The following is a 56,602-nucleotide window of genomic DNA, read 5'->3' as shown; positions in this document are numbered from 1 at the left end:
GGATACCGCCATAAGAGTGGACGCACGAACCGCCGTCCCGGTTCACGCGAAAGGGCGCCTCCCGGGAACGGGAGGCGCCCTTTTTCACCTTCGCGAGGTTCAGCTGTTGTCGCGGCTCTTGGCCCGCGAGCGCTCCTTGGCCCGGGTGTTGATGTCGAGGGTGACCTTGCGGACCCGCACGACCTCCGGCGCGACCTCGACGCATTCGTCGCTCGCGCAGAACTCGAGCGCCTCTTCCAGGCTGAGCTTGCGCGGACGGGCCAGCGTCTCCATCACGTCGGCCGAGGACTGCCGCATGTTGGTGAGCTTCTTTTCCTTGGTGATGTTGATGTCGAGGTCCTCGAACCGCGGGTTCTCGCCCACGACCATGCCCTCGTACACCTCCGCGCCGGGCTCCACGAAGAACGTGCCGCGGTCGGCGAGCTGGATCATCGCGTACGCGGTGATCGGGCCGGACCGGTCGGCGACCAAGGAGCCGCTGTGCCGGGTGCGGATCTCGCCCGCCCACGGGAAGTAGCCCTCGAACACGTGGTTCGCGATGCCGGTGCCGCGGGTTTCGGTGAGGAAGTCGGTGCGGAAGCCGATGAGGCCGCGCGACGGCAGCACGTAGACCAGCTTGATCCGGCCGGTGCCGTTGCCGCTCATGTCTTCCATGCGGCCCTTGCGGGACGCGAGCAGCTGCGTGATCGCGCCGAGGTGCTCCTCGGGCGAGTCGATGTACAGGCGCTCGAACGGCTCGTGCAGCTTGCCGTCGATCGTGCGCAGCACCACCTGCGGCTTGCCGACGGTCAGCTCGAAGCCCTCGCGGCGCATCTGCTCGACCAGGATGGCCAGCGCCAGCTCGCCACGGCCCTGCACCTCCCAGGTGTCCGGGCGCTCGGTGTTCAGGACGCGGATCGAGACGTTGCCGATCAGCTCCTGGTCGAGCCGGGCCTTGACCAGCCGCGCGGTGACCTTGTCGCCGCCGTTGCGCCCGGCCAGCGGCGAGGTGTTGACGCCGATGGTCATCGAGATCGCGGGCTCGTCCACGGTGATCCGCGGCAGCGCGACCGGGTTCTCCGCGTCGGCGAGGGTGTCGCCGATGGTGATCTCCGGGATGCCCGCGATCGCGACCAGTTCGCCCGCGCTGGCCTCGGACGCCGGGACGCGGGTGAGCGCCTCGGTGACGAGCAGCTCGGAGATCCGGACGTTCTGCACCGTGCCGTCCTCGCGCATCCAGGCCACGGTCTGGCCCTTGCGCAGCTTGCCGGCGTGGATGCGGATCAGCGCGATGCGGCCGAGGAAGTTCGACGCGTCGAGGTTGGTGACGAGCGCCTGCAGCGGGGCGTCCAGGTCCGCGGCCGGGGCCGGGACGTGCTGGAGCAAGGTCTCGAACAGTGGGTCGAGGTTCTCGCTGTCGGGAAGGCCGCCGTCCTCGGGCTGCTCCAGCGACGCCTTGCCGGCGCGCGCGGAGGCGTAGACGACGGGCAGGTCGAGGATCGCGTCGAGGTCGGCGTCCTCGATGTCGCCCGCCAGGTCGAGCAGCAGGTCGTGGGTCTCCTCGACGACCTCGGAGATCCGCGCGTCCGGCCGGTCGACCTTGTTGACCAGCAGGATCACCGGCAGCTTCGCCTCGAGCGTCTTGCGAAGCACGAAGCGGGTCTGCGGCAGCGGGCCCTCGCTCGCGTCGACCAGCAGCACGACGCCGTCGACCATGGAAAGGCCGCGCTCGACCTCGCCGCCGAAGTCGGCGTGGCCCGGGGTGTCGATCACGTTGATGGTGACCGTGCCGTCCGGGGTCTGGCGGTGGATCGAGGTGTTCTTCGCGAGAATGGTGATGCCCTTTTCCCGCTCCAGTTCACCGGAGTCCATCACGCGGTCGACCAGCTCGGCGCGCTCGGCGAAGGCGCCGGACTGGCGGAGCATGGCGTCGACCAGGGTGGTCTTGCCGTGGTCGACGTGGGCGACGATCGCGACGTTGCGCAGGTCGGGCCGGGTCTTGCCGGACGCGCGGCCGGTTTCGACCGCGGTGGCGCTTGCTGCGGGCACGCGAAGACTCCTGAACTCGAAAGAAGGCGGGTGGCGCCGCGCGGCGAACGAAGATCACGGGCACCGGGAAATGCGACCGGCTCTCGCTGACCGGCTTTGGCCACACGCGGACTTCAATCAGGATACCTGTTGGGTTGGTGTGAGGAGCGCCACGCCCTATGATCGGTTAGGCTCACCTAATCTTGCGGCGTTGACTGCGGCCTTGCTGAGGAGCGTGGATGGGTAAGAAGCACGCGGATGATCCTCGGGCTGTGGTGCGGAAGCTGATGAAGGCCGGGAAGGTCAAGAAGAAGTGCTGCCGGTCTAAGGATCGGTGTAAGAAGTGTCCGGTTTTGGCGTTGAAGAAGGCTAAGAAGCAGGTGGCTAAGGCTGCTTGAGCCGTCTTGGGGGTTTGGCTCGTCGCCTGGCGGCGACATTGCGCCCGGGGTGTTGTGGGGGCACCCCGAAGCCTGATTGTGATGACGGTCTGAGGGTGCTTGTCAAGGCGGGAAAGATGCCTTGACAAGCACCCTCAGACCGCATTTGGGCTTCGTATCGGGGTGCGGGGGTGGGTCTGGGTGCCTGGCTGGCCGGGTGCATTGGCTGCCGGGCGGTCCGTGAAGGACTCCTTGAGGGAATCTAAGTCCGTGAAGGAGCCCCTCACGGACTTCGCCGGTGGCAGTTGGCCGTGAGGGGAACCCTGGGGGAATCTGGGGCTGTGCGGGTTCCCCTCACGGACTTCAGTTGTTGTCCAGAAGTTCGTTCACCAGGGTGAGTTCTGGGGCGGTGCGGGTGGGCTGGAACTGGATGATTTCGTAGGTGGCCAGCTGGGCGATCGCGAAGGGGTCGGTGGCCAGGATCTTGTCCAGTTGGGCGCGGTCCATCGGGCGGGTGATGACCACGCCGCCGGTGCGGGGTTTTTGGCCTCCGGATGCCAGGAAGTGGCCGTCTTCGTACTGCTTCGTGAGCCACTCGTTGTGGGCGGGGAGGGCGCGGTCGATTTCCTCTAGCGGAACGGTGTACGTGAGCACGACGACGAACATGGGTCGAACGGTAGTCCGGTGCTAGGGTGGTCGTATGCGTTTCCAGAGCACCCAGTGGTGGCCGCCCGTGGCGGCCTCCTAGCTCTGCGCTGAAAAACCAGCGAAGGCCGCCCCGGTGGGCGGCTTTTTTTGTGTCCGCTCCCGGGGTCCGAAAAATCCAGGGAGAGGGAAAACCCATGGTCCAGTTGTCCGGCATCACTCCGTCCGGTCACGTCCAGCTCGGCAACCACCTCGGCGCGTTGCGGCGCTGGGCTGCGCAGGGCGAGCCGGACGATCTGTATTTCGTGTCTGATCTGCATGCGATGACTACCGCGCACAATCCGGCGAAACTGCGGTCGTTGGCGACTGAGCAGCTGGCGGTGCTGGTGGCGGCTGGGATCGAGCCGGAGCGGGTGTTCGTGCAATCCGACCTTGCTCGGGAGCTGGGGGCGTTGACCTGGGTGCTGGAGTGCACGTGCTCGTACGGCGAGGCGGCGCGGATGATCCAGTTCAAGGAGAAATCCAAGGGACAGGCGGGAGTCCGGCTCAGTTTGCTCACGTATCCGGTGCTGATGGCGGCCGACATTCTGTTGCAGGGGGCCGACGAGGTGCCGGTTGGCGAGGATCAGCGGCAGCACGTCGAACTGGCGCGGACGCTTGCCCGGCGGTTCAACTCCACTTACGGCGAGGTGTTCGTCGTGCCGGAGGCGACGTTGCCGCCGGCGGGGGCGCGCGTGAAGGATTTGGCTGAGCCGACGCGGAAGATGTCGAAGTCCGCGCAGAATTCCGTGGGCGTGGTGTTCGTGCTGGACGAGCCGGAGCAGATTCGGCGCAAGATCCGCAAAGCTCAGACGGACGGGGATTCCGCGCCGGTGTATGACCCCGAAAATCGGCCGGGGGTCTCGAATTTGCTGGAGATCCTGGCTGCTTGTGTGGGTGGCGAGCCTGCGGAGCTAGCTGAGAAGTATCCGTCGTACGGCGTGCTCAAGGACGCTGTCGCGGACGCGGTGATCGAGGAGTTGCGTCCGGTGCGGGAAGGCACGCGGGCGTTGCTGGACGACGTCGCTGAGCTGGAGCGGGTTCGCAAGGCGGGGGCGGAGCGGGCGATCGATCGCAGTTCGCACCGGGTGTCGGCGGCGTTGCGGATGGTGGGGGCGGCGTAAGGGAGTCGTGAGTGCTGATCGCGGTTCTAACCGTGATCAGCACTCACGAGGTCATGCAGCGCAGGCAGCAAATCCCGGTCCGCCGGAAGCCAGTCCAACTCGTCCAGCTCGTCGTCGCCAACCCAGCGCAGTGCGGAGTGCTCGACGGCGCGCGGTTCGTCGCCAGGGGACAGCAGCGCGGCGGCATACACGCGCAGCACTTTTCCGCCCGGCAGCGGGATTTCCGGGCCGACCCGGTCGCCGACGGTGACCACCACGTCCAGTTCCTCGTGGCATTCCCTGGCCAGCGCGAAGGCCTCGGTCTCGCCCTCCTCGACGCGCCCGCCCGGCAGTTCCCACTGGCCGGCGTGATGCGGCGGCCACGCCCGTTGCTGGGCAAGAAGCTTGCCGTCGCGCACCAGTGCCGCCCCGACGATGACCGCGTCCATGCGCTCAGTCTCCCCCACCGGATTCAGCGGTCCGCTCCCGCCCGCCAGGTGACCTCGAACCGGGCACCGCCGTCGGGCGACTCGCCGACCCGGACCTGGCCTCCGCGCCGGCGCACGGTTTCGGCGACCATCGCCAGGCCGAGGCCCGTTCCGCCGGACGAGCGCGCCCGGTCGTCGGACACCCGGTAGAAGCGGTCGAACACCTTGCTCCGGTGCTCCGGCGCGATGCCGGGACCGTCGTCGTCCACCACGACCCGCACCTTCGACCGCGAAGCCAGCACGGACACCACGATCTGCCCGGACGCGTACCGGCACGCGTTGCGCAGCAGGTTGTCCAGCACCAGTTCGACTTCCTGGTGCGCCGCCGACGCCCACGCCTGCCCGACCGCGCTGCTCACCCGCGTATCCGGCGTCCCGGACGGCAACCGGCGCACCGCAGCGCGGACCTCCGACACCACCTCGACCGGTTCCGCTGGCGGCACCTCGCCGGCGTCGGAGCGGGCCAGCGCGAGCAGGCCGTCGAGCAGGCCGGACAGTCGTTCGGACTCTTCCAGGATGTCCGAGAGCGTCTCCTGCGACAGCTCTGGATCCGGATTCGTCACGGCCACCTCGGCCTGCACCCGGATCGACGCGACCGGCGAACGCAGTTCGTGCGCCGCGTCGCCGGTGAACCGGCGCAGCCGCTGGCTCACCTCTTCCTGGCGTTCGAGCAGCGCGTTGAATTCCTCGGCCAGCGCGCGCATTTCGTCGTGTGACGTGGGCAGCGGCAGCCGGGAGCCCGGCGGCAGCGTGCGCACCAGTCCGCGCATCCGCGCCACCGGCCGCAGCGCGAGCCGCACGACCAGCCAGGTCGCCAAGCCCGCCACCAGCGCGCCGACCAGCGCGACCACGACCAGCCACAGTCCGCCGTAATGCACCGCGGCGGCGAAGCCGACCAGTCCGGCACCGGCGACGACCAGCCGCTGGCTGCCGTTCGGCGTGCTGACCACCTGGCCGCGCCAGCGCGAGCCGCCCGACTGCACCGGCAACCCGGCCTTGAGCTGCGAGATCTCCTGGTCGGTCAGCTTCGGCCGGGCCTGGCCGTCGGTCGGCGCCCCGGAGATGTCCAGCACCCGCACCGTGACCGGGTCCGCCGAGGTGAGCGGCGTTCCGCTGGCGACCTCGGCTTGGGCCGGGCCGAGCGCGGTGGTCAGTTCCTTGTCGACCGAATCAGTGAGCAGCGGGTCGAGCTTGTTCGCGGCCAGTGCGGCAAGGCCGAGCAGGCAGCCGAGCGTGATCGCCGCGGCCAGCACGGTGATCCGGACCTGCAGCGAGCGGCGGCTCCACCACAACGACGGCGAGCCGGTCACCTGACCTCGTCGAGCTGGTCGTCCGAGGCGAGATAACCATGTCCGCGCACCGTCCGCAGGATCGAGCCCGCGCCGACCGCGTCGAGCTTGCGCCGCACGTAACCCACATACACCTCAACGAGATTCCGCGTGACGGCCTGCTCCTCGCCCCACACCGCACGCAGCAGCTCGTCCTTCGTCACGACCGTGCCCGCCCGGCCGACGAGCACCTCCAGCAGCCCGAATTCGCGCGGGCTCAACGGCACTTCGTGACCGTCCCAGCGCACCTGCCGCAGCGCCCGGTCGACCTCCAGCGCACCGAGTTTCAGCGCACCGCGAGACGCGTCCGGCCCCGCCCGGCGCAGCACCGCCCGCAGCTGCGCGACCAGCACCACGAACGAGAACGGCTTCACGAGGTAACCGTCCGCGCCGAGGTCGAGACCGTCGGCCTGGTCGATCTCACCGTCCTTGGCGGACACCAGCAGCACCGGCGTCGTCACGTTCTCCGCGCGCAGCCGTTCCAGCACGCGATAGCCGGACAGTCCGGGCAGCATGATGTCCAGCAGCACGACGTCGAACGAACCGGTGCGCGCGAGCTGCAGCCCGGTCGGCCCGTCCGCGGCGGTGACCACGTCCATGTCCTCCGCGCGCAGGCCGCGCTGCAGCGCCTTGCGCACACCAGGTTCGTCGTCGACCACCAGCACCCGAGGTTTCACGATCCTCATCATGGCCGGTTCGCGCAGCTGACGCGCGTACTCTCAGTGCCATCTCAGCTGAACGGGCCGAACATTCAGGGGTATCTCAGCCTCGGCGGGGGAACGTCTGCACCGGGAGCCGGGCCCGCCAAAGCCCGGGAACACAGGGAGAGACGAGATGGATCCGAAGAAGAAGGCCATCACCGCGGCCGTCGTCGGCACCGCGCTCGGCGTGGGCGGGCTGGTCGTCGTGGCGATGCCTGCCTCGGCGGGGGACGCGCCGAAGCTGCCGCAGGTCAGCGCGGAGGAACTGGTCCAGTCGGTGGTCACCGCGAAGCCGGCGCCGTTCAACGGCACGGTGTCGGTGAGCAACGACCTCGGCCTGCCGAAGATGGCGACCGGCGCGGTACCGGGGGCGAGCGCGCTCGGCGTCGACTCGGCGCAGGTGTTCAGCGACGGCACCGGCAAGACGAAGGTGTCGCTCACCAAGGGGCAGGCGCAGGAGACGATCATCCACAACGGCACCACCGTGTGGGACTACGACTCCAAGACCAACAGCGCGACCAAGACCACGATCCCGGCGGACGTCGCGACCAAGCACGGGCCCGTCGAGGGCAAGGCCGCCGACCCGGCCACGGCGGCAAGGGAACTGCTCGCCAAGGTGCGCGAGAGCAGCAACGTCGCGGTCGACGGCACGGCGACGGTCGCCGACCGGCCGGCGTACGAGCTGGTCCTCACGCCGAAGCCGACCGAACGCACGCTGCTGCGCGAGATCCGCGTCGCGGTCGACTCGCAGACCCGGATGCCGCTGCGGCTTTCGGTGCTGAGCAACGGAACCACCGCCCCGGCGCTGGAGCTGGCGTTCAGCAAGATCGAGTTCGCCGACCAGTCGGCCGATCTGTTCGCCTTCACCCCGCCCAAGGGCGCGAAGGTGACCGAGAAGCAGGCCAAGATCGACGACCGCAGCAAGGCGCTCGCGAACGAGGCCGCGCAGGCCACCAAGCTCCTCGGCGACGGCTGGGACACCGTCGTCACCGGCAAGGTGCCCGCGGACCTGCTGAAGCCGAAGCAGGCGCAGGGCGAGGAAAAGGGCGCTGACGTGCAGAAGATGCTGAGCCGGTTCGCCAAGCGGGTCGACGGCCCGTGGGGCAGCGGCTACCTCTTCACCACGAAGGTGGGCGGCGCGGTCCTGACCGACGACGGCCGGTTCGCCGCCGGCGCGGTCCCGGAGCAGGTGCTCTACGAAGCGCTGGGCGCCAAGTGACCAGCATCGCGGTCGAAACCGGGGCGGGCATCTCGGACGAGGTGCCCGCCCCGGCGGTCCCGCTGGCCGCGCGCACCCGAGGGGTGCGCAAGGTCTACCGCAGCACGGTCGCGGTGGACCACGTGGACCTGGACGTGCCCGAGGGCGCCGTGCTCGGCATGCTCGGGCCGAACGGTTCGGGCAAGACGACCACGATCCGGATGCTGCTCGGGCTGATCCGCCCGACCGCGGGCGAGGTCGAACTGCTCGGCCGGAAGATGCCGGAGGAGTCCGCGCACGCGCTGCCGGACGTCGGCGCGCTGGTCGAGGGGCCGGGCTTCCACCCGTTCCTTTCCGGACGCGACAACCTGCTGCGGTTCGCCGCCGCCGAACCGCGGCTGGCGTCGTCCGCGATCCCCGGCGCGGTCGACGCCGCGCTGGACCGGGTCGGGCTGTCGGCCGCCGCGCGCCGCCGGTACAAGGGCTATTCGCTCGGCATGAAGCAGCGGCTCGGACTGGCGAGCGCGCTGCTGGTGCCGCGCCGGATGGTCGTGCTCGACGAACCCACGAACGGTCTGGATCCGGCGGGTACCAGGGAGATTCGCCGTATCATCGCCGATCTGCACGCGGACGGCGTGACCGTGGTGGTGTCGTCGCACCTGCTGGCCGAGGTCGAAGCGACCTGTACGCACGTGGCGGTATTGCAGTCGGGCACGGTGGTCGCCCAGGGCGAGCTGTCGGACCTGCTGGAATCGGGGAACGCCGCGCTGCTGGTGCGCACGCCGGACGCCGAGCGGGCGGTGGAAACGTTGCGGGAGAACCGGATCGGGGCCAGGTTGACCCCGGACGGCATCCGCGCCGACCTCACCGCGACGCCCGCGCCCCGGGTGCTGCAGGTGCTCGTGCAAGCGGGGGTCGAGGTGCACGAGGCGACCCGGGCGCGGACCGGGCTGGAGGACCTGTTCGCGCGGCTGACCGAAGGGGAATCGGCGGCCGGCGAGGAATCCGAGGGGGACGCATGACTACCGCCGACGTACTTTTTCCCGCGGAGGCGAAATGACTACCGCGGCTATCGCGGTGCCGGTGAGCCGGACCGGGCACGACACGGTGCCGCTGACCCGGCTGATCGCCGCCGAACTGCGCTGGATCTTCCGCAGGCCGCGCACGCTCGCCGTGCTGGGCTTGCTGGCGCTGGTGCCGATCGTGGTCGGGATCGGCCTCACCCTGGTCGGCCAGAGCGCCTCCGGGAGCGACGCGCCCGACGACAGCGGCGGCGCACTGCTGGCGTCGGCGGTGAACAACGCGTTCGTGCTGCCGATCGCCGCGATGGTCATGACGCTCACGCTGCTGCTGCCGCTCGCGTCGGCGATGGCGGGCGCGGACGCGATCGCCGGCGAGGCCGCGCACGGCACGCTGCGCGGCTGGCTCATCGCGCCGGTGAGCCGGGGGCGGCTGCTGACGGTCAAGGCGTTCGGCGTGGCGACGGTGTCCGTGGTCGCGGTGCTCGCGATGTGCGTGACCGGCGTGACCACCGGGTTGATCATCAACGGCACGGACTCGCTGTTCACGCTGTCGGGCACCACGTTGTCGCTGGGCGAGGCGCTGCTGCGGATCCTGCTCGTCGGCGGCTGGATCGTGCTGCAGATGTGGGCGATCGGCGCGGTCGCGCTGGCGATTTCGAGCTGGACTGAGCACCCGATGCTCGTGGTCGCCTCGGTGCTCGCGATGAACATCGTCTTCACCATCCTCGGCTTCCTGACCTCGCTGAAGTGGCTGCACCCGTTCCTGCTCACGGAGGGCTGGACGATGGCCCCGGCCGCCGTCCTGCAGGATCCGATGATGCTGACGAGGCTCGGCGAGGGCGCGCTGCGCGCGGCCTGCTACATCGTGGTGGGACTGTCGCTCGCTTACGGGCGGCTCTCCACCCGGGACGGCTGACCTGGGGGTTCAGCCCACCACGGCGATCCCGTCCGGATCCGGCGTAAGCCGGACGGGATCGCCGGCCCGGTAATCCGCCCCGGCCGGCGCGATCGCGTCCACAGTGGACTCTCCGCAGCGGACGACCAGCCGCAGATGCTCCCGCCGGTGCACCGCCGCGGTCACCTCGCCGGGCACGCCTTCGGCGGAGACCTTCAGACCGTGCGGACGCAGTCCAAGCCGCACCGGACCGTCGTCTACGCCGGGCAGTTCAACGGTGCCCAGCTCGGTCCGCACCACGCCATCGGCCGCCTCGCCGTCCAGGAATGTCGTGACGCCAAGGAAACGCGCCACGTCTTCGTCCACCGGCTTGTTCCACACCGACCGGACCGCGCCCTCCTGCCGGATCTCCCCGGCGTCGAGCACCGCCACACGATCGGCGAGCGTGAACGCTTCCTCCTGATCGTGCGTCACCAGCAGGGCGGTGATCTTGCTGCGCCGCAACAGATCCGCCAGGTCGATCGCCAGCTGCTCGCGCAGTCCGGCGTCCAAGCCGGACAGTGGTTCGTCGAGCAGCAGCAAACGCGGCTCCGGAGCCAGCGCACGGGCCAGCGCGACCCGCTGCGCCTGTCCGCCGGACAGCTCGGTCACCCGCCGCCGTTCGTACCCTTCGAGCCCGACCAGCTTCAGCAGTTCCTTGACGCGTGCCGCGTGCCGTTCCCGGGGCACGCCGTGCATCCGCAGGCCGAACGCGATGTTCGCGGCGACGTCGCGGTGCGGAAACAGCTGCCCGTCCTGGAACACCAGGCCGAATTCGCGCTTGTGCACCGGGATGTCGGCGAGATCGGCGCCGTCCCAGGCCACCGAACCGGACGACATCGGCTCCAGCCCGGTGATCGCGCGCAGCAGCGTCGACTTGCCCGAACCGGACGGGCCCAGCAGCGCGAGCACCTCGCCGTCGGCGATGTCCAGCTTCGCGTCGCGGACCGCGGCGAACGATCCATAGTGGACAGTCAGGTCCCGTACCGTAAGCGCCATCAGAACTCCCCGACTGTGCTGCGGCCGCGGACCGAGCCGAACCGGTCGATCAGCGCCACCGCCACCACAGTCACCACCATGAGCAGGGCGCACGCGGAGTACGCCATCTGGTTGTTCAGCTCCCCCGGCCGGCTGATCAGCGTCGCGACCGCCACCGGCAGCGTCGGCGCGTCCGGCCGGGCGAGGAAGCTGGTCGCGCCGAACTCACCGAGCGCGACGACGTATCCGAAGCCCGCCGCGGCCACCACCGACCGCGCGACCAGCGGAAAGTCGATCTCCCGCCACACCCGCGCCGGGCTCGCGCCGAGCGTCGCGGCGGCCTGGCGCAGCCGGACGTCGACCGCGCGCAGCACCGGCAGGATCATCCGCACCACCAGCGGCATGATCACCAGCGCTTGGGCGAAGGGCACGAGCAGCGGCGACGTGCGCAGGTCACCGGGCAGCGCGTCGAGCGTCACGAGATAGCCGAAGCCGACGGTCACCGCAGACACGCCCAACGGCAGCATCAACGCGACGTCCATGGTCTCGCCCATCCCGCGCGCGAGGCGGCCTGGCGAACGGCGGAGCGCCACGAGCACCACGCTGGCCACCAAACCGACCGCCATCGCCAGCAGCGTCGCGTCCGTGGCCGCGGCGAGCGAATTCTGCGCCGCGATCCAGCCGGACACCTGCAGCGCGTCGTTCTGGCCCACGGTGTTCAGCGCGCGATACCCGGCGAAGCTCCATCCGTCCGCAGTGGACACCGACTCCACGAGCAGCGACACGATCGGCGTCAGCAGCAGCCCGAGCACCACCACCGCGGCACCGACCGTCCACCACTCCCCGCCGCGCGGCCGACGCGCGGTGACCTGCGCGGACCGCAGCTTCACGGCGTTCTCCCGCTTCCGGCGCGCCAAGGCACCGAGCACCAGCGCGGCGACCACCGCCGCGAACTGGATCAGCGACAGCGCAGCCGCGCCAGAGAGGTCCAGCAGGTCGACGGTGCGGAGGTAGATCTCGGTCTCCAGCGTCCGGTAGCTCCCGCCGCCGAGGATCAGCACCACACCGAAACTGGTGGCGCAGAACAGAAACACCACCGCGGCCGCCGACGCGACGGCCGGACCGAGCGCGGGCAGCGTCACCGACCGAAACGCCCGCCACGGCGAGGCACCGAGCGCCCGCGCGGCTTCGGTCGCTCGCGGATCGAGGTGCGCCCACAGCCCGGCGACCGTGCGCGCGACCACGGCGACGTTGAAGAACGCGTTGGCCAGCACGAGCGGCAGCACGCCTCCGTCCGGCCAGATCGCCCGGAAAGCCAGGCCGACGACGACCGTCGGCAGCACGAACGGAACCAGCACGATAGTGCGCGCCAGTCCGACCCCGGGCAGCCGGACCCTCGCCAGCAGATACGCCACCGGCAGCCCGGCGAGCACCGCGACGACGGTCGACGCGGCCGCGCTGGCCAGCGTGAACCCGGCGAGCCGCCACGTCTGCGGGTCGCCGAGCACGGTGTCGACGCCGCCCGCGGAAAACCCCCGGCCGACGATCGCGACGACCGGCCAGGCGAAGAACACCACCAGGAACGCGACCGGCAGGAGGCCGAGCAGCGTGAGCCCGAGGGTGCGCGCGGGGATCACGCGCCCATGAGCGAGCGCCATTCCCCGATCCACTTCTCCCGGCCAGCCTGCACCTTGTCCGCGGGCATGGTGGCCGGCGCCGGCGGCTGCGGCGCGGCGGTGGCCCAGCCCGCGGGCAGCTCGACGCCCTGGCGCGCCGGGTAGACGTACATGTTCGCCGCGACCGTCGTCTGGAACTGCTGGGACAACAGGAAGTCGACGACCTTCTGCGCCTGCGGGATCTGCTTGCCGTTGGTGAGCACGCCCGCGTACTCGACCTGGCGGAAGCAGGTGTCGAGCAGCGCCTTGGTACGCGGCTTGCCGTCCTCGCCGACCTCCGCGGCGGGCGACGAGGCGTAGGACACGACGATCGGGCGCGGGCCCTTGCCCGAGGAGCCGGAGAAGTCCTTGGTGTAGGCCTCCTCCCAGCCGCTGACGGTCTTGAGGCCGTTGTCCTTCAGCTTCTTCCAGTAGCCCTGCCAGCCGTTCTCGCCGTACTTCGCGACCGTGCCGAGCAGGAAGGCCAGCCCCGGCGACGCGGTGGCCGGGCTCTCCGCGACGGTCAGGTCCTTGTACTTGGGGTCGGCGAGGTCCTCGTAGGTCTTCGGCTCCGGCAGGCTCTTGCTCGCGAAGTACGCGGGGTCGATGTTCACGCAGACGTCGCCGACGTCGACCGCCGCCAGCCGGTGCTGCGGGTCGACGGAGTAACGCTGCGGACCGCGGTCGGCCTCCGGGCTGGTGTAAGGCTGGAAGACGCCCTCTTTGAGCGCGCGCGAGGCGAAGGTGTTGTCGACGCCGTACGCGACGTCGCCGATCGGGCTGCCCTTGGTGAGCACGAGCTTGTTGGTGAGCGCGCCCGCGTCGCCGGACTTGAGGATCTTGAGCTTGATCCCGGACTGCCGCTGGAAGGCGTCGAGCACGTCCTGCGGCGCGGCGAACGAATCGTGCGTGACCAGCGTGACAGTCGGCGTCTGCTGGTCCGTGCTCGCGGACGACCCGCCCGAGTCGCCGCTGGACAGCGAGCAGGCGCTGGCGAGCACCGAGACTCCGGCAAGGACTGCCACCGTGCGGACGGTCCGCGACATCATTCTTCCCCTCCTGCACTGCGCCGGATGAGGGAGAGCGATACGGCCTCCCTACGCCGGCATGATCCGGATCCAGGTGCGAACGGTCGCGGGTTGCTTGGCCCGCCTCTCAGCCCGGCGTACCGGACTCCCGTGGCAGTTCCGCAGCGTAGCCGACACCATGGAGTGATGACTCAGCTATTGAACGACTCGGCAGCGGACCAGGCCCTCGGCACCGTCCCGGAGTGGCGACGCGAGGAAGCGACCATCGTGCGCACCGTCGAACTCCCGTCCTTCCCGGCGGCGATCGAGGTGGTCGACCGGGTCGCCGAACTGGCGGAGGAAGCCGACCACCATCCGGACATCGACATCCGGTGGCGCACCCTGACCTTCCGTCTCAGCACCCACTACCTCGGCGGCCTGACCGACCGCGACTTCGCACTGGCCCAGCAGATCGACGAGGTCCTCGCGGCCCGCTGACCAGGTGTGACGTCCGCTACGACGGCATAACGAGCGGCCCCTTCGCGCGTCTTCCGGACAGACGCTCAGGAAGGAAGCCTCATGGTTCAGGCACTCGTGGTGGGAATGGGTTCGTTCGGCCTGATGGTGGCCGCCGCGGGCGGGGTGCTGTGGCACACCGCGCGCAATCGACGTGATCTCGATCACAAGCGGTAACAGTGAGCTAGATCAAGGCGCTATCCCAGCGGTAATCATCGGCACTCGCCCCGCTAGGACCCGCCATGAACAGCACGTCCGCCCAGCTCACCGTCGCACAGCGCACCTGGGTCTCGGTGTTCGCGACCGCGTTCGTCCTTCTGTCGATGATCGTGCTCGGGTTGCTCGGCTGAGCCTCTCGGCGAACGTCCAGACTTGCTTGAGCGGCACGCCGCGGCGAATGCTCGCGGCGGCCGCTCACGAAGCAACTCGGCGCCACGACGATGTCGACCTCTAGTCGGCACTCTTAGGCGACGTCTGGCATGGGAAGCCCTCACCGCGGCAGAGCTTGAACCTCCGGCACCGGAGCGAACACCATGACCCGTTATCGACGGTTCTTGGGCGGTTCCTTTGCTCCGACGATGACATCTTGACCGAGGAACTCCTTGATCAGATGCTTCAGCTCCGGGCCCTCGATCAGCCGGAGGCGTTCGTTCCGCTGCGCGAAATCATGACCCGCCTTGCCGTAATAGGAGGTGGTGACCATGATTCCAGTTCCCGCCTTCTTGTCCTCCATCGTGCCCCAGAGGGCTCTCACCGCCTCGACCGGAACACTCTTCACGTAGCGTTTGGCCTGGATGACTGCCAGACCGCCCATGACCGGATCCGGGTTTACTGCAATCGCGTCGAGGCCATCATCTCGCGACGCTTGGGTCACCCAGGATTTCATGCCCATCGCTTCGAACAGCTCCCGGACGAGGTGTTCGAACTCGTTCGGTGTCTGCTCCACCAGTACGGTCCGGGAATCCAAGCCCGCCGCTACGGAGTGGGCATCGACGAGGCGGAACCGCGTCAAGTCAGGATCGAAGATCGGCTTTACCGGTTCGACGTCATACGGGTGAGGTGACATCAGGGCGTTCAAGTGACGGAGGCACTCCCGCGGCTCAAGCTTGTCCAGCACCAGCTCATCGAACTTGCCCCTGGACGCAGACACAGTGAGCAGACAAGGCCGGATCGCCTGACCGGTCGCCCGGTCCGTAGTTGAAAGGTGACAGTTCACCGTGACTTCGCTGACCAGGTCAGCCGACGTCGCGGCAAAAGTGTCTCGCAATGCGAGCAACGCAAGTTGAGCGATGAGATCGGCATATCTCTGCCGCACGTCTGCGGGCTTTCTCGGCGTCGGCTCGATCGCGTCACGCACTTTGACGTACCGGAACGCGGTTTCAGCCGGGATCACCTCAGTGCCCGGCAGTTCACGGACAACCAGGACCTGACCGCTATCCGGCCGGTACCCGACCTCGGCCAGCTGAGGAATACCTTCTGGCACTGGTGCCGCCTCCAACGCAATCCGGAGGCATCGTTCGACGGCTTCTTGCTCACCGTTTTGAAACGCCGTCCGGAGCGCGTCGACCTGCGCATTGTGCTGGTCGACGTGCTTCCTTCGCTCCTCTTCACGGTTCGCATGCTGCTGCCGAATGTGATCGAGCTGGGCAAGACGATGCGCTTCCCGCTGCCGATGAGCCGCCTGCTCCTGCTCGAATCTCAGGCGAGCTTGCTGGACGGCCTGGTTATAACGGGTGTCTCCGCCGAACATGCGAGATACAAGACCGGGCGCTGGTGGAGCGAAGTCTTCCCAAAGCGGCGCTCGCTCCGCATCGGAAAGCTTTCCCGCCGACCATTCCTCAGCAACGAAGTCAAGACGCATGCCACGAAAGTCAAGTAGTGCTTGCCGCGTCAGGCCCGCGTGCAGAACACTTGCAAGTGTTGCACTGCGGGCGGCCGTCGTCGATGTGAGTTCTTCGGCTTCCGCAACCCGCTCTGCGAGGTACTGTGCTTTACGGTCGCGATCCGCCTGTGCCTCCGCGCGCTTGGTCTCGCGCTGCTGGCGTTCAGCTTCCCGCTGCTGTTGAGCGATGAACCGCTCTTGAGCTTTCTGCGCTTGCAAGGCTGCGCGGCGCTCGCGCTCACGTCGTTGTTGCCCCTTGCTTTGCGCCATGCCCTGCCTCCGCCTCGTCTGCGGCTGATCCACGGATGGTTCGAGAGCAGCAGTAACCCGTCACCCAGATCGACTTTAGGTGGCCAGCCGTGACCCCACTTCACGATCACTCGGACGTCGCAAGCTGATTGGTCCAACTGCGTTAATCAGCACGCAAATGTTACAAAGCGTGCTTAGAAGGCCGAGTGATCAGACGAGCCCGACAAGCTTGCACAGCAGCCGTCGATGGCGAGCTTCATCGATCCTAGCTACACACCCGAATAGCACAGTCTGATGACTAACTGATCCGAAACCGCTCCCGATACTCGCTGGGCGTGGTGTTTAAAGTCCGCCGAAAAGCACGGTTCAGCGTCGAGACAGTGCCGAATCCGCAATTCCCGGCAATGCGCGACAACGTTTCATCAGTAGTCTCCAACCGATGCCGCGCCGCCTCGACCCGCGCATGCTCGACGTAGGCGGCGGGCGTCATCCCCAGCTCCGCCTTGAACACCCGCGTGATCTGCCGATCCGTCACGTGGGCATGCGCGGCAAGGTCAGCGACCGTCAGCGGATCCGCCAGATGCGCGGCGATATGGTGCCGCAACTCATCCACCCGCCGGGTCGCGGACGCGGGCTCCAGCGACACGCTGAACTGGCTCTGCCCACCCGGCCGCCGCAGGAACATGACGAGCTGACGAGCCACCCGCGAGGCCAGCTCCAGACCGTAATCATCGGCCACCAGCGCCAACGCGAGGTCAAGACAGGCACTCAGCCCAGCCCCGGTCCACACCGAACCGTCGCGGATGAAAATCGGATCCGCATCGACCGTCACTCCCGGATGCTCCGCCGCCAGCTGCCGAGCGGTCGACCAATGCGTAGTGGCGCGTTTTCCCTCGAGCAGCCCCGCCGCGGCAAGAATGTGCGCCCCAACGCACACTGACGCCACCCGGCGCGTATGCCCAGCCAGCCGGCGAACTTCGTCGACCACCTCGGGGTCACACCAAGCGACAATCTCCCCATCCGCAGCGGTCTTGACCGCACCCGGCACGACGAGGGTGTCGATCGCCCTCCCCGCCAACTCCGCGAAGGTCACGTCCGGCAGCACCCGCACCCCCGCCGACGTGGTCACCGGGTCCAGCGTCTCCGCCGCGAGCACCACCTCATAGCCCGTCGGCCGGTCCATTTCCCGCTGCAGCAAGGAAAACACCTCGGCCGGCCCGGTCACGTCAAGCAGATCGATCCGGTCGAACAGGACGACGACCATCAGCCGCTTCATCGCACTCCCCATGTCGGTTTCTGCGCTTTGCATGTCATTGCCGACATCCACCGCCGAGCCTAGCGTCGATCGTGCGGACCGGACGAGAGGAAATCCGAACATGACGAGGACGACGCTGCGGGAACTGAACGGTCTCGACCAGACCCCGGCAACACTGGCCGACTCGACGCTGATCTTGGTCGACTACCAGAACACCTACACCCGCGGCGTGATGGAGCTGGAGGGCTGGCAGCCAGCCCTGACCGCCGCGAAAGACCTGCTCGCCAAGGCCCGCGCCGCCGGGGCGAAGGTGATCCACGTCATCCACGACAGCGGCGAGGGCACGCCGTACGACATCCGCGCCGAGATCGGCAGCATCCACCCGGACGTCACGCCGATCGAGGGTGAGCCGGTCGTGGTCAAGGGCGCTCCGAATTCCTTTGTGGACACCGATCTCGGCGCGCAGGTGGACGCGGCTGGGCACAAGAACGTGGTCATCGCCGGGTTCATGACCAATATGTGCGTCACGTTCACCACCGAAGGCGCGTTCCTGCGCGGTAACCACCCGACCGTGGTCGCCGACGCGTGCGCCACCCGTCCGCTGACGACAGCGGTGGCCGAAGTGAACGCCGAGCAGTTGCACCACAGTGCGCTGGCGACGATCGCTGACCTTTACGGAGTGGTGGTCCCGAGCGTGGCCGACCTGGCGTAGCCGATCAGGCGCGACGCTGCCCGTCGCGATGTCCGTCAGTGCTGGCTGAGCGCTTTCAGCACTTCACCCGAGTGGGTCCACAACAGTGCGCCTCCAGCGCCCGGAACCACTTCGCGCCGGGCACCAGGAATCCGACGGGTGAGCGTCGCGCCATGATCGGGCGAATGACCAAGGTCGTGGGCACCGAAAAGGATCATGACCGGGGTGGGTATTTCCGCAAAACGCAGTTCCCACGGCCGCATCGCGATCAGTGTGTCGCAGACATAACCCGCACCGTCATTCGCGAACCCTTCAGCCAGGGAACGCCGGTAAAGCGGATGGAAGTCCGGAGACGTGTAGAACGCACGATCGGACTCGTGCGCCCCGTTCAGCACCATCGCCTCCATCGACTCCGCGGTGAAGGTCCGCAAGACATCGGCTGCGGCCTGGGGGTCCTCCCGCGCGAGAACAGCCAGTTGCGTCGCTTCCGCGGGCAGCATCGCGGCAATCGCCGAGTATGCGAGTTCGTCCGCCGGAGAGACCAGCACCAGTCGGGATACCCACCCCGCTTGCGCGGCGGCAAGCCCGAACACGCCTCCCTGCGAATTCGCCACCACCGGAATAGCGGACTCTCCGGTGGCACTCTCCGCGAACGTTCGATAGTCGGCCGCGGTCGAAGCGAGAGTCCGCTGTGGGTCCACAGTGGATTTCCCGATTCCGGGCCGATCCATCGTCAAGAGCCGCACGCCGGCCTCGTCCAGCAGATCCTCGGCGAAACGCATGCTGCGACCGGTCGCGGCACCCGCGACGAACAGCACCGGACGCCCGTCCAGCGGCCCGAACGACGCTCCGGCCAGGATTCGCCCGTCCGAGGTTTTCGCTGCGATGTCCATTTCAGCACCTTGCCTGCTCCGGAAAAGTCTCGGCGAACGCCAGCCGGACGCTAGCGACCGACCAGCCGAACCGGCAACTGAAATGGCACCGCCTGGCGAGTCCGAGAGCTGTGGGCGGATCCCCGGGACCAGCCGGGCCCGCAGCCGCCCGGCCGGACTTCTTCACCACGCTCGACTTGAGCTGCATGCGGCCGAACCCGGGCACGGTCGCGTCGATGTCGTGGATACCCCGCACCCCGGTGCCGACCTCAACCACGCCGCCGCCAGCACCCTTGACCTCTGGCCGCGCATCGGGCACACCAGCAGCGCGCCGCTTTCATACGTGTACGGCTCACCACACTCCAGGCACGGCGAAACCGGTCAGACGTTGAAGCGGAACTCCACCACGTCCCCGTCCGCCATCACGTAGTCCTTGCCCTCCATCCGGACCTTGCCCGCCGATCGCGCGGCCGCCATTGAGCCCGCCTCGACGAGGTCCGCGAACGACACGACCTCGGCCTTGATGAAGCCGCGCTCGAAGTCCGTGTGGATGACGCCGGCGGCCTGCGGGGCGGTCGCGCCCTGCAGGATCGTCCAGGCGCGGGATTCCTTCGGGCCCGCCGTGAGGTAGGTCTGCAGGCCGAGCGTGTGGAAACCCGCGCGGGCCAGCGCGTTCAGGCCCGGTTCCAGCTGGCCGACGGACTCCAGGAGTTCGCGCACGGACTCCTCGTCGTCCAGTTCGAGCAGCTCAGCCTCGACCTTCGCGTCGAGGAACACCGCGTCCGCGGGTGCGACGAGCTTCGTCAGCTCCTCGCGGCGCGCTTCGTCGGTGAGCACGGCCTCGTCAGCATTGAAGACGTACAGGAACGGCTTCGTGGTGAGCAGGCTCAGCTCGCGCAGCGCCTCGCCGTCGATGTCCTTCTGCGCCTGGAACAGCGTGCGCCCGGAGTCGAGGATCTCCTTGGCCTTCTGGGCGTTTTCGAGCGCCGGCCGCGCTTCCTTCTTGGTGCGGGCCTCTTTCTCCAGCCGCGGCAGCGCCTTTTCCAGGGTCTGCAGGTCGGCGAGAATCAGCTCGGTGTTGATCGTCTCGATGTCGGACATCGGGTCGATCCGGCCGTCGACGTGCACCACGTCCGGGTCGTCGAACACGCGGATGACCTGGCAGATCGCGTTGGCCTCGCGGATGTTGGCGAGGAACTTGTTGCCGAGCCCCGCGCCCTCGGACGCGCCCTTCACGATGCCCGCGATGTCCACAAAGGACACCACGGCGGGCACGGTCTTCTCCGACGAGAAGACCTCGGCCAGCTGGTCCAGCCGCGGGTCCGGCAGCGGCACGACGCCGACGTTGGGCTCGATCGTGGCGAACGGATAGTTCGCGGCGAGCACGTCGTTGCGGGTCAGCGCGTTGAACAGGGTGGACTTGCCGACGTTGGGCAGGCCGACGATACCGAGGGTCAGGCTCACGGCGGTTGAGTCTACGTGCCGCGCGGACGCCCCCGCCGACCCGGTAACGTCGTGTCGGTTTTCCGCCAGTCGAGGCTCTCACCTGCTGGCATCATCGACGGCATGGCTACCTCGACCATCCCGATCTGGCGCGACACCGAGCGCTGCTACCGCGCGGTGACCGCCCGCGACCAGCGGTTCGATGGCCAATTCATCATGGCGGTGCGCACCACCGGCATCTACTGCCGCCCGTCGTGCCCGGCGCTGACGCCGAAGGCACAAAACGTCCGCTTCTACCCCACTTCAGCTGCCGCGCAGGCCGGCGGCTTCCGTGCGTGCCGCCGCTGCCTGCCGGACGCGGTCCCGGGTTCGCCGGATTGGAACGTGCGCGCTGACCTGGCCGCCCGCGCGATGCGGTTGATCTCGGACGGCCTGGTCGAGCGCGAAGGCGTGCCCGGCCTGGCCCGTCAGCTCGGCTATTCGGAACGCCAGCTCGGCCGCGTGCTGACGGCTGAACTGGGGGCTGGCCCGATCCGCCTCGCCCGAGCCCACCGCGCCCACTCGGCGCGCTTGCTGATCGAGATGTCGCAACTGCCGCTCACCGACGTCGCATTCGCCGCCGGGTTCTCCAGCATCCGGCAGTTCAACGAAACGATCCGCGAAGTGTTCGCGACGACGCCGTCTCAGCTGCGCGCAGCCAGCCTGCGCCGCGGAAAACGCAACGAACCAAGCGGCGCGACACGGCTCAGCCTGCGCCTGCCGTTCCGTGCACCGTTCGACGCGGAAGGCGTGCTGAACTACCACGCCTCGCGCGCACTGCCCGGCATCGAAGCCGTCTCGGAGGACGGCTACGGCCGCACCTTGCGGCTGCCACACGGCCCGGCCTCGGTGTGGGTCAGCCCGCGCACCGGCTACGTGCAGTGCGACCTGGCGCTCTCGGACCTGCGAGACCTGAGCAGCGCAGTCAGCCGAGTACGGAGGCTGCTGGACCTGGACGCCGACCCGGAGGCGGTCTCTCGCGTCCTGTCCGCCGACGAGGCGCTGGCCCCGCTGGTCGCCGCCGTACCGGGCATCCGCGTGCCGGGTGCCGTCGACGGTCCGGAAGTCCTGCTCCGCGCTCTACTGGGCTCGGCCGTAGCCGACGTCGTCCAGCTCGGCGAGCCAGTCCCGCCTGCCGACCCGCCCATGGACGCCCTGACGACCCTCTTCCCCACTCCAGCGGCCATCGCCGAGGCTGACGTGAAACCGCTGGTCAAGAAGGTCGCCGCAGCGATTGTCGCCGGTGAACTGGACCTCCACGTAGGCCGGGACGCCGACGAGTTGCGCGCCGAAATGCTCGCGGCCGGTGTCGATCCGGCTACCGCCGACTACGTCGTGATGCGCCTGCTCGGTGCCCCCGACGTCCTGTTGACCGCCGACCCAGCCGTCCGCCGCAGCGCGGCCGAGCTGGGCATCGACCTGACGACGTCCGCGCGCGGCTGGCAGCCGTGGAGTTCGTACGCCAGCAGGTATCTCAGTTCCCGAACCGCTTGAGGAGACTTTTCCCGTGCACACTGCTTTTTGGTCCACTTTGGACACTAAAATCGGCCCGTTCACCGCAGTGGTGGCAGGCGACGGCGCAGTACTGGCCTCCGGCTGGACAGGCGACGTCGCCGAACTGACGCCGCTCATCTCGCCGTCCCTGGCCCCGACGACCCTGACCGAACGCCGAGACCTGGGCCCCGTGACGGCCGCGATCCGCCGCTACCACGGCGGCGACCTCGACGCCGTTGCCGACATCGAGGTACGGCAGCGGTCAGGCCCGTTCCGCGAGCACGCGTGGGAGATGCTGCGCAAGGTCCCGGCAGGCAGCCCGGTGAGCTACGCGGAGTACGCGACCCTCTCGGGCAACCCCTCCGCAGTCCGCGCGGCCGCGACCGCTTGCGCCCGCAACGCGACGGCGTTGTTCGTGCCTTGCCACCGAGTGGTGCGGACCGGGGGTGCGATCGGCAACTTCCGCTGGGGGACGGACGCTAAGCGGTGGCTCCTGCACCACGAAGAGTCCGCTTGAGGGCTGGGTTGAGTCGGCGGGTTGGCTGGGTCGGCAGAGTGGCTGGGTCGGCGGAGTGGCTGCGCTGGGATGGCCGAGCGCAGCCAGGATCGCCAAGCGCGCAAGGTCAGGTCCGATCAGGCCAAGCCAGGCCAGGCTGAGCCGGGCCAAGTCAGGCTGAGCCGAGCCGGACCGAGCCGGGCCGGACCGAGCCAAGTCGGGCCAGGCCAAGCCAGGCCAGGTCGGGCCAGGCCGAGTCGAGGCAGGCCAAGCCGAGTCGAGCCGGGCCAGGCCGAATGGGGCCGAGTTGGGGCGGGCCGAGTCGGGGCGGGTAGGGCCGAGCCAGCCCAGGCCGAGCCGCGTCAGGCTGAATCGGGTCGAGCCGGGTCGGGTCGGGTCGGGTCGGGCTGAGTCTGGCCGGGCCGAGCCGAACCGGGCCAAGTCGGGCCGGACCGGGCTGAGCCTGGCCGGACTGGGCCGAGCCGAACCGGGCCTGGTCGGTCGGGTCGGGTCGGGTCGGGTCGGGCTGAGCCTGGTCGAGTCGGGCTCAGCCTGGCCGGACTGACTTCGGCCAGGCCTGCAGCCTTCCGCGCCCAGCCAACCGCCACCGCCTCGCTCACGCCGGAGCAAGACGCCCTGCCACCCCACAGCCCTTGGCACACCGGCCCCGGCTGCCACCCGGCTCGGTCCTGGCTCGTGTCTCATCAAGCCATCTGCAGCTCCACTCTCGACCCGGTGCGGGACTTCCGCACCCGCAGCCGCGTGGGGATGCGCTGGCGGAGTTCCTCGACGTGCGACACCAGGCCCACCACGCGGCCGCCGGCGCGGAGTTCGTCGAGGATGTTCATCACCACGTCCAGCGTTTCAGCGTCCAAGGTGCCGAAACCCTCGTCCACGAACAGGGTGTCGAGCAACGCACCGCCGGTTTCGCCTGCCACCACGTCGGCGAGACCCAGCGCCAGTGACAGCGACGCGAGGAACGACTCGCCGCCCGACAGCGTCTTCGCCGGACGCACTGTGCCGGAGTAATCGTCCAGCACGTCGAGGCCCAAGCCGCCCCTCGTGCCACGTGCACCCGCCGCATCCGAGTGCACGAAGGAGTAACGGCCCTGGCTCATGGTCCGCAAGCGCGCGGTCGCCGCGAGCGCGACCTCTTCCAAACGAGCGGCCAAGACGTACGAGCGCAACGACATCTTCCGCGCGTTCTGCCCTCGCCCGTTGACCACGTCGGACAGCGCCCGGAGTTCAGCCTGCTCCTCCTCCAACGGCTGCAGCTCCGAGAGCGCCGTGCTCAGCCGTCCAGCCAGCTTCACCAGTTCGCGGTGTTGTGCGGAAACCGCTTGCTGCGCAGCAAAAGCGGTGTCCGTCCGAGCACGTGTCTCCTTCGCGCGCTCGGCTAGCGGCGCGACCTCCACCGTGTCGTCCGGCGCGATCCCAAACAGCTCTGGTTGCGCGAGCATCTCCCGCGCACCGGCGGTCATCGCTTCGGCCTCGGCAAGACCCTGTTCGAGCTTCGTGACCTGCTCGTCGCTGCGAACGGCCGCACGCATTTCTTCGAGGGTCGCGAAACCCTTGGCGTGCAACGAGATCTCGACCAGATCCCGTTGCTCCGCGAGCCGCTTCTCCGCGCCGGACACCGCGGTGTGCGCCTCGGCGGCCAAGTCGAGCGCGCCAGCGAAGGTGAGCAGGTGCTGTCGCCGGGACGGCACGTCCGGGAATTCTCCCCGGCCCGCGATTAGCCGCTGTTCGCGTTCGGCCATCCGCTCGTCCAGCGCCCGTACTTCACCGGTCGCCTCGGTGACCGTCTGCTCGGCGAGACGACGCTGTTCGGCCAACTGCTCGGCACCGCGCTCCAGCTCGGCGACCTTTCCGTGCAGCTGGTCTTTGCGCTGTGCCTGTCGGGAGAGTTCCGCGACGACCGTCCGCGCCTCGGTCAGCGCAGTCGCGATCTCCTCCGCAGTGCGCCCATCCAACCGTTCGCGGAGCGAGACGACTCGGGCCTTCGCCTCCTCCAACGCGGACACCACTCGCTGACGCAGCGCCGACGCCTTCTGTTCGGCTTCCTCGGCTGCGCGTTCTTCGGCGGCGTCGACCAGCGGCGCGTCATGGTTCGCCGGTGCCGGATGCTCGGCTGACCCGCACACCGGACACGCCGCGCGATCCGCCAGACCAACGGCCAGTTCGGCTGCCATCCCGTCGAGTCGCCGTTCGCGGAGGTCGAGCCGACGCTGTCGAGCCGCCTGGTGCTCGTCGACCACTTCGCGCAGTTTCGCTTCGCCACGCGCGACCCGGGCTTCGGCTGGTGGCAATTCCTCGGCCGCGCGAGTGAGCGCCGTCAGCTCTTCGACACGAGATTTGGCCCCGTCCAGCTTCGCGGCCGCTTCTCCCGCCACCGTCGCTTCGGTACGCGCGGCAGCGATCAGACCGGGCAACTCGGCCAACCGCTCCGCGAGGCCGGCCACCTGCTTGGTGGCCTTCTCCGCGACTTTCTGCCGCTCCGCACGGCGTTGCTCGTCGCTCTTCTGCTGAGTGGCTTCCGCAGCCAACTCAGCTAGAGCGCCCGCTTCCTCGCGAACGGAACCCGCCCGTTCACGAAGGTCGGTGACGGCGAGCCCGACCGCGTCGAAACCGAGGTCGGCGAGATCTCGGATCCGGTCCGCCACCAGCACCTGCGCATCGCCAAGCTCGGCCGTGCGCCGGTCCATCAGCTCAGCTTCGGGAACCACCGCGCCGGCGCGCCGGGCCGCCGCGATTTCCTCCGTCCACTCAGCACGTTCGGCCGCCTGCTCGGCAACCTGCGTGAGCCGGGTGTGCGCGGTGCGGACCCGGCGGATCTTCTCCGCGTCCTCTTCCGCCTCACGCAGCGCGACCTCCGCGGACTTCGCCGCCGAACGTGCTTGCGCTGCCTCAGTTTCCGCAGCCTCGGCCGCAGCGGCGACCTTGGTCAACACAGCGTCGACCCACTCCGGCTGACCGTCCTCCGGAGGTTCCTCCTGTGCTTCCTGCGCGTAGCGGGCGAGCAGTTCGCGGACCTCCTGCTGCCGCTTTTCCAGCGCGCGGCCGCGTTCCGCGCGAAGGTCGGCGAACCAGCGTTCGACGTCGGAGAACCGCTCGGTGCCGAACAGCCGTTCCAGCAGCTTCTCGCGTTCCGTGGTGTCACTGCGAAGGAACTTCGCGAATTCTCCTTGCGGCAGCAACACAACCTGGAAGAACTGCTCATTCGTCATGCCCAGCAGCCGCTCGACGGTGCGGGCCACCTCGTCGATGCGGATGCTCCCGTCCGGCGGCAGCCCGGCGGGCGGTTCGCCGACCCAGGTCAGCGAAACCCGAGCCTGCTGGGTGGTGAACCCGTCACCGCGCTTCTTCGGCCGCTGGTACTCCGGGCTGCGCACAATCCGCAGCCGCTGACCCTGCACGGTCAGCTCCAGCACGACCTCGGTCTGCCGATCGGGTTCGGCGAGATCGCACCGCAACCGCTTGACGTCGCCGCGCGCGCCCGGCACCACGCCGAACAACGCGAACGCGATCGCGTCGAGCAGCGTGGTCTTGCCCGCGCCGGTGTCGCCGTGGAGAAGGAACAGACCGTCGGCACCGAGGGCGTCGAAGTCCACCACCTCCCGGCCCGCGTACGGGCCGAAGGCTTCCACCTCCAGCAGATGCAGTCTCACAGCTTCTCCACCGCCGCCCGGTTCGCTGCTTCAAGCGCCAGGTGCACAAGCCGCTCCTCGCGCTCGGTCGGCGGAGCACCGCGGCAGTCGTCGAGGAAACTGCGCGCGATCTCGATGTCACTGCGTCCGCGCACTGCCTCCGCGTACTTCAGTTCGGTGCCCGCGACCCCGCCGTCGGGCCGCCAATCCATGTGCACCGCATAGGGAAAACGCTCCTGCAGCGACCGCATCGCGTCGATCGGACGGACTCGATCCGTGACGGTGACAGACAGGAAATGCTCGCGCCACTGCTCATGATCCGGGTCCGAGAGCAACGTGGCGAGTTCCCCGGAGAGGGTCGCGAGCGGACGCGGCACCGGCAGTTCGTGCCGCCGGACCTCGGCCAGACCGGTGGCGTCGAGGTCCACGAACCACACCGATTTCCGTTGCCGCGCTTCGGAAAACGAGTACGCCAGCGGGCTTCCGGAATACCGGAGGTGCTCCGCGAGCGTCTGCGGGCCGTGCAAATGTCCGAGCGCGACGTAGTCCGCCCCGTCGAACACCGAGCCGGGGACCTGCTCCACTCCGCCGACCGCGATGGTGCGTTCCGATTCGCTGGCTTCGCCACCGGTGACGAAAGCGTGTGCCAGCACTACCGAACGCGTGCCTGGACGACCGGCCAGATCGTCGCGCACCCGTCGCATCGCCTCGCCGAGCACGCCGGTGTGGCCGCGCGCCTCCGGCACGCCCAGCGCGTGCCGCGACGGCTCGGGTTCGAGATACGGGATGCCGTAGAACGCGACCGCGCCGTGTTCGTCTTTCAGCACAACGGGTTCCGCGATGCCCTCGACGGTCGCGCGGACGTGCAGCCCGCCCGCCGCCGCAAATTCGGCGAACGCGCCGAGGCGCGCGGCCGAATCGTGGTTGCCCGGCGTGATCACGAGTTCCGCGCCGGCCCGGCGGATGCGGGTCATCGCGGCCGTAGCCACGCGAACGGCCTCGGCAGAGGGCACCGCTCGGTCGTAGATGTCACCGGCCACCACCACGACGTCGACCGACTCGCGGTCGACGAGTTCGGCGATGTGCGTGAGGACGGCCTCCTGTTCGGTAAGCAGATCGGCGCCGTGGAACGTGCGGCCGATGTGCCAATCAGACGTATGGAGGATTCTCACGGCGACCACGTTAGGAGCAGACACCGACGAAATCCCGGAGGCACGCCGTTGCCCCACTCGAACGTGTGTACGAAGCCGATCAGGGCCACTTCGGACACGCCCAGCCTCGAATCTGCAAAGTCGCAGGTCAGCTACGCAGCGCGACCACGGGTGCCGGTTTTTGTCGGTGCCGTCCGCCATGATGTCTCGCGTCCGGACACCCGACGGACCCGACCGAGAGGAGGACCGGGTGGAGACGGTGATCACCACCGCGGCCGTCGTGCTCGCGCTGCTCCTGTGCGTCGCGGTCGTCGTGCTGTGGCGGCTGTACAACGACGGAATGCGCCGAGCCGACGCGGCCGCGCGGCTCGTGGCGGCGGAGCGCGCGAAGGGCGACCAGCAGCAGCTCGCGTTGCGCCGGTACGAGGTGGCATTCGCGTCGATCCACGGCCGCGGCGAACTCGGCGAACAGGTGCTCGTGGAGACCGCGCGCGCACTCGGACTGCGGGAGGGACTGCACTTCACCCTGCAGACCGATTTGGGCGGCGGCGGAAGCGCGAAACCCGACCTGGTGCTGAATGTCGGCGGCGGCCGGGCGGTTCCGGTCGACGCGAAGGCGAGCATGGCCATCTGGGCGGAGGCGGTCGAGACCGACGACCCGGAAGAACGGCTCGACGCGCTGCGCGTCCACGTCCGGCAGTTGCGCTCCCGCGCGGCGGAGCTGGCGGGCAAGGGCTATCAGCGCTGGGCGGACGCGATCTACGGCACCGTCATGTTCGTCCCGTCCGACGCGGCCGTCGTCGCCGCCCTCGACACCGATCCCGAACTGCTGCGCTGGCTCATCGACCGCCGCGTATTCCTGTGCGGCCCCACGGGATTCGGGGTGCTCGCGTCGGCGGCGCTGTTCGCCGCCAGCGACCGGGCGCTCGTCGAGGACGTCGAGCAAGTGCGCGCGGGCGCCGCCGCCGCACATCGGGCCGCGGGCAATGCGGTCGAAGCGCTGAATCTGTCCAGCACGCACCTTCAGCGCTTCGTCTCGGCCCGCCGGCGCGAACTCGAGGCGCTGGAGTCGTTCCGTGCGACGGTCGCGCCGCTCACCGACGCGTCCGGCAGTCCGGCACCGGTGCCACAACTGCGGAAGGGAGACGAGGTGGCAGCTGGTTGAGGTTGCGGCGCGATGGCCGCGGGCTCGACAAGTCGCGATCGGACGGTCGATGGCACGCACTCGCGGGCAGGTCCGGTGGGATCGCTCGATGTCGGGAGGTTCGGCGTCGGGATGACCGCCTGGAGTCGACGGGAGGCGGGACGCTTTAGCCCGGCAGTTCCTTCGGGTGGAGCGCGGTCCCTGCGGAACGGTGGCTGTGCAGCTTGGCGAGTGTGGGTTCGGCGGCGGCGTTCGAACGGCCCTTCAGCGGGGCGGCTCTCTAACGGGAGCGGCAGCTCGCTCACCGGAGCGGCTGCGTTCGCGCGGATCCTTAGGCGGAGCGGCCGCGTTCGAACGGCGCTTTAGCCGAAGCGGCGGCGTTCGGGCGAGACCGTGGCGGAACGGTGGCGTTCGGGCGCGCCCATAGCGGAGCGGCAGCGTTCGAGCGGCCCCGCAGTGGAGCAGCAGCGTGCGCGAACCGACCCTTAGCGGGAGCGGCGGCGTTCGGCCGAGCCCGCAGCGGAGTGGCCGCGCGGTTCGGGGCGTCGTTGTGCACGGCGGCGGGCGTCCGCAGGCGGTCGGGAGCGACCCCGCTGAGCGCCGGCCATCCAGCGAGCACGGACGAGCCTGACCGCGTAGTCCGGACTGACAGGCCAGATAGCCAGTCCGGATTGCCCGGAACGAACGGCGACGTCCAGCTTGGACACCGCTGCCGAGGCGAGTGAAAGGGCAGGGTTCCGACGTCGCGCGGGCAGGATCGGGGCGCTCAGGCGATTCGCGGGGACGTCAATTCCCGGTCAAGTTCCAGGACGGCGAATGTTCCGGAACAGGACCGGTGACGCCGCCGTCGCCGGGGTCGGCTGGTGGCATAGCCTGGGGTCGGCGCGGGGCCGGGAATCGGGCGGCTGGACCATACCGTCGGTATCACCGCTGGTCAGAGGTCTGGTCCACTGATTCCCCGTCCGGCGCAGCGGGCTTGGCAGGCCGCACCGCGAGTACCGCTCGGCCGAGCGAAAGATCATGCGGTCGAGTGGCTGCTTCGTGCTGTCCTCGGCAGTGCCAACAAGATCGTGACAAGTACGGGCTACGGTGTGCCTCGTGACCGCGATACGCGATCGCCAGAGCGATCCTGATGCCGATGACGCCCCCGTGCCGTGGGACGAGCGTCTCGTCGTCGGCACGAGGCGTGGCCTGCCCTGGTGGGCGGCTGTCCTCGTGGGCTTCGGCTTGGCAGTGCTCGGCGCCATCATCGACGAGAAGTCCACCGGCAGCCTCGGTTTTGTTTTCAAGGCGGGCTACTTCCTCGGGGCCGTGATCGCGGTCGGCGCCGTGCAAAGACGCGGGCTGTTCGGTCCGATGGTGCAGCCGCCGCTGGTGCTCGCCGTCACCGTGCCGGGCGTCGTGCTGCTGACCGGCGGGGGTCCCGAGGCCAACGACACCCTGTCGAAGCTGCTCAACATCGGAACGCCGCTGATCAAGGGCTTCCCGACGATGGCGGTCACCACCGGCGTCACGCTGCTGTTCGGCTTCTTCCGGATCTACCGCGAACGCGACCCGGACGCGCCGGTCAAGATCAAGGACGGCAAGCTGCCGCGCGATCGGGACGGGGACGACGAGAAGGCCCCGAACCGTCCGCGCTCGCGGCCGACGGCTGGCCGTACCGGGCAGACGCCGCCTCCGGGCAACCGTCGCCGCCCGCCGCGTGATCGGGACCTTGACGCGCCACCGCCCCCGGCGCGACGTCCGCGTCCGCCGGCTGACCCGGGTGCGCGTCCCCGGCGGGAGCCGATGGACCCGAACGCGCCGCGCGGTGGCCGGAAGCCGCCGCCGGAGGGGCGTCGTCCCCGGCCGCCGGAGGGCGATCCGCGTCGTCGCGATCCGCGAGGGGACGCGCCGCCGCCGCGTCGTCGGCCGCGTGGGGACGAGCCGCCGCCCGGGCGTCCGCGGCCGCCTCGCCGGGAACCGCCGCGCCGTCAGCGTCCTTGGGACGACGAAGGCTGAGCGGGCACATAGGACACAACGAAAAGGCCGCCGATCCCAGCACCGGGATCGGCGGCCTTTTCGTTGTGCCAGAAGGAATCCGCGGAGGCTCAGGACTCCGGCTTAACAGCCTTCCGCAATTCCTTCGGCAGCGCGAACGCGATCTTCTCGTTCGCCGTAGTCACCTCGTCGACCTGCCCGTAGCCGCGCTCGGCCAGCCACTTCAGCAGGTCCATCACCAGCACGTCCGGCACCGAGGCTCCCGACGTGACCCCGACCGTCGACACGCCTTCCAGCCACGACTCGTCGACCTCCGACGCGAAGTCGATCAGGTGCGAAGCCGACGCACCGGCCTTCAGCGCCACCTCGACCAGCCGCTTCGAGTTCGACGAGTTCTTCGAGCCGACGACCAGCACCAGGTCGCACTCCGGGGCCATCGCCTTGACCGCGACCTGCCGGTTGGTGGTGGCGTAACAGATGTCGTCACTGGGCGGGTCGGCGAGAGTCGGGAAGCGGTCGCGCAACTGGTCGACGCGTTCCATCGTCTCGTCCACTGACAGGGTGGTCTGCGACAGCCAGATCACCTTCGACGGATCGCGCACGTCCACCTTGTCGACGTCCTCGGGCTTGTCGACCAGCTGCACCTTGTCCGGTGCCTCGCCAGCCGTGCCCTCGACCTCCTCGTGGCCCTCGTGCCCGATCAGGAGGATGTCGTAGTCGTCCTTGGCGAACCGGTTGACCTCTTTGTGCACCTTGGTGACCAGCGGGCAGGTCGCGTCGATGGTGCGCAGGTTCCGGTCCGCGGCCTCGGCGTGCACCGCGGGCGAGACGCCGTGCGCGGAGAACACGACGAGCGCGCCCTCCGGCACCTCGGACGTCTCGTCGACGAAAATCACGCCGCGATCGCGCAGGGTCTCGACGACGTGCCGGTTGTGCACGATTTCCTTGCGCACGTACACCGGCGGCCCGTACAGCTCGAGCGCCTTCTCGACGGCGACGACCGCGCGGTCAACGCCGGCACAGTAACCGCGCGGCTTCGCGAGCAGCACGCGTTTGGCGGTGCCGGACCGGGTGATCGTCGGGGTACCGGCGGGTTCGGTTCCGGGACTCGCTGAAGTCATGCCTCCAGGGTACGGGCAGTGCCGATCCGGGGTTGAAGTCCTCGTTCGGATGATGGCGGCGGCCATTCAGGCTGTGCCGGGCGTCACGTCCGGCGCCCCTGGCCACCCGTTCGGTTGGGCAGGACGGCCCTGATGCGGCACGCTGGACCCATGAAGCCACTCCCGCTCCCCCTCCGGGTCGCCGCGGGCCTCGCCGTCACCACCGCCGAGCGGGTTCGTGAGCTCCCGAAGCAGCTCACCGGCCTGCCGGTCACCGTCGTGAGCCAGGTGCTGCAGCTGTCCATGCGCGTCCAGCAGCAGGTCACCGAGCTGGCCATCAAGGGCGACGACGCGCTGTCGATGCTGCGCCCGGTCGAGGACACGCCCAGCTGGGCCACCTTCGACGAGGACGCCGAACCCGAGTTCGCCCCGTCCCGGCCCACGCTCGTGCCGGTCGGCGACCTGCCCGAGCCGCGCACCAACGGCCACCGCACGCAGCCGCCGGACCTTTCCGAGGAAACCCTCGACGACCCGTGGGTCGAAGAGACCCGCGCGCTCGCCGAGGAGCACCCCGAGGGCGAGAACGACAGCTCCGGCCCGGCCGGCCTTGGCAATTACGACGAGCTGACCCTGCCGCAGCTGCGCGCCCGGCTGCGCCGGTTGACCGTGCCGCAGCTGGAAGAACTGCTGGAGTACGAGAAGGCCAACGCCGGCCGCGCGTCGTTCGTCGGCATGCTCGCCCGGCGGATCGGCAACGCGCGCAAGGCCGAGGAACAGCCGGGCGACCCCGCGGAAGGCCAGTGAGCAACGATCCCGCCACCAGCGCGGAGAACCCCTGGCCGGTCCGCACCGTCGCGCGCAAGATCGGCGACTGGGTCCACCGGCTCGGCGACGTCTGGGTCGAGGGCCAGGTCACGCAGATGAACGCGCGGCCCGGCACGCAGACCGCGTTCCTGACCCTGCGCGACCCGTCCGCGGACGTCTCGATGTCCGTCACCTGTCCGATGTGGCTGGTGCGCGAACTCCCGACCCCGCTGCGCGAAGGCGACCGTGTGGTCATCCACGCCAAGCCGTCGTTCTTTTTCGGCCGCGGCACGTTGAGCCTGCGCGCGGACCAGATCCGCGCGGTCGGCATCGGCGAACTCCTCGCGCGGATCGAACGGCTGCGCAAGCTGCTGGCCGCCGAAGGCCTGTTCGCACGCGAACGGAAACGGCCGATTCCCTTTCTGCCCAAGGGGATCGGGCTGATCACCGGACGCGCGTCGGCCGCCGAACGGGACGTGCTGGCGAACGCGCAGGCACGCTGGCCGCACGTGTTGTTCAAGGTGCTGAACACCGCCGTGCAGGGTTCGCAGGCGGTGCCGCAGATCCTCCGCGCACTGTCCATCTTGGACAAAGACCCGGACGTCGACGTGATCGTCATCGCCCGGGGCGGTGGCAGCGTCGAGGATCTGCTGCCGTTCTCCGACGAAGCGCTGTGCCGGGCGGTCGCGGCCGCGGGCACGCCGATCGTCAGCGCCATCGGGCACGAGCCGGACACCCCGCTGCTCGATCACGTCGCCGACCTGCGCTGCTCCACCCCGACCGACGCGAGCAAGCGCATCGTGCCGGACGTCCGCGAGGAAACCGCGCGGGTGCGGCAGATGCGCGACCGCGGCCGTCGCGCGCTGCACGGCTGGGTCGACCGGGAGACGCGGCTGCTGACCCAGTTGCGCAGCCGTCCGTCACTGGCCGATCCGCTGGGCCCGATCGAACGCCGCCTCAGCGACGTCGAGATGCATCGCGAACGCGGCCGTCGCGCGATGCTCGGTCTGCTCGCCAAGGACCAGGCCGAGGTCGCGAACGCGCGGGGCAAGCTGGCCGCGCTCGGCCCGGCGGCCACGATGGCGCGCGGCTACGCCGTCGTGCAGTTCACTGATTCCGCGGGCAACCTCCACGTGCTCCGCTCCGTCTCCCAGATCGAGGACGGAGCGCAGCTGCGCGTGCGGGTCGCCGACGGGGCGGTCCACACGGTGGCCGAATCCGTCGAGCCGACGACCCCCGCACCCGAAGGAGACCGGCCGTGACACACCGGGCCCCGGCGTTCCTCCCGCTCACGGTGGACGCCGCCGCCCGGCTCAACGCCGTCCCGCTGCTGCGGCAGGCCCTGGTCACCGACCATGCGGCGGGCGAATGCTGGACCGCGCTGCTCGCCGGCTGCGGCACCGCGGCCCGGCGCGGGCTGGCCCCGCAGCTCAGGCGGCTGTCCGAAGCGACGTCCGAGCACGTCGGCGTCCGGTGGTGGTTCGCCGAGGGAACCGGGCACCGGCGGCGGGTGGCCAGTGCGCAGGAGAACCTCGAGGACGCCATCGCGGACGGTGACGGGCAGGAGTTCGCGCTGGCGTTCGTCGGGTACGACCACGCGATGGCCAGCGCGGTGGTCGCCTGCCCGCAACGGGCCCGATCGAGCGTCCCCGGAAGCCCCGCCGGACGCGGTAGTCTGCGCCAACAGCCCCGTGCACCACAAGGTCGGAGAACGTGAGCGAAGCAGATACCGTCGGACTCGGTTACGAACAGGCCCGCGATCAGCTCGTCGAGGTCGTGAAGGAACTGGAAGCCGGCGGGCTTTCCCTGGAGCAGTCGCTCGAACTCTGGGAAAAGGGCGAGCGGCTCGCCAAGGTGTGCGAGCGGCATCTGGAAGGCGCGCGCGAGCGGATCGAGGCCGCGCTGGCCTCGGTGGAGACCGACGACGACACAGAGTGACGTGCACCATGCGTGGCTGAATCGGTTATGTGCCCCGGTAATCTGACAGACTAGGCACCCGCTGACGAACCGTGTTCCGGGAGGCCACCATGACCACCGCCAGTGACCGCAGCCGACGCGAAGCGCCTGATCGCAACCTCGCCATGGAACTGGTGCGGGTGACCGAGGCAGCCGCGATGGCGGCCGGCCGCTGGGTCGGCCGAGGCGACAAGATCGGCGGCGACGGGGCAGCTGTCGACGCGATGCGCCAGCTCGTCTCCACCGTCTCGATGCGCGGCGTCGTCGTCATCGGCGAGGGCGAGAAGGACGAAGCGCCGATGCTGTTCAACGGCGAAGAGGTCGGCAACGGCGACGGCCCGGACTGCGACGTCGCGGTCGACCCGGTCGACGGCACCACGCTGATGGCGAAGGGCATGCCGAACGCGCTGGCCGTGCTCGCCGTCGCCGAGCGGGGCGCGATGTTCGACCCGTCCGCGGTGTTCTACATGGAGAAGCTGGCCGTCGGCCCGGACGCGGCGGGCAAGGTGGACATCTCCGCCCCGGTCGCGGAGAACATCCGGCGGGTGGCGAAGGCGAAGAACTCCAGCGTCAGCGACGTGACAGTCTGCATCCTCGACCGGCCGCGGCACGACCAGCTGATCAAGGAGGTCCGCGAGGCGGGAGCCCGGATCCGGTTCATCTCCGACGGCGACGTCGCGGGCGCGATCGCCGCGGCCCGGCCGACCACCGGCGTCGACATGCTGCTCGGCATCGGCGGCACGCCCGAGGGCATCATCGCCGCGTGCGCGATGAAGTGCCTCGGCGGCGAACTGCAGGGCAGGCTGTGGCCGAAGGACGACGCGGAGCGCGAGAAGGCGCTCGCCGCAGGCCACGACCTTGACCGGATCCTGCTCAACGACGACCTGGTCACCGGCGACAATGTGTTCTTCTGCGCGACCGGCGTGACCGACGGCGACCTGCTGCGCGGCGTCCACTATCGGGCGGGCGGCGCGACGACGCAGTCGATCGTCATGCGGTCCAAGTCCGGGACGGTCAGAATGATCGACGGCTACCACCGGCTCGAGAAGCTGCGGGCGTACTCGTCCGTCAACTTCGACGGCAATCTCGACCTCGACGAGGACGAGCGCGCGGTGCCTCCGCTTCCCTGATCTGCCAAGGAGTTTCCCGGTGTCGAAACGGCTGTTCGCGCTGGTGCTGACTGTCCTCACCGGACTCGTGCTCAGCGCGGGCAGCGCCTCGGCGGAGCCATCTGTGCCGTCGATCGTTGGCGGGACTGACGCGGACCAGCCGTACCCGTTCGCGGTGTCCCTGCACACCTCGGGCGGCGCGCTGTTCTGCGGCGGTTCGCTGATCACGCCGACCTGGGTGGTCACCGCGGCGCATTGCCTGTCCGCGAAGGACCCGGCGACGATGGGCTTGCGCGTCGGCAGCAACGACGCGGATCAGGGCGGGGAAACGCCGAAGGCCGCGGAATTCGTGCTGCATCCGCATTTCAACGCCGAAACACAGACCGGCGACATCGGCCTGATCCGGCTGACCGCACCGGTGAAGACCGCGCCGATCGCGATCGGCGGTTCGGCCGCGCCGGGCACCGCGGTCCGGGTGATCGGCTGGGGCCAGACGTGCGCGACACCGAACTGCGGCCCGGTCGCGAAGTCGTTGCGCCAGCTCGACACCAAGCTGGTGCCGGGCGCGAAATGCACGGCGGCGTTCGACGGAACGTCCGAGCTGTGCACGGACAGCCCCGGCGGATCCGGTTCGTGCTACGGCGATTCCGGCGGCCCGGAACTCCTCCGCGACGGCGACCGGTGGACGCTGGCCGGGATGGTCAGCCGCCCGGGGAACCGGTCGTCGACGTGCGGGTCGGCTCCTTCGATCGCGACGTCCGCGGTGGCGTATCAGCCGTGGATCGCGGAGAAGACCGGCTGATTCACTCGACGTTGCTCGAATGCCCCGGGAACAAGTGCGCCTCCGGATTCAACGCCACCGCGATGTTGTTCACCGCCGTCGCCGCCTCCCCGAAACCGGTCGCGATCAGCTTCACCTTCCCCGGATACGCCGCCACATCCCCCGCCGCGTAAACGCGCGGCCTCGGCGTCGCCATCGTCGAGTCCACCGCGATCGCCCGGTGATCGATTTCCAGCCCCCAGCTTTCGATCGGCCCCAGATCCGCGGTAAATCCCAAAGCCGCGACCACCGCGTCCGCACGCAGTTGCTCGTCCGCGCCGCCCTTCACCGTCACATCGACCGCCGTCAGCGAACCGTCCGGAGCTTCGACGAACCGGGCTACCTCAGCGTCCGTGACCAGCCGCACGCCCAGCTCCCGCACCTGCCGCACGATCGATTCGGCGGCCCGGAACTTCGCACGGCGGTGCACCAGCGTCACGCTCTCCGCGACCGGATGCAGCGCCAGGCACCAGTCGAACGCCGAATCCCCGCCGCCGACCACGACGACGTGCTGTCCCGCGTGAGCCGCGAGCGACGGCACGAAGTGGACCATCCCCCGGCCTAGCCAGCCGTCGCCGGCGGGCAGCGGGCGGGGCGTGAACTCGCCGATGCCCGCGGTGATCAGGACCGCGCCCGCGCGCAGCACGTCGCCGCCGTCGAGAGTCAGCTCCAGGCCTCCGTCGACGCTCTCCAGCTTTTCCGCCTTGCGGCCGAGCAGGTAGTCCGGCTTCCACGGCGCGGCCTGGTCCACCAGGCCCTGCACGAGATCCCGCCCGCGGACCGCGGCGAACCCGCCGACGTCGTAGATCATTTTCTCCGGATACATCGCGGTGACCTGGCCGCCCGGTTCGGGCAGCGAATCGACGACGGCCATCGACAGGCCGCGGAATCCCGCGTAGTAGGCGGCGAAGAGGCCGGTGGGACCGGCTCCGATGACGACGAGGTCGTAATCCATGAGGCTCGCTCCATGCCAGTGGTGGGTGGCGGTGATCGAGAACACAACCGAGCCTACCGGGGTGGGCGACAACACCCGGCCGGAAACCTGAATCGGGGCCAGAATCGGGGGTATGGCTGAACAGGAATACCGGATCGAACACGACACGATGGGTGAGGTCCGCGTCCCGGTCGACGCGCTTTACCGCGCGCAGACGCAGCGTGCCGTCGAGAACTTCCCCATCTCCGGCCGCGGTCTCGAGCGCGCCCAGATCCGCGCGCTGGGCCTGTTGAAGGCCGCCGCCGCCCGCGTGAACGCGCGTCTCGGCGTCCTGGACGCCGACGTCGCCGACGCGATCGCGAAGGCCGCCGACGAGGTCGCCGAGGGACGCCACGACGAGCACTTCCCGATCGACGTCTTCCAGACCGGCTCGGGCACGTCGTCCAACATGAACGCGAACGAGGTCATCGCGACGCTGGCCACCCGCGCGCTCGGCCGCGACGTGCACCCGAACGACCACGTCAACGCGTCGCAGTCGTCGAACGACACCTTCCCGACCACGATCCACGTCGCCGCCACGGAGGCCGTCCTCACCGACGTCGTCCCGGCGCTGGAGCACCTCGCCGGCGCGATCGAGGCGCGCGCCGAAGAGTGGCAGGACGTCGTCAAATCCGGCCGCACGCACCTGATGGACGCCGTGCCGATCACGCTCGGCCAGGAGGCCGGAGCGTGGGCGGCGCAGATCCGGTTCGGCATCGAGCGGCTGCAGTCCGGCCTGCCGAGGCTGGGCGAGCTGCCGATCGGCGGCACCGCGGTCGGCTCCGGCCTCAACGCGCCCGACGGCTTCGGCGCGGCGGTCTCGGCCGAACTGGCGCAGATCACCGGGTTGCCGCTCACCGAGGCACGCAACCACTTCGAGGCGCAGGCGACACAGGACAGCGTGGTCGAGACCTCCGGCCACCTGCGCACGGTCGCGGTGTCGCTGAACAAGATCGCGAACGACCTGCGCTGGCTGGGTTCCGGGCCGCGCACCGGGCTGGCCGAGCTCGCACTGCCGGACCTGCAGCCGGGTTCGTCGATCATGCCGGGCAAGGTCAATCCGGTCATCCCGGAGGCGACGCTGCAGGTTGTGGCGCAGGTCGTCGGCAACGACGCGGCGGTCGCGTTCGCCGGTGCGGCGGGCAACTTCCAGCTCAACGTGAACCTGCCGGTCATCGCCCGCAACGTGCTCGAATCGGCGCGGCTGCTCGCGGCGGTCTCGCGGCTGTTGGCGGACAAGGTGTTCGCCGGGGTCACCGCGAACGTCGAGCGCGCCCGGCAGTACGCCGAGGGGTCGCCGTCGATCGTCACGCCGCTCAACAAGTACATCGGCTACGAGGAAGCGGCCGCGGTGGCGAAGCAGGCGCTCAAGGAGCTCAAGACGATCCGCGAGGTCGTGCTGGAGCGCGGGCACGTCCGCGACGGCAAGCTCACCGAAGCGCAGCTGGACGAGGCGCTCGACGTGCTGCGGATGGCGCGCGGCGGCAAGTAACGCTCAGCAGGTCGTGGCGGCTCGTTCGGGCAATTCCGGGCGAGCCGCTTCGCGTTTCCACAGTCCACATGCGACTCCAGCGGCGACGAGCGCGACGCCAGCCAGGTCCGTCAGCTCGAACTGTTGCGCGCCGAGCAACACCGCCACGACCAGCCCGGACACCGGCATCAGCCCGATCAACACGCCTGCCCGGTCCGCGCCCAGTGCCACGACGCAGCTGTACCAGAGCACGAAAGCCACCGCGGTCACCACGACGGCCAGCAGCAGCAACGCGACGAGTTCGCGCGGGTTCGGCCACCGCCAGGCCCCGGCCGGATCGACCGCCGTCCCGACCGCCGCCCCGCTTGCCGCGGCAGTAAAACAGCCCCACGTCGAGGTCGCCAACGGCCCGAGCCGACGCAGCAATCCCACCGCGAGCAGGGTGAACGACGCTTCGCACAACATCGCCAGCGCAGCTAGCAACAGCCCTGGCGCGGAAGCGGATCCGCCGCCGGACAGGACCACGATGCCGAGCCCAGCGAGTACCGAGCCGGCGATCGGAGCGGCGGACGGACGGCGACCGTCGAGCATCGGCGCGATCAACGCGAGCACGAGCGGACTGGCCCCGAGAAACGCCGCTACCGCACTGGGTTCCGCATAGCGCTGCGCCAGCAGCAGACAGGCCTGGAACCCGATCATCCCGGTCGCGGCGAGGCCGAGCAGAGTCGGCAGATCGCCGAGTTTCGGCCTCGGCAGCGGGCTGCGCGTGACCTTCGCCCAGCCCAGCAGCAGAACGCCGCCGAGCGCGTACCGCAACGCCTGCCCGGTGATCACCGGATACCCGTCCAGCATGCCGGTGACCGGCACTGATCCGCCGACCAGCACCGCGCCGGCCACCCCTGAAAGCACCATCGACCGTCTCACGCAGCCCAGTCTTCAACCGCGAGTGGTCTATTCAGAAGGACCACTCGACCCTGGCCGAACTGGACCACTTCGCCGTACTGTCGTTTCGTGGAAACCATCCGGGAGCTGTTGCTGCCCGCCGCCACCGGAGGACGCCGGGGCCGCGCTGTCGAGGCCGCGTTGCGCGACGCGATCCGCACCGGGCGGCTGGCGGTGGGCACCCGGCTCCCGTCGAGCCGGGATCTCGCGCGCCAGCTCGGGGTCGCGCGCGGCACCGTCACCGCGCTGTACGAGCAGCTCACCGCCGAGGGGTATCTGCTGAGCAAGCGCGGTTCGGGCACTCGCGTCGCGCCGATCGACGAGCCCACGCCGAATCCTCAGGCCAGCGCGGCGAAACCGCAGGCCTGGGAGTTCGACCTGCGCCCCGGGCTTCCGGCGTTGTCGGCGTTCCCCCGGGCCGAATGGCTTGCCGCCGAACGGGAAGCCCTCAACGCGACGCCCGATCTCGGCCTCGGCTACCCCGATCCGACCGGACATCCCGCGTTGCGCGCGGAACTGGCCGCCTACCTGGGGCGCGTCCGGGCGCTGCCGACGAACCCGGACGACATCGTGATCACCGGCGGTGCCGCGGAAGCGTTGTCGTTGTTGGCGGACGCGTTGCCGGACCAGCGCATCGCGGTCGAGGACCCGAGCCACCACGGCCAAGCGAACCTCCTTCGCGACCACGGGCTGGAGCCCACGGGAATTCCGGTGGACGACAAGGGAATCGATGTCTCCGCACTGTCCACTTCGGCCTGTTCCGTCGTGCTGGTAACCGCCGCGCACCAGTTCCCGCTCGGCGTGGCGTTGCATCCCGAACGCCGTCGGCAACTGCTGGCCTGGGCGGCGGAAACCGGCGGGCTCATCCTGGAAGACGACTACGACGCCGAGCATCGCTACGACCGCCCCGCCCTCGGTGCGATGCGCGCGCTCGCGCCGGAACACGTCGCGTACATCGGCAGCGTCAGCAAGGTACTCGCGCCGGCGTTGCGAATCGGCTGGCTCATTCCACCGCGCCGCCTGCGCGACACCGTGGCCCGGGTCAAGGAAATGCACGACCTCGGCTGTCCGCCGCTCCCGCAAGCCGCGCTCGCGCACCTGATCGCCACTGGCGGTTACGACCGGCATCTGCGCCGTACCCGACGGCTGTACCGCGCGCGCCGCGACGCGCTCATCGAGGCGCTCGCTCAGCGGCTGCCGGGGTGGCAGCCAGTCGGGATCGCCGCCGGCCTGCACCTGGTCGTCCGGCTTCCGGACGGCACGGACGACGTGCGGGTGCAGGAAAAACTCGCTGTGGCAGGCGTGCACGCCCCGGCCTTGTCGACTTATTCCCATACCGCGACGGGATATCCGGGCCTCGTGCTCGGGTACGCCGCGCTCGCGCCGGACCGGCTCCGCGCCGCCGTGGAGCGGATCGCGTCGGCTTGCTGAACCGCCGGTGAACACCTGGTGCACTGGGGAGGGGTCCCTTCGCTGACGCTTACTGTGGACATTCTCGGGAGCGGGCAAGGGGGAGGCGACCGTGAGCTTCGGAGAGGTCATGAGAGCGCTCGCCGAAGTGCTCACGTCCGATCGCGGCATCGTGCCGATCGCGGTCATCGCGGGCGCGACGATCCTCGCCCCGATCGTCGACCGCTACGTGATCCGGCGAAGGCGCATCATCTACCGGGAGCTGTACAACTCCAAGATCGGCCTCAACCCGGTCACGCTCAGCGACCAGGAAAACGGCGCGGTGCAAGCGGATCCGGAACTCGTCCGCACGGTGCGGCTGCTGGAGCCGCTCAGCGTGGTCGTGATCCGCATCCGCAACACCGGCAGCTTCGACATCGGCCCGGACGACTGGGAGCACCCGCTGCAGTTCACCTTCGGGCGGCGAGTGGTGTGGGACGCGCGGGTGTCCGATGCCAAAGACGGTCTGCGTGAGGTGGTTCGAAACGGCCTTGAATTCTTTACTCATGATCAGCCTACGCCTGAATCCGGCACCGCGCGACTGTCCGGCGTCCGGGCTTTGCTGTCACAGCGGTTGTCCGGGTTCCTGCGCCAGCCCGACGCTCCCGCCCCCGCCGCGCAGCCGCCGCAGTGGCACGGTGTCCGGCTTGAACAGCTTTCGTTGAAGCGACGGGAAAAGTTCAAGCTCGTCGTCGTGCTGCGCGAGCCGGACGACTGGCCAGGCGGGCCGCTGTCGAAGGAACTGGACGTCACCGGACGGCTCAGCGGCGGCCGGATCAAGGACGAGCGCAAACAACGCTGGCTGTCGTGGCCGGTTGTTACGGTGGCGATCGGAGTGCTGCTGACCGGCGCGTTGCTGAGCATGCTGCTCGTCGCCGCGTCGCGCGGGCCCGCCCCCGGCTGCGGCAGCGGAACCCTTGCAGTGCACGGATCCAGCGCGTTCGCGCGGATCATGAAGGGCATCGCGACGGAGTACGACGCGCAGTGTCCCGGCGCGACGATCACGACACAGGCGGTCGGGAGCGTGTCCGCCGTGCGCGAGCTGGGACCGTTGCCAGCGGACCAAAAGGACAGCCTGGCGGTGCTGTCGGACGGCAAGGCTTCCGACGCCGGGCCGGATTTGGTCACGCAACCGGTCGCGGTGCTCATGTACAGCCTGGTGGTGAACAAATCCGTGGGCGTCGACCAGTTGAGCGGCGAGCAGGTGCGCGGCATCTTCAGCGGGAAATACACCAACTGGGCGCAACTGCGCGAGGGCCCGTCGATCCCGATCCGGGTCGTCGGGCGCGGGCAGGAATCGGGTACCCGCAAGACCTTCGAGGCAAAGGTGCTCGGCGCGGCGGAGCCAGGACTCTCGTCGGACGACTGCCGGACGCCGAACCGCGACCCGCGCGCCGCGGTGGTGCGCTGCGAACGCGGCACCACCGACGATCTGCTGCACGCCGTCGGCGACACCGCTGGCGCGATCGGCTACGCGGACGTGCCCGCGGCGAAGATCGCGGCGGCGAACGGCAAGGTCGCCATGGCGAAGCTCGACGACCGCTACCCCGACGTGACCAGCATCGACGCCGGCTATCGCTTCTGGACCGTGGAGTACCTCTACACCAAGGGCGTGCCGGAGAACGACTCGCTGCTGAAGCAGTTCATCGACTACCTGCGCAGCAGCACCGCGCGGGCGGAATTGCAGGACGCAGGGTACACGCCGTGTGTGACTAAACAGGGGCTGCTGGACCAGTACTGCACTCGTCCGGATGCCTGACCAGCTCTTTTTCACCCGACCGAGGCTGGGGCGCGAGTTTTTGTCGGTGTGCGGGGTGATGATGGCCGGGTGTTGTTCACCGACCTCGTCACCGCCTCCGCCGAACTGGCGGCCACGCGGTCACGGAAAACGAAAATCGCCGTGCTGGCCAATGTGCTGCGCGCGGCCGAGCCTGGCGAACTGCCCGCGGTGATCGCGTATCTCACCGGGCAGACCGCGCAGGACCGGCTCGGCGCGGGCTGGCGCACGCTCGCCGACCTCGCCGTCGAGCCCGCGGCCTCGGCCGCTGTGTCCGTGGCCGAGGTTGACGCCGCGCTCACCGAAGTCGCGGCCGCGGGTGGCGCGGGTTCGGTGAAACGGCGGGCGGAGGTGCTCACCGCGCTGTTCGCCCGGCTGACCAGGGCCGAGCAGGAGTTCGTGTTCCGGCTCGTCACCGGGGAGCTGCGGCAGGGCGCGCTGGAAGGCGTGATGGTCGACGCGGTCGCGGCGGCGGCCGAGGTGACGGTCGACCAGGTCCGGCGCGCGTTCATGCTGTCCGGACGGCTGCCGGTCACCGGACAGGCGGCGCTCACCGGCGGTGCGGCGGCGCTCGCGGAATTCGGGCTGGAGCTGGGCCGCCCGGTGCGGCCGATGCTCGCGTCGCCGGCCGAATCGCTGGAAGAAGCCGCGGCGGAACACGGGAACGCGATCGTCGAGTACAAAATGGACGGTGCGCGGATCCAAGTGCACCGGCAGGGAGCGAAGGTGCACGTGTACACGCGCACGCTGCGGGAAATCACCGGCAGCGTAGGCGAATTGGTCGAACTGGTGCGGTCGCTGCCGTGCGAATCGGTGGTGCTCGACGGCGAAACCCTCGCGCTCACCGACGACGGACGGCCAAGGCCGTTCCAGGAAACGATGAGCCGGTTCGGCAGCACGCGGGACGAACAGGTGCGGGCGTTGCTGCTGCGGCCGTATTTCTTCGACTGTCTGCATTTAGACGGCGTCGATCTGCTCGACGCCCCGCTGTCCGAACGCAACGAAGCCTTGCGCCGGGTGGCGGGCGAACACGTGATCCCCGGTTCGGTGCGGCCGGAATCGCCCGCCGCGGTGCTCGACGCGGCGATGGCCGCCGGGCACGAGGGCGTGATGGTGAAGGACCTCGATTCGATCTACGCGGCCGGGCGGCGCGGGCGCGCGTGGCTGAAGGTGAAACCGGTGCACACCATCGATTTGGTGGTCCTGGCGGCGGAATGGGGCCACGGACGGCGCACCGGGAAACTGTCGAACCTGCACCTCGGCGCCCGCGATCCGGACGGCGGCCCGCCGATCATGGTGGGCAAGACGTTCAAGGGGCTCACCGACGAACTGCTGGCCTGGCAAACCGAGCGGTTCCAGGAGATCGAAACCCACCGCGACCAGTGGACCGTCCACGTGCGACCGGAGACGGTGGTCGAGATCGAGCTGGACGGGGCTCAGGTCAGCACGCGCTATCCAGGCGGGCTGGCGCTGCGGTTCGCGCGCGTGGTGCGGTATCGGCCCGACAAGGAGCCCGGAGAGGCCGACACCATCGACACCGTCCGGGGGTTGCTGCGCGGCAGCCGTCCGGCGGAGGAACCCGGGCAGCCTGCCGCCGAGGAGTCCGGATGACGGTGCCCGAGCCTGCCCGCCGGATGAGCGGGCACATTCCGGACATTGGGCAGTTTTCCCCGCTGTACTCAGGAAAACGCCCGACGAAAGTCGATGTCGCACCGGTGGCCGCGTGCCCGAGAGTGGGGGCACTGGCCTGCGTCGATGGGAGAAAAGCATGACGTTCCGGGTGAGATCAGCCGTCCGGCGGTTCGGGCGGCCGATGACCCTGCTGGCGGGCTTGGCGCTCGCCGCCTCGGTGGTGGCGGCACCGGCCAGTGCCGCGCCAGCGCCGCCGCAGCAGCCGTCGCGACACCACTTCTCGGCTGCCGCGCAGTCGTTCGTCGGCGCGACCACCGTGCGCGAGCGCGTGGCGCGGCTCAACGCGGCGATGGCCAAGCTGCCGGAGGAAAGCGGCGCGTACAACGCCACGAAGCTGTGGAATCAGGGCATCACCGGCGCCGGGTCCACGGTGGCCACGCTGGTGTCGTTCGGCGACGACAAGGTCAAGGAGGTGCTGGACACCTACTCGCGGGAACACGGCCTGCCGCCGGCGAACGTCGAGGTGCTGCAGCCGTCCGGTGCCGTGCCCGCGTGCACCGATCCCAGGGTGGACACCGCCACCTGCCAGTCGTGGGGCGGGGAAACCGACCTCGACGTCACGATGATGCACGCGATGGCCCCGGCCGCGAAGATCGTCGTCGCGGCCACGCCGGTCGCCGAGACGCAGGGCTTCGCCGGGCTGCCGGAGATGATGCACGCCGTCGACTACCTGACCGAGCACCGCGTCGCCGACGTGATCTCGATGAGCTTCGGCACCACCGAGGAGAACTTCCCGTCGTTCGAGTCGATCAAGACCCTCGACCCGGCGCTGGAGCGGGCGAGCCGGGCGGGCGTCACGCTGGTCGCGTCGTCCGGCGACGACGGGCCGACCGGGTCGTATCTGCAGGGTCCCGGCAAGTATCCGTACCGCGTGGCGAGCTGGCCGGCCAGCGATCCGAACGTCACCGCGCTCGGCGGCACCCAGCTGCACCTGGACGCGAACGGCGCCCGCACCCAGCCGGACGACCTGGTCAACGCGGCGGACAACGGGTTCAGCGAAGGGGCGGGCATCTCGAAGGCGTACGCACGGCCGTCCTGGCAGAACCGCGTCAAGAAGATCACCGGCAGCACGATGCGGGCATACCCGGACATCAGCATGGAAGGCGTGCAGGGAACGTCGCAGTCGGCCCCGCTGTTCGCCGGCGTGCTGGCGCTGGCGGTGCAGGCCAACCACGGCCGGCTAGGGCAGATCAACCCGGCGCTGTACTCGAAGCTGGGGCCGAAGGGCACCGCGGCCGGGATCGTCGACGTCACCAAAGGCGACAACAGCCAGCACGGCGTCGAAGGCTTCAAGGCCGGTCCGGGTTACGACATCGCGAGCGGCTGGGGCACGGTCGACGCGTCGGTCTTCGTGCCGGCTCTGGTGAAGGCGGTGCGATGATGCGGTAACCACAGGGCAGTGCTCGCTCCGGCGCGGGCAGGTTCACCCGGCCCGGCGCGATCGATCACGGCCGTGTCGGGACGGCCGGACCACGGCGGAGACGTACTGTCAGCGGTATGTCCTCGAAAGCGTTGGCCCGGCTGTGGTTCGGGGTGACCGCGGTCGTCGTGCTGGCCGCGCTCGTGATCCAGATCGTCGCGCTGGTGCCGGCGCAAGGACGGTACGCCAGCTTCGGCGGGCGGGTGGCGAACCTGTTCACCTACTTCACGATCATCTCGAACCTGCTCGTCCTCGTCACCGGCGCGGCTTTCGCTCGCGGACGCGGCACCTCGCCGCTGATGCGCGTGCTGTGGCTCGACGCGCTGGTCGGGATCGTGGTCACCGGCGTCGTCTACCAGGTCGCGCTCGCCGGGCTGTACGAGCTGCACGGGCTCAGCCTCGCCGCGGACATCCTGCTGCACCGCGTCACCCCGGTGCTGTGCGTGCTCGGCTGGCTGATCTTCGCGCCGCGCGTGCTGGAATGGCGCACCGTCTGGTGGTCGCTCGTCTACCCCTTGGCGTGGCTGGTCTTCACGCTCGTCCGCGGGGCGATCGACGGCTACTACCCGTACCCGTTCGTCAACGCCGACGACCTCGGCTACGGGCAGGTCGCGCTGAACTGCGTGCTCATCGGTGCCTTCTTCATCGTGCTCGCGAGCGGAGCCAGGGTCGTCGACCGGCGGCTCACGCGCGTACCCGCCGAAACGCGTTCAGCGGATCGCTGAGACCCGCCTGGGCCAGCGCCCGCCACGCGCCACGCTTCAGGTCCACCGGTTTGCCCGCCGCGACGCGGTGCATCTGCTGGGTGTGCCACTGAATCTCAAGCAGGCTGTCGGCGAGCCGGATTCCCGTGTGCGGGCACTTCCGTTCGGCGCGCACGTCCTCGCCCGCCAGCAGCCGTCCCGGCAGCGCGGGGTCCACAGTGAACGGACGGCCGATCCCGATCACGTCCAGCGCACCGGATTCCAGCGCCTCGGCCATCCCGGCCGCCGTAGTGAACCCGCCGGTCACCATCAGCGCGACGTCGCTGATCTGCCGCGCCTTCGTCGCGTAGTCCAGGAAATACGCTTCCCGCCGCTGCGTGCTCGCCCGGCCGGATCCCATCATCACGGCCCGCTCGTATGTGCCGCCGGAAATCTCCAGCAGATCGATCCCCGCCTCGCCCAGCGCGCGGACCACCCGCAGCGACTCGTCCTCGTCGAAGCCGCCACGCTGGAAATCCGCGCTGTTGAGCTTCACCGACACCGGCACGCGGTCCCCCACCGCGGCCCGAACCGCCCGCACCACCTCAAGCAAGAACCGGCTGCGGTCGCGCCCCCACTCGTCGTCGCGACGATTCACCAGCGGCGACAAGAACTGCGAGATCAGATACCCGTGCGCGCCGTGGATCTGGATCCCGGCGAACCCGGCGTCGACGAAGGTCAGCGCCGACAACGCGAACCTCTCCACCACCGCCTCGATCTCGTCGCCGGTCAACGCCCGCGGCGCCGCGAACGCCGTCCGCACCCCTCGATCGCCGAACGGCACCGCCGACGGCGCGACCGGCTGCCGCGACAAATACCGAGGGCTCTGCCGACCGGGATGGTTGAGCTGGACCCACAACTGCGCGTCGGTCCCGCTCACCGACCGCGCCCACGGCCGATACGCCGCCGGATCGGGCGCGGCGGGCACCGCGACGTTGCGCGGTTCGCCGAGCGCGGTGGAATCGACCATCACATTGCCGGTCACCAGCAGCCCGGATCCCCCGCGCGCCCAGGTCCGGTACAGCTCGGCGAGTTCGCCGGAAGGCGCGTTGCGACGGTCGCCAAGCTGCTCGCTGAGCGCTGACTTCGCGATGCGATGCGGCAGCACGGCCCCGCACTGCAGTTTGAGCGGTTCGGCGAGCAGATCCCGGGGGTCGGTCATGAGCAGTCCCGTCGTCGCGGCTAACTTACCGCGAGTAAGGATACTCGAAAGTAAGTACCGCCGGTATGCCCAGCTGGCCACTAGGGTCTGCGGACATGACGGCGATAGTGCAAAACCTGGTCACGTCGGGCGTATTCGAACTCGACGGCGGCAGCTGGGACGTGGACAACAACGTCTGGATCGTCGGCGACGGCGCCGAAGTGATCGTGATCGACGCGGCACACGACGCGGAGGCCATCGCGGACGTAGTCGGAGAACGCACCGTCCGCGCGATCGTCTGCACCCACGCGCACAACGACCACGTCAACGCCGCCCCCGGACTGGCCGAACGCACCGGCGCGCCGATCCTGCTGCACCCGGCCGACCGCGTCGTGTGGGACCTGACCCACCCGGACCGCGCCCCCGACGGCGACCTGGCCGACGGACAGGTCATCACCGTCGCCGGCACCGGCCTCACCGTGCTGCACACCCCCGGCCACGCCCCCGGCGCGGTCTGCCTGCACAGCGCCGACCTGGACGTCCTCTTCACCGGCGACACCCTGTTCAACGGCGGCCCCGGCGCGACCGGCCGGTCGTACTCGGACTACCCGACCATCGTGAAATCCATCCGGGACCGCCTCTTCCCCCTCCCGAACACGACAATCGTCCGCACCGGCCACGGCGAGGCGACGACCATCGGCAAGGAAAAAGCCGCCTCCGCCACCTGGCCCGAGGCCTGATCAACGGCTCGTGAGTGTCTATGCCGGTTCTAACCGGCGTAAACACTCACGAGCATCTACCGGGCCAGCCGGGGCACCTCCGGCACCACCCGAACCCGCTCCCGGGCCTCCGCCGCAAGCGTTTGCGCCCACTGCTGCAGCCCGGCGACGTCCACCCCGTGTGGCGGCTCCTCCCGGAACGGCGCGATGTTCTCCGCGCCCCGCTCCAGCAGCGCGACCGCCCCGTTCCCGTTCCCGCGCAGCGCGTGCGTCAGCCCGACCGCCAGCTGGGCCAGGCCGCGCCACAGCTCCCGTTCCGGGCTGTCGGTCGCCTTCCACGCGTCCTCGAAGACCTCGTGTGCGTGGAACGGGCGGCCAGCGTCCAGCAGATGCTGCGCCTCCGCCAGGGTCTCCGCCGGGGTCCGCTGCACGCCTTCGGGCTGGCGCGGCACGCCGTCGGCTCCGTAGGGCAGCGGGCGGCCGAGGCCGTCACGCGGGCGGGCGTTGCGCGCTCGGCCCTGGTCGTCGCGATCACGGCTGTCCACCCGCCCATTGTTCCACGTCCCACGCCGGGTTAGCGCCACGCGCGCAAGCCACGTAGCCTGGGGACTCGTGCGCTTTCTGGATGGGCATGTGCCCGCTCACGACCTGACCTACGACGACGTGTTCCTGCTGCCGAACCGTTCGGACGTGGAGTCCCGCTTCGGCGTTGACCTGTCCACCGTGGACGGCACTGGCGCGACGATCCCCTTGGTGGTGGCCAACATGACGGCCGTCGCCGGGCGGCGGATGGCCGAGACGGTCGCTCGCCGCGGCGGTCTCGTCGTGCTTCCGCAGGACGTCGACACGGCCGCGGTGACCGAAATCGTCTCCTGGGTGAAGTCCCGCCACGCCGTCTGGGACACGCCGCTGGTCCTCACCGGCGGCGACGCGGTGGCCGACGCCCTCAACCTCGTGCACAAACGAGCACACGGCGCGGTCGTCATCGTCGACGGGGACGGCAAGCCGGTCGGCGTCGTGGACGAGGCCGCCTGCGCGGGCGTCGACCGCTTCGCCCGACTGGCCGACGTCGCGGAGCCCGCCGTCGTCGCTGTCCCGCTCGACACTCCGCCGCGCGAGGTTTTCGAACTCCTGCACAGCCACGGCGGACGGCTCGCCCTAGGCCTTGACAACGAAGGTCGCCTCGCCGGCGTGCTCACCGCGGTAGGCGCGCTGCGCTCGGAGATCTACACCCCCGCCGCGGACGCGAACGGGAAACTGCGCGTCGCCGCCGCGGTCGGCGTGAACGGCGACGTCGCGGCGAAGGCCGAGGCGGTGCTGGCTGCGGGCGTCGACACGCTGGTCGTCGACACCGCGCACGGGCACCAGGAAAAGATGATCGCCGCGCTCAAGGCGGTCCGCTCGGTGTCGCCGAAGGTGCCGATCGTGGCGGGGAACGTCGTGACCGCCGAAGGCACCCGCGACCTCATCCACGCGGGCGCGGACGTGATCAAGGTCGGCGTCGGCCCCGGCGCGATGTGCACCACGCGGATGATGACCGGCGTCGGCCGCCCGCAGTTCTCCGCGGTCGCCGAATGCGCGGCTGCCGCCCGTGAGCTGGGCAAACACGTGTGGGCCGACGGCGGCGTGCGGCACCCGCGCGACGTCGCGCTGGCGCTGGCCGCGGGCGCGTCGGCGGCGATGGTCGGCTCGTGGTTCGCCGGCACCCACGAATCCCCCGGCGACCTGCGGTACGACGAGCAGGGCCGTCCATACAAGGAGTCGTTCGGGATGGCGTCGAAGCGCGCCGTCGGGGCCCGCACGCGCACGGACAACGTGTTCGACCGCGCGCGCAAGGCCCTGTTCGAGGAGGGCATCTCCACGTCGCGGATGGCGCTGGACCCGGCCCGGCCGGGCGTCGAGGACTTGATCGACTCGATCTGTTCGGGCGTCCGCTCGTCCTGCACGTACGCGGGCGCGCGCACGATCGAGGAGTTCCACGAGCGTGCGGTGCTGGGTGTGCAGTCTGCGGCGGGGTTTGCTGAGGGGCGTCCGTTGCCGGCTGGCTGGTAGGGGCCTCGTGAGTGGCAATCACGGTTAGAACCGTGATTGCCACTCACGACCAGGTCAGCCGTGGTCCTCCAGCATCTCGGTCACCAGCGCCGCGATCGGCGAGCGCTCCGACCGGGTCAGGGTCACGTGCGCGAACAGCGGGTGCCCCTTCAGCTTCTCGATCACCGCCGAGACACCGTCATGCCGCCCGACCCGCAGGTTGTCGCGCTGCGCGACGTCGTGCGTAAGCACCACCCGCGAGGCCGAGCCGAGCCGTGACAGCACGGTCAGCAGCACGTTCCGTTCCAGCGACTGCGCCTCGTCCACGATCACGAAGGTGTCGTGCAGCGAACGGCCCCGGATGTGCGTCAGCGGCAGCACTTCGAGCATGCCGCGGTCGAAGACCTCGTCCAGCACGTCCTGGCTGACCAGCGCGCCGAGCGTGTCGAACACCGCCTGCGCCCACGGCTGCATCTTCTCGCTCTCGGACCCGGGCAGATAGCCGAGATCCTGGCCGCCGACCGCGTAGACCGGGCGGAACACCACGACCTTGCGGTGCTGCTGGCGTTCCATCACCGCCTCCAGGCCCGCGCACAGCGCTAGCGCCGACTTGCCGGTACCCGCCCGTCCGCCGAGCGAGACGATGCCGACGTCGGAGTCCAGCAGCAGGTCGAGCGCCACGCGCTGCTCCGCCGAGCGGCCGTGCAGGCCGAACGCCTCGCGGTCGCCGCGCACCAGCCGCACCCGCTTGTCCGCCGTGACCCGGCCGAGCGCGCTGGAACTGCCCGCGAGCAGCCGCAGCCCGGTGTGGCACGGCAGTTCGCCCACCTCGCCGAGCCCGAATTCCGCCGGATCCGCCGAACCGCCCGAGAAGAGCGCGTCGATGAGTTCCTGCGGCGCGTCCACGTCCGCCATGCCCGTCCAGCCCGACGGGGTGACCTCCTGCGCCCGGTACTCGTCCGCGGTGAGCCCGACCGCACCCGCTTTGACCCGCAGCGGGATGTCCTTCGTCACCAGGGTGACCGCCGGCTGCTCCGTCGCGAGGTTGAGCGCGCACGCGAGGATGCGGTGGTCGTTCGAGTCGGTGCGGAAGCCCACCGGGAGGACGGACGGATCGGTGTGGTTCAGCTCCACCTGCAGGGTGCCGCCCGCCTCGCCGATCGGGATCGGGGCGTCGAGCCTGCCGTGCTTGAGCCGGAGGTCGTCCAGCAGCCGGAGGGCTTCGCGGGCGAACCAGCCCAGTTCGGAGTGGTGGCGCTTGGCCTCCAGTTCGCTGATGACGACCAGCGGGAGCACCACCGCGTGTTCGGCGAACCGGGTGACCGCCCACGGGTCGGAGAGCAGCACCGACGTGTCGAGCACATAAGTGATGCGTGGGGATTCGGGCGAGATCGAGGCTTTCTCCGGTGCCGCGGCACCGGTCGAAGAACGGCCTGAGGCCTTGCGGGGTGAACGCTGCGCAGTCACGACGGCATCTCCCTCGAGGGCGTGTGCACCCCACGCCCGCACTCGCTGGGCCGGGCACCTCCCTGGCTGGGTCCGCACTCCCTGACGCTGGCTGCGTCAGGCGGCACGGCCACGAGGGCCGGGTGCCGGCCCCCTCGTGCATCTCGTGGGCGGCTGAGCCGCCCCCTCGATCAACGCCACGACCAGGGCCTCCCGCGAGAACCCGCACGGAACGCGAGCCCTCTATCCCGGAAGGTACCTACGTCCGCCGCGTCGTGCAGGCAGCCACACAGGTGATTCGCCGATTCGTCATCCCACCGTCGGTCGCCCGCAACAGAGTGTCCACAGTGCTCACCCAGCGTCACCGGGTCCAGCGATCGGGGGGTCACGCGGACGAATGATCAAGGAAAATTTGTCACCGAACGCAGGCAATTCCCAGGTAGCCGGCCTTGTACCATGGTCCAGACCGGAATGCATTTCGCGTCCTGGACACTGAACCGGACCGAGTGAACTGGGCCTTCAAGCGCTCACACAATGGGCGTACGCACCATTCGCTAGAGGCCATTCGGGGGTAATTTCCTTACTGCGGGACACACCACCGGAACACTCCGGTGCCCCGAATCCCAGTATCTCTACCTAGGAGTGTGCGAAGTGCTGAAGAAGGCTGGAATTGTCGCCGGTGCCGCCGCGGGTCTGATGATGATCGGCGGGACGGCGTTCGCCTCCCCGGCCGCGACCCAGGGCGCTCCGGACCCGACGTTCGGCGACGCCTACGCCACCTTCATCGAGGGCGGCGGCGCGCTGGGCTACGGCGCCGCTTCGCTGGTCGCCGGCGCCTACACCGGCGTTGCGCTGACCCCGGCGCTGGTGGCCCACTCGATGGAGCACCACCACGGCTGAGCCGTCTCGCGCGAAGGCCCCGGAGTCCTGCTCCGGGGCCTTCGCGGCGTCTGCGGCCCGGGTTGACCGGCCCGGCTGGGTGGGTCCGCCGGGCCGGTTCGCCGCGTTCAGACTCCGAACCGGCGATGCCGCCAGGCGTAGTCGCGCATCGCGCGGAGAAAATCGACCCGCCGGAATGCCGGCCAGTAAGCCTCGGTGAACCAGAATTCCGAATGCGCCGACTGCCAGAGCAGAAATCCGGAAAGCCGCTGTTCACCGGACGTTCGGATAATCAGCTCCGGATCCGGCTGACCGGACGTGTACAGATGTTCCGAGATGTGGTCGACGTCCAGTATTTTCGCGAGTTCGCGAATCGAAGTGCCCTCGTCGGCGTGCTGAAGGAGAAGTTTGCGGACGGCGTCGGCGATCTCCTGCCGCCCGCCGTAGCCGACCGCGATGTTCACCTCCATGCCCGAGTGGTTCTCGGTGCGCGCCGCGGCGGCGGTGAGCTTCTGCGCCACCTCGAGCGGCAGCAGGTCGAGCGCGCCGACGATGCGCAGCCGCCACGGCGCCTCGGCCCCGGCGAGTTCGTCGGTGACGTCGGTGATGATTTTCAGCAGCGGGGTGAGCTCGTCCGGATCGCGGTTGAGGTTGTCGGTGGAGAGCAGCCACATCGTCACGACCTCGACCTCGGCTTCCTGGCACCAGCTGAGGAAGTCGGCGATCTTCTTGGCCCCGGCGCGATGCCCGTCGGCCACGTCGGCGAACCCGGCCTCGCGAGCCCAGCGGCGATTGCCGTCGAGCATGATCGCGATATGCCGCGGATGACGGCCCGCCGACTGCTGGATCAGACGGCGGCTGTAGATGCTGTAGACAACGTCGGACATGAAGGACCGGAGGCTCACGTCGCCCGAGCGTACGCACCCCTGGAGTAAGGGTGTGACGCGCCACGGGGGCTAGCGAAAAACCTACGGTCCCGTAGCCTGGGGCCGGTGAGCGTGACGATCGAGCCCCCGCCCGTCCCCGAGGACACTCGGCCCAGGCTGCGCGGCCACATCCACTTCTGGTCGTTCTTCGGCGCGGTCGCCGGAGCCGCCACGCTGATCAGCCTCGCCGCGTCGACGGTCTCCGCGGTAGCCGCGCTGGCGACGTCCGTGTACGGCCTCACCGTGCTGGGCGTGTTCGGCGTGAGCGCGCTGTATCACCGCAGGCTGTGGAGCCCGCGCGCGTACAAGTGGATGAAGCGCGCCGACCATTCGATGATCTTCCTCTTCATCGCCGGCACATACACGCCGTTCACCCTGCTGGCCATGTCGAAGCCGACGGGATACATCGTCCTTGGCATCGTGTGGGGCGGCGCGATCCTCGGCGTGGCGATGAAGATGCTGTGGCCGCACGCGCCGCGCTGGCTGGGCGTCCCGATCTACATCGCGCTCGGGTGGGTCGCGGTGTTCGTCCTGCCGGAGTTGCTGACCCATGCCGGAGTCGCGGCTTTGGTGCTGCTTTGCGTGGGCGGGCTGTTTTATACCGTTGGGGCGGTTTTTTACGCGGTGAAGTGGCCGAACCACTGGCCGGAGACGTTCGGGTACCACGAGTTCTTCCACGCGTGCACGGTGCTGGCGGCGGTGTCGCATTACATCGCGATCTGGTTGGCGATGTACTCCTAGCTGGGGTTTTACCTCTGTGGATCTTTCTCAGGCCGTCTCCAGGCCGTCACGCTGCCTGGGGGCGGCCTGAGTCGTTTCCGAAGCTCCTGAGCAGGCCATCGACTGCCTTGCGGGTCCGCTCGTGGCTGGTCGGGAGCAGGTGCGTGTAGACGCGGAGGGTGAAGCCTGGGTCCGAGTGGCCAAGGTAGGCGGACAGCGCCTTGATGGACTCGCCTGCGTCGAGCAGGACCGAGGCGTAGAGGTGACGGAGCGCGTGCATCCCGTCTGCTCTGGTCGGCTCCGCGATCCCGGCCCGCTTGAGCGCCGGTCGCCAGACGTTGAGCCGGAAGCCACCCCGCCGGAACGGCAGCCCGTCGTAATCCACCATCAGCAGGTTCACCGTGACCGGCTTGCCATCCGGATGCACCCACGGCAGCGTCGTCAGAGTCGGCGGAAACTCCTCGGCGTACTCGTCCAACTCGGCGAGTAGCCGGGACCCGATCGGCACCTCACGCGTCTTGCCCCGCTTCGGCGGAGCGAAGCACAGCACGTTGTTCACGATCCGGACTTGCCGCTCAACCCGGACAATGTTCCGTTCCCGATCGACGTCATCGAGAGAGAACCCGAACACCTCGCCCTGCCGCAGCCCGAGCCCCGCCGGAATCCGAACCGACGGGCGATACCGGGCAGGCAGTGCCCGCAACACCGCCTGTGCCCGCTCAGCCGACCATGGCTGAACCCGCGTGTGGTCTTCCCGCGGCCTGGTCACGCTCCGAGCCTGCGCCGGGTTGCTCACGATGAGCTTGTCTTCCTTGGCGAAGCTGAACACCGACACCAGGTGCGTGAAATACAGGACTCGCGAGTTCGCGCTCACGCCGCGTTCCTGGAGCCATCGGAGCCAGCCTTGAACATCGCTAGGGCGGACCGCTGCGATCGACTTGCCCTCGAAGTATGGGACTAGATGGTTCGCCACTCGGCTTGCGACCCGTTCCCGCGTCGTGTGGTCGTACGTCTGCGCAGCGGCCCACCGCTCGGCGACCGTCTTGAACGAGATCCGGCCCGCACGGGGGTCCACGTACTTGCCCTCGCGCTTGTCTGATTCGACCTCGATCAGGAAGTCTTCCGCCCGCTTCTTTTGCTTGTCCGGGAAGGACTTCGACCGCTCCTGCCCTTCCGGGTCCAGGTACCTGACCTTGTAACGAAGACCGATGCCGTACAGTTCGGTCTTCTCCATCACCGGCTTGCCCTTGTCGTTGAACCGCAACTCGTCGGTCCCCGGCTCTCTGGCTTGCCGATACCACCGATCTTGAATGTGTCCCAAGTGGACCTTCCTTTCGTGATTGCCGAACTATCAGGCGGCTTGCGAGACCCAGGCTTTGACCGAAGCCGGGTCATAGCGGAGATGGCGGCCGATCTTGCGGACTGGTGGACCCTCACCACGCCACTTCCACTGGTAGAGCGTCTTGACCGGGACGCCGAGGTAAGCCGAGACGTCGTCAACGGTCCAAAGCCGTTCGATCTGGTGCACGTTGTCCATGGCTCCCCCTTCAAGCCGCGAGCTGAGTTGCCGAAGTTTCCGGCGGGCTGGCGGCGAGTAGTGCTCGGTCGTATTCGGCTTTCCAGGCGATACGTTCGGCGATCGCGTGCATCACCAGGTGCGGTCTGGGTGGCACGTGCGGGTCTCCGGCGTCGACCTTGCGCCAGACGAGCCGGGCCGGATCTGGTTGCGGTTTCTCGATCCCGACAGCGGCCAAGGCGTCCAGGACGAACGCCTTGCGGTCGGCTTTGTGGTCCACGAGGGTCTTGCCCGACCACTTCCGCGACACCAGCACCCGCCGACCCGGCAGGCCGAGGGTGGTCCGCCGGTGCGCCCGGCCCTTGCAATGCCCCGGGGTGGTCTTTCCGTTGGCTCCCTTGGGTTGGATGCCGTAGAGCAGCCACACCGCACACCGGGGCGAACAGGGTGTGACGGCCAGCTCGGCGTGCAGCCGGTCGTGATGGTCGGCCAGCGCCGCCGTGTCGGCCTCGACCACTTCGCCCGTGGACTTGGTCAGGTACTTCGTGAGGTAGCCGATGTGGCGGCCGGCGTCTTCCGTCCCGCCGAGGATTCCCTTGGAGTGGACCTGCCGCCCGAAGGTCACCA

Annotated in this window: 52 protein-coding genes and 1 riboswitch (1 of these 53 only partly in view); of the genes, 27 read left to right on the top strand and 25 right to left on the bottom strand. The window is 69.4% G+C overall.

What is annotated here, in order from left to right:
* Window positions 1-99: 99 nt before the first annotated feature.
* Window positions 100-2,028 carry a translational GTPase TypA gene (gene typA, locus ACFSVL_RS01590; RefSeq protein WP_378299658.1) on the bottom strand — a complete coding sequence of 643 codons (1,929 nt, stop codon included), beginning with the start codon at window positions 2,026-2,028 and terminating at the stop codon, window positions 100-102.
* Window positions 2,029-2,246: 218 nt separating this feature from the next.
* On the opposite strand from typA, the gene ACFSVL_RS01585 reads away from it, so the two are divergent.
* Entirely contained in the window at window positions 2,247-2,405 is a 159-nt protein-coding gene (locus tag ACFSVL_RS01585; RefSeq protein ID WP_378299656.1) for a hypothetical protein, read from the top strand.
* Window positions 2,406-2,747: 342 nt separating this feature from the next.
* Here the strand turns inward: ACFSVL_RS01585 and ACFSVL_RS01580 are convergent, their stop codons facing one another.
* Window positions 2,748-3,050 carry a YciI family protein gene (locus ACFSVL_RS01580; RefSeq protein WP_378299654.1) on the bottom strand — a complete coding sequence of 101 codons (303 nt, stop codon included), beginning with the start codon at window positions 3,048-3,050 and terminating at the stop codon, window positions 2,748-2,750.
* Between the two features lie 176 nt (window positions 3,051-3,226).
* Between ACFSVL_RS01580 and trpS the strand changes: the two genes are divergently transcribed.
* On the top strand, window positions 3,227-4,192 hold the full coding sequence (gene trpS, locus ACFSVL_RS01575) for a tryptophan--tRNA ligase (RefSeq protein ID WP_378299652.1): 966 nt from the start codon (window positions 3,227-3,229) through the stop codon (window positions 4,190-4,192).
* Window positions 4,193-4,218: 26 nt separating this feature from the next.
* On the opposite strand, the gene ACFSVL_RS01570 is transcribed toward trpS, so the two are convergent.
* From ACFSVL_RS01570 to ACFSVL_RS01560, 3 genes are read right to left on the bottom strand one after another with little or no spacing between them, the layout of a single operon-like run.
* Window positions 4,219-4,620, bottom strand: a complete 402-nt coding sequence (locus ACFSVL_RS01570) for a (deoxy)nucleoside triphosphate pyrophosphohydrolase (protein ID WP_378299650.1) — start codon at window positions 4,618-4,620, stop codon at window positions 4,219-4,221.
* 23 nt (window positions 4,621-4,643) lie between these two features.
* Complete coding sequence (locus tag ACFSVL_RS01565; protein WP_378299648.1) at window positions 4,644-5,969, bottom strand: sensor histidine kinase; 1,326 nt, start codon at window positions 5,967-5,969, stop codon at window positions 4,644-4,646.
* Complete coding sequence (locus tag ACFSVL_RS01560) at window positions 5,966-6,676, bottom strand: response regulator transcription factor (RefSeq protein WP_378299646.1); 711 nt, start codon at window positions 6,674-6,676, stop codon at window positions 5,966-5,968. Before ACFSVL_RS01560 ends, ACFSVL_RS01565 begins: the two co-directional genes overlap by 4 nt.
* Window positions 6,677-6,821: 145 nt before the next feature.
* On the opposite strand from ACFSVL_RS01560, the gene ACFSVL_RS01555 reads away from it, so the two are divergent.
* Genes ACFSVL_RS01555 through ACFSVL_RS01545 form a run of 3 tightly spaced genes read left to right on the top strand, consistent with a single transcriptional unit; the run spans window position 6,822 to window position 9,824 of the window.
* A complete protein-coding gene (locus ACFSVL_RS01555) occupies window positions 6,822-7,907 on the top strand; it encodes a LolA family protein (protein ID WP_378299644.1) in 1,086 nt (361 codons plus the stop codon).
* Complete coding sequence (locus ACFSVL_RS01550; protein ID WP_378299642.1) at window positions 7,904-8,908, top strand: ABC transporter ATP-binding protein; 1,005 nt, start codon at window positions 7,904-7,906, stop codon at window positions 8,906-8,908. Before ACFSVL_RS01555 ends, ACFSVL_RS01550 begins: the two co-directional genes overlap by 4 nt.
* Before the next feature lie 34 nt (window positions 8,909-8,942).
* Entirely contained in the window at window positions 8,943-9,824 is an 882-nt protein-coding gene (locus ACFSVL_RS01545) for an ABC transporter permease (RefSeq protein ID WP_378299640.1), read from the top strand.
* A 9-nt stretch (window positions 9,825-9,833) separates the two neighbouring features.
* Here ACFSVL_RS01545 and ACFSVL_RS01540 read toward each other — a convergent pair whose 3' ends face one another.
* The 3 genes from ACFSVL_RS01540 to ACFSVL_RS01530 are packed head-to-tail and all read right to left on the bottom strand — an operon-like array spanning window position 9,834 to window position 13,521.
* The gene (locus ACFSVL_RS01540) at window positions 9,834-10,841 is read right to left on the bottom strand and encodes an ABC transporter ATP-binding protein (RefSeq protein ID WP_378299638.1); all 1,008 of its coding nucleotides are present in this window, start codon (window positions 10,839-10,841) and stop codon (window positions 9,834-9,836) included.
* Entirely contained in the window at window positions 10,841-12,478 is a 1,638-nt protein-coding gene (locus tag ACFSVL_RS01535; protein ID WP_378299636.1) for an ABC transporter permease, read from the bottom strand. The genes ACFSVL_RS01540 and ACFSVL_RS01535 overlap by 1 nt, the downstream gene beginning before the upstream one ends.
* Window positions 12,454-13,521: a thiamine ABC transporter substrate-binding protein gene (locus ACFSVL_RS01530; protein WP_378299685.1), complete on the bottom strand. Its 1,068-nt coding sequence runs from the start codon at window positions 13,519-13,521 to the stop codon at window positions 12,454-12,456. The genes ACFSVL_RS01535 and ACFSVL_RS01530 overlap by 25 nt, the downstream gene beginning before the upstream one ends.
* Window positions 13,522-13,552: 31 nt before the next feature.
* A riboswitch (TPP riboswitch) is annotated at window positions 13,553-13,665 on the bottom strand.
* 24 nt (window positions 13,666-13,689) lie between these two features.
* Here ACFSVL_RS01530 and ACFSVL_RS01525 point away from each other — a divergent pair.
* Window positions 13,690-13,980 carry a 4a-hydroxytetrahydrobiopterin dehydratase gene (locus ACFSVL_RS01525; protein ID WP_378299634.1) on the top strand — a complete coding sequence of 97 codons (291 nt, stop codon included), beginning with the start codon at window positions 13,690-13,692 and terminating at the stop codon, window positions 13,978-13,980.
* 559 nt (window positions 13,981-14,539) lie between these two features.
* Here the strand turns inward: ACFSVL_RS01525 and ACFSVL_RS01520 are convergent.
* Together ACFSVL_RS01520 and ACFSVL_RS01515 are read right to left on the bottom strand one after the other, a co-directional pair.
* Entirely contained in the window at window positions 14,540-16,150 is a 1,611-nt protein-coding gene (locus ACFSVL_RS01520) for a restriction endonuclease (RefSeq protein ID WP_378299632.1), read from the bottom strand.
* Window positions 16,151-16,427: 277 nt separating this feature from the next.
* Entirely contained in the window at window positions 16,428-17,456 is a 1,029-nt protein-coding gene (locus tag ACFSVL_RS01515) for a GlxA family transcriptional regulator (protein ID WP_378299630.1), read from the bottom strand.
* Window positions 17,457-17,505: 49 nt separating this feature from the next.
* Between ACFSVL_RS01515 and ACFSVL_RS01510 the strand changes: the two genes are divergently transcribed.
* Window positions 17,506-18,096, top strand: coding sequence for a cysteine hydrolase family protein (locus ACFSVL_RS01510; RefSeq protein ID WP_378299628.1), 591 nt, complete (start codon window positions 17,506-17,508; stop codon window positions 18,094-18,096).
* Window positions 18,097-18,131: 35 nt separating this feature from the next.
* Here the strand turns inward: ACFSVL_RS01510 and ACFSVL_RS01505 are convergent, their stop codons facing one another.
* From ACFSVL_RS01505 to ychF, 3 genes are all read right to left on the bottom strand, one after another.
* On the bottom strand, window positions 18,132-18,968 hold the full coding sequence (locus ACFSVL_RS01505; protein ID WP_378299626.1) for an alpha/beta fold hydrolase: 837 nt from the start codon (window positions 18,966-18,968) through the stop codon (window positions 18,132-18,134).
* Window position 18,969: 1 nt separating this feature from the next.
* Complete coding sequence (locus ACFSVL_RS01500; protein ID WP_378299624.1) at window positions 18,970-19,266, bottom strand: PhnA domain-containing protein; 297 nt, start codon at window positions 19,264-19,266, stop codon at window positions 18,970-18,972.
* Between the two features lie 62 nt (window positions 19,267-19,328).
* Window positions 19,329-20,411, bottom strand: coding sequence for a redox-regulated ATPase YchF (ychF, locus tag ACFSVL_RS01495; RefSeq protein ID WP_378299622.1), 1,083 nt, complete (start codon window positions 20,409-20,411; stop codon window positions 19,329-19,331).
* Window positions 20,412-20,513: 102 nt separating this feature from the next.
* Here ychF and ACFSVL_RS01490 point away from each other — a divergent pair, with 102 nt between their 5' ends.
* Together ACFSVL_RS01490 and ACFSVL_RS01485 are read left to right on the top strand one after the other, a co-directional pair.
* Window positions 20,514-21,923: a DNA-3-methyladenine glycosylase 2 family protein gene (locus ACFSVL_RS01490; RefSeq protein ID WP_378299620.1), complete on the top strand. Its 1,410-nt coding sequence runs from the start codon at window positions 20,514-20,516 to the stop codon at window positions 21,921-21,923.
* A 13-nt stretch (window positions 21,924-21,936) separates the two neighbouring features.
* Window positions 21,937-22,440 carry a methylated-DNA--[protein]-cysteine S-methyltransferase gene (locus ACFSVL_RS01485; protein WP_378299618.1) on the top strand — a complete coding sequence of 168 codons (504 nt, stop codon included), beginning with the start codon at window positions 21,937-21,939 and terminating at the stop codon, window positions 22,438-22,440.
* A gap of 683 nt (window positions 22,441-23,123) precedes the next feature.
* Here ACFSVL_RS01485 and ACFSVL_RS01480 read toward each other — a convergent pair.
* Both ACFSVL_RS01480 and ACFSVL_RS01475 read right to left on the bottom strand, forming a co-directional pair.
* Window positions 23,124-26,087: an AAA family ATPase gene (locus ACFSVL_RS01480; protein ID WP_378299616.1), complete on the bottom strand. Its 2,964-nt coding sequence runs from the start codon at window positions 26,085-26,087 to the stop codon at window positions 23,124-23,126.
* Window positions 26,084-27,238: an exonuclease SbcCD subunit D gene (locus ACFSVL_RS01475; RefSeq protein WP_378299614.1), complete on the bottom strand. Its 1,155-nt coding sequence runs from the start codon at window positions 27,236-27,238 to the stop codon at window positions 26,084-26,086. The genes ACFSVL_RS01480 and ACFSVL_RS01475 overlap by 4 nt, the downstream gene beginning before the upstream one ends.
* A 229-nt stretch (window positions 27,239-27,467) precedes the next feature.
* On the opposite strand from ACFSVL_RS01475, the gene rmuC reads away from it, so the two are divergent.
* Window positions 27,468-28,382 (top strand): DNA recombination protein RmuC, encoded by a 915-nt coding sequence (gene rmuC, locus ACFSVL_RS01470; protein ID WP_378299612.1) that lies wholly within the window; start codon window positions 27,468-27,470, stop codon window positions 28,380-28,382.
* A 1,077-nt stretch (window positions 28,383-29,459) separates the two neighbouring features.
* Entirely contained in the window at window positions 29,460-30,362 is a 903-nt protein-coding gene (locus ACFSVL_RS01465; protein WP_378299610.1) for a DUF6542 domain-containing protein, read from the top strand.
* A gap of 89 nt (window positions 30,363-30,451) precedes the next feature.
* Here ACFSVL_RS01465 and ACFSVL_RS01460 read toward each other — a convergent pair whose 3' ends face one another.
* The gene (locus tag ACFSVL_RS01460; protein WP_378299608.1) at window positions 30,452-31,462 is read right to left on the bottom strand and encodes a 4-hydroxy-3-methylbut-2-enyl diphosphate reductase; all 1,011 of its coding nucleotides are present in this window, start codon (window positions 31,460-31,462) and stop codon (window positions 30,452-30,454) included.
* A 150-nt stretch (window positions 31,463-31,612) separates the two neighbouring features.
* On the opposite strand from ACFSVL_RS01460, the gene ACFSVL_RS01455 reads away from it, so the two are divergent.
* From ACFSVL_RS01455 to ACFSVL_RS01430, 6 genes are all read left to right on the top strand, one after another.
* Window positions 31,613-32,245 (top strand): lipid droplet-associated protein, encoded by a 633-nt coding sequence (locus tag ACFSVL_RS01455; RefSeq protein WP_378299606.1) that lies wholly within the window; start codon window positions 31,613-31,615, stop codon window positions 32,243-32,245.
* The gene (gene xseA / locus ACFSVL_RS01450; protein WP_378299604.1) at window positions 32,242-33,507 is read left to right on the top strand and encodes an exodeoxyribonuclease VII large subunit; all 1,266 of its coding nucleotides are present in this window, start codon (window positions 32,242-32,244) and stop codon (window positions 33,505-33,507) included. The genes ACFSVL_RS01455 and xseA overlap by 4 nt, the downstream gene beginning before the upstream one ends.
* Complete coding sequence (locus tag ACFSVL_RS01445) at window positions 33,504-33,962, top strand: hypothetical protein (RefSeq protein WP_378299602.1); 459 nt, start codon at window positions 33,504-33,506, stop codon at window positions 33,960-33,962. The genes xseA and ACFSVL_RS01445 overlap by 4 nt, the downstream gene beginning before the upstream one ends.
* Window positions 33,959-34,183 (top strand): exodeoxyribonuclease VII small subunit, encoded by a 225-nt coding sequence (locus tag ACFSVL_RS01440; RefSeq protein ID WP_378299600.1) that lies wholly within the window; start codon window positions 33,959-33,961, stop codon window positions 34,181-34,183. Before ACFSVL_RS01445 ends, ACFSVL_RS01440 begins: the two co-directional genes overlap by 4 nt.
* Before the next feature lie 89 nt (window positions 34,184-34,272).
* The gene (gene glpX / locus ACFSVL_RS01435; protein ID WP_377873206.1) at window positions 34,273-35,331 is read left to right on the top strand and encodes a class II fructose-bisphosphatase; all 1,059 of its coding nucleotides are present in this window, start codon (window positions 34,273-34,275) and stop codon (window positions 35,329-35,331) included.
* 19 nt (window positions 35,332-35,350) lie between these two features.
* Entirely contained in the window at window positions 35,351-36,112 is a 762-nt protein-coding gene (locus tag ACFSVL_RS01430) for a S1 family peptidase (protein ID WP_378299598.1), read from the top strand.
* Between the two features lies 1 nt (window position 36,113).
* On the opposite strand, the gene ACFSVL_RS01425 is transcribed toward ACFSVL_RS01430, so the two are convergent.
* The gene (locus ACFSVL_RS01425; RefSeq protein ID WP_378299596.1) at window positions 36,114-37,085 is read right to left on the bottom strand and encodes an NAD(P)/FAD-dependent oxidoreductase; all 972 of its coding nucleotides are present in this window, start codon (window positions 37,083-37,085) and stop codon (window positions 36,114-36,116) included.
* 112 nt (window positions 37,086-37,197) lie between these two features.
* Between ACFSVL_RS01425 and ACFSVL_RS01420 the strand changes: the two genes are divergently transcribed.
* Window positions 37,198-38,595 (top strand): class II fumarate hydratase, encoded by a 1,398-nt coding sequence (locus ACFSVL_RS01420; protein ID WP_378299594.1) that lies wholly within the window; start codon window positions 37,198-37,200, stop codon window positions 38,593-38,595.
* A gap of 3 nt (window positions 38,596-38,598) precedes the next feature.
* Here the strand turns inward: ACFSVL_RS01420 and ACFSVL_RS01415 are convergent, their stop codons facing one another.
* On the bottom strand, window positions 38,599-39,498 hold the full coding sequence (locus ACFSVL_RS01415; protein WP_378299592.1) for a DMT family transporter: 900 nt from the start codon (window positions 39,496-39,498) through the stop codon (window positions 38,599-38,601).
* Between the two features lie 87 nt (window positions 39,499-39,585).
* On the opposite strand from ACFSVL_RS01415, the gene pdxR reads away from it, so the two are divergent.
* From pdxR to ACFSVL_RS01390, 5 genes are all read left to right on the top strand, one after another.
* A complete protein-coding gene (gene pdxR, locus ACFSVL_RS01410; RefSeq protein WP_378299590.1) occupies window positions 39,586-40,947 on the top strand; it encodes a MocR-like pyridoxine biosynthesis transcription factor PdxR in 1,362 nt (453 codons plus the stop codon).
* Window positions 40,948-41,038: 91 nt separating this feature from the next.
* Window positions 41,039-42,724, top strand: a complete 1,686-nt coding sequence (locus tag ACFSVL_RS01405) for a PstS family phosphate ABC transporter substrate-binding protein (protein ID WP_378299588.1) — start codon at window positions 41,039-41,041, stop codon at window positions 42,722-42,724.
* A gap of 69 nt (window positions 42,725-42,793) precedes the next feature.
* On the top strand, window positions 42,794-44,353 hold the full coding sequence (locus ACFSVL_RS01400; RefSeq protein ID WP_378299586.1) for an ATP-dependent DNA ligase: 1,560 nt from the start codon (window positions 42,794-42,796) through the stop codon (window positions 44,351-44,353).
* A 157-nt stretch (window positions 44,354-44,510) separates the two neighbouring features.
* Window positions 44,511-45,815 carry a S53 family peptidase gene (locus ACFSVL_RS01395; RefSeq protein ID WP_378299584.1) on the top strand — a complete coding sequence of 435 codons (1,305 nt, stop codon included), beginning with the start codon at window positions 44,511-44,513 and terminating at the stop codon, window positions 45,813-45,815.
* A 116-nt stretch (window positions 45,816-45,931) separates the two neighbouring features.
* Window positions 45,932-46,579: a Pr6Pr family membrane protein gene (locus tag ACFSVL_RS01390; RefSeq protein ID WP_378299582.1), complete on the top strand. Its 648-nt coding sequence runs from the start codon at window positions 45,932-45,934 to the stop codon at window positions 46,577-46,579.
* Here ACFSVL_RS01390 and ACFSVL_RS01385 read toward each other — a convergent pair.
* Window positions 46,539-47,759: an NADH:flavin oxidoreductase/NADH oxidase family protein gene (locus tag ACFSVL_RS01385; protein WP_378299580.1), complete on the bottom strand. Its 1,221-nt coding sequence runs from the start codon at window positions 47,757-47,759 to the stop codon at window positions 46,539-46,541. The genes ACFSVL_RS01390 and ACFSVL_RS01385 overlap by 41 nt on opposite strands.
* Before the next feature lie 95 nt (window positions 47,760-47,854).
* Here ACFSVL_RS01385 and ACFSVL_RS01380 point away from each other — a divergent pair, with 95 nt between their 5' ends.
* On the top strand, window positions 47,855-48,478 hold the full coding sequence (locus ACFSVL_RS01380; RefSeq protein WP_378299578.1) for an MBL fold metallo-hydrolase: 624 nt from the start codon (window positions 47,855-47,857) through the stop codon (window positions 48,476-48,478).
* 56 nt (window positions 48,479-48,534) lie between these two features.
* Here the strand turns inward: ACFSVL_RS01380 and ACFSVL_RS01375 are convergent, their stop codons facing one another.
* Window positions 48,535-49,002 carry a DUF309 domain-containing protein gene (locus ACFSVL_RS01375; RefSeq protein ID WP_378299576.1) on the bottom strand — a complete coding sequence of 156 codons (468 nt, stop codon included), beginning with the start codon at window positions 49,000-49,002 and terminating at the stop codon, window positions 48,535-48,537.
* Between the two features lie 67 nt (window positions 49,003-49,069).
* On the opposite strand from ACFSVL_RS01375, the gene guaB1 reads away from it, so the two are divergent.
* Window positions 49,070-50,509: a GMP reductase gene (guaB1, locus tag ACFSVL_RS01370; protein ID WP_378299574.1), complete on the top strand. Its 1,440-nt coding sequence runs from the start codon at window positions 49,070-49,072 to the stop codon at window positions 50,507-50,509.
* A gap of 54 nt (window positions 50,510-50,563) precedes the next feature.
* On the opposite strand, the gene ACFSVL_RS01365 is transcribed toward guaB1, so the two are convergent.
* Complete coding sequence (locus tag ACFSVL_RS01365; protein WP_378299683.1) at window positions 50,564-51,850, bottom strand: PhoH family protein; 1,287 nt, start codon at window positions 51,848-51,850, stop codon at window positions 50,564-50,566.
* A 735-nt stretch (window positions 51,851-52,585) separates the two neighbouring features.
* Here ACFSVL_RS01365 and ACFSVL_RS01360 point away from each other — a divergent pair.
* Window positions 52,586-52,834, top strand: coding sequence for a hypothetical protein (locus tag ACFSVL_RS01360; RefSeq protein WP_067576545.1), 249 nt, complete (start codon window positions 52,586-52,588; stop codon window positions 52,832-52,834).
* A 107-nt stretch (window positions 52,835-52,941) separates the two neighbouring features.
* On the opposite strand, the gene ACFSVL_RS01355 is transcribed toward ACFSVL_RS01360, so the two are convergent.
* Window positions 52,942-53,700 (bottom strand): isoprenyl transferase, encoded by a 759-nt coding sequence (locus tag ACFSVL_RS01355; protein WP_378299681.1) that lies wholly within the window; start codon window positions 53,698-53,700, stop codon window positions 52,942-52,944.
* Between the two features lie 105 nt (window positions 53,701-53,805).
* On the opposite strand from ACFSVL_RS01355, the gene trhA reads away from it, so the two are divergent.
* A complete protein-coding gene (gene trhA, locus ACFSVL_RS01350) occupies window positions 53,806-54,480 on the top strand; it encodes a PAQR family membrane homeostasis protein TrhA (RefSeq protein ID WP_378299572.1) in 675 nt (224 codons plus the stop codon).
* A gap of 46 nt (window positions 54,481-54,526) precedes the next feature.
* On the opposite strand, the gene ACFSVL_RS01345 is transcribed toward trhA, so the two are convergent.
* The 3 genes from ACFSVL_RS01345 to ACFSVL_RS01335 form a co-directional block, all read right to left on the bottom strand.
* The gene (locus ACFSVL_RS01345) at window positions 54,527-55,723 is read right to left on the bottom strand and encodes a tyrosine-type recombinase/integrase (protein ID WP_378299570.1); all 1,197 of its coding nucleotides are present in this window, start codon (window positions 55,721-55,723) and stop codon (window positions 54,527-54,529) included.
* Between the two features lie 87 nt (window positions 55,724-55,810).
* On the bottom strand, window positions 55,811-55,996 hold the full coding sequence (locus ACFSVL_RS01340) for a helix-turn-helix domain-containing protein (RefSeq protein WP_354740155.1): 186 nt from the start codon (window positions 55,994-55,996) through the stop codon (window positions 55,811-55,813).
* 10 nt (window positions 55,997-56,006) lie between these two features.
* Window positions 56,007-56,602, bottom strand: partial view of a replication initiator gene (locus ACFSVL_RS01335; protein WP_378299568.1) — the end only. Its footprint extends 997 nt past the window's final position; 596 of the gene's 1,593 nt are visible here — the last part of the coding sequence; its start codon lies off the right edge, out of view — the gene reads right to left on this strand; it ends in the stop codon at window positions 56,007-56,009.

The sequence above is a fragment of the Amycolatopsis silviterrae genome, from assembly GCF_042684085.1.
Classification (GTDB): Bacteria; Actinomycetota; Actinomycetes; order Mycobacteriales; family Pseudonocardiaceae; genus Amycolatopsis; species Amycolatopsis silviterrae.
This window is presented reverse-complemented; position numbering and strand designations above follow the sequence as displayed.

Excerpts from the sequence above, each read along its gene's own strand:
- ACFSVL_RS01585 (WP_378299656.1), top strand. The coding sequence starts at position 2,247 with ATGGGTAAGAAGCACGCGGATGATCCTCGGGCTGTGGTGCGGAAGCTG.
- ACFSVL_RS01580 (WP_378299654.1), bottom strand. The coding sequence starts at position 3,050 with ATGTTCGTCGTCGTGCTCACGTACACCGTTCCGCTAGAGGAAATCGAC.
- trpS (WP_378299652.1), top strand. The coding sequence starts at position 3,227 with ATGGTCCAGTTGTCCGGCATCACTCCGTCCGGTCACGTCCAGCTCGGC.
- ACFSVL_RS01570 (WP_378299650.1), bottom strand. The coding sequence starts at position 4,620 with ATGGACGCGGTCATCGTCGGGGCGGCACTGGTGCGCGACGGCAAGCTT.
- ACFSVL_RS01560 (WP_378299646.1), bottom strand. The coding sequence starts at position 6,676 with ATGATGAGGATCGTGAAACCTCGGGTGCTGGTGGTCGACGACGAACCT.
- ACFSVL_RS01555 (WP_378299644.1), top strand. The coding sequence starts at position 6,822 with ATGGATCCGAAGAAGAAGGCCATCACCGCGGCCGTCGTCGGCACCGCG.
- ACFSVL_RS01545 (WP_378299640.1), top strand. The coding sequence starts at position 8,943 with ATGACTACCGCGGCTATCGCGGTGCCGGTGAGCCGGACCGGGCACGAC.
- ACFSVL_RS01540 (WP_378299638.1), bottom strand. The coding sequence starts at position 10,841 with ATGGCGCTTACGGTACGGGACCTGACTGTCCACTATGGATCGTTCGCC.
- ACFSVL_RS01535 (WP_378299636.1), bottom strand. The coding sequence starts at position 12,478 with ATGGCGCTCGCTCATGGGCGCGTGATCCCCGCGCGCACCCTCGGGCTC.
- ACFSVL_RS01530 (WP_378299685.1), bottom strand. The coding sequence starts at position 13,521 with ATGTCGCGGACCGTCCGCACGGTGGCAGTCCTTGCCGGAGTCTCGGTG.
- ACFSVL_RS01525 (WP_378299634.1), top strand. The coding sequence starts at position 13,690 with ATGACTCAGCTATTGAACGACTCGGCAGCGGACCAGGCCCTCGGCACC.
- ACFSVL_RS01520 (WP_378299632.1), bottom strand. The coding sequence starts at position 16,150 with ATGGCGCAAAGCAAGGGGCAACAACGACGTGAGCGCGAGCGCCGCGCA.
- ACFSVL_RS01510 (WP_378299628.1), top strand. The coding sequence starts at position 17,506 with ATGACGAGGACGACGCTGCGGGAACTGAACGGTCTCGACCAGACCCCG.
- ACFSVL_RS01505 (WP_378299626.1), bottom strand. The coding sequence starts at position 18,968 with ATGGACATCGCAGCGAAAACCTCGGACGGGCGAATCCTGGCCGGAGCG.
- ACFSVL_RS01490 (WP_378299620.1), top strand. The coding sequence starts at position 20,514 with ATGGCTACCTCGACCATCCCGATCTGGCGCGACACCGAGCGCTGCTAC.
- ACFSVL_RS01460 (WP_378299608.1), bottom strand. The coding sequence starts at position 31,462 with ATGACTTCAGCGAGTCCCGGAACCGAACCCGCCGGTACCCCGACGATC.
- ACFSVL_RS01455 (WP_378299606.1), top strand. The coding sequence starts at position 31,613 with ATGAAGCCACTCCCGCTCCCCCTCCGGGTCGCCGCGGGCCTCGCCGTC.
- glpX (WP_377873206.1), top strand. The coding sequence starts at position 34,273 with ATGACCACCGCCAGTGACCGCAGCCGACGCGAAGCGCCTGATCGCAAC.
- ACFSVL_RS01425 (WP_378299596.1), bottom strand. The coding sequence starts at position 37,085 with ATGGATTACGACCTCGTCGTCATCGGAGCCGGTCCCACCGGCCTCTTC.
- ACFSVL_RS01420 (WP_378299594.1), top strand. The coding sequence starts at position 37,198 with ATGGCTGAACAGGAATACCGGATCGAACACGACACGATGGGTGAGGTC.
- ACFSVL_RS01395 (WP_378299584.1), top strand. The coding sequence starts at position 44,511 with ATGACGTTCCGGGTGAGATCAGCCGTCCGGCGGTTCGGGCGGCCGATG.
- ACFSVL_RS01390 (WP_378299582.1), top strand. The coding sequence starts at position 45,932 with ATGTCCTCGAAAGCGTTGGCCCGGCTGTGGTTCGGGGTGACCGCGGTC.
- ACFSVL_RS01385 (WP_378299580.1), bottom strand. The coding sequence starts at position 47,759 with ATGACCGACCCCCGGGATCTGCTCGCCGAACCGCTCAAACTGCAGTGC.
- ACFSVL_RS01380 (WP_378299578.1), top strand. The coding sequence starts at position 47,855 with ATGACGGCGATAGTGCAAAACCTGGTCACGTCGGGCGTATTCGAACTC.
- ACFSVL_RS01355 (WP_378299681.1), bottom strand. The coding sequence starts at position 53,700 with ATGTCCGACGTTGTCTACAGCATCTACAGCCGCCGTCTGATCCAGCAG.
- ACFSVL_RS01340 (WP_354740155.1), bottom strand. The coding sequence starts at position 55,996 with ATGGACAACGTGCACCAGATCGAACGGCTTTGGACCGTTGACGACGTC.